The organism is Hydrogenophaga defluvii, from assembly GCF_042665235.1.
Taxonomy (GTDB): domain Bacteria; phylum Pseudomonadota; class Gammaproteobacteria; order Burkholderiales; family Burkholderiaceae_C; genus Hydrogenophaga; species Hydrogenophaga defluvii_A.
Map to the genome: position 1 here is coordinate 1 of NZ_JBHTBZ010000014.1, position 54,124 is coordinate 54,124.

Below are 54,124 nucleotides of genomic sequence, written 5' to 3' on the forward strand. Positions count from 1 at the left end.
CACCGTGAGCCCCTCAGGGCTCTATCCAGGGTGGGTCAATATTGGATGGAAACGGTGGGTCAGAATTCGGTGGAAATCAACATTCATGCAGCCAGAACTTGCCGCTGGCCTCGTTGACTTCGTCGGACTTGTTGTAGACCCGGAGCACGACTTCATCCCGTCCGAAGGTGAAGGTCTGCACCTTGCGGTTCTTGCGGTGCTGGCTGTCCTTTTCGGTCAGGGTGATGAAGTTGTCCTCGTTGAAATCCACCAGAGGCAGGTGAAAGTCAAACGCGAAGTCGCAGCGTGAAAGGCCCTCGGGCCGGGCAGGTAGGTAACCCAGAGATTCCGCCCAAGCGAGAAACGAGTCGTGCAGCGCCTTGGCCCCTCGGTGCCACAGGGCAACACTGCGGAAGGTGACAAAGAAATTCGGATCGTTGAACTCCCCGAACTGGATTACCCATTGCTGGTTGCTGATCATGAAGGGGTAGCCAGAGCGTGTCCCGCCGCGCGATAGCTCAAATGCCATGCCGCCCAGTTCGACCACCAGCGGATCACGCGATTTGCTTTGGAAGCGGGTTTCCCGCTTGACCCGCAGCGCGTCGAAGTCCAGGGACGTGGCAGCAGCTGGGCGCAGGTAGTACGCGCACTCGACGGTATCCAGTCCAGACAGCAACAGGTTCATTGCGCGTTCTCGTCAACAAGAAGCTGGCTCGTGAACAGCTGCTGTGGCGATTCGTTGCCCAACTCTCGTTCAAGTTCGGCAAAGTGCTTGTTTGAAAGGTTGCGGTAGTCCTGCGCAATGCCCACTGCAACATAGAGCGCCTTGCCGTTTTCATCTTTGGTGAAGAAGGCCCCAGGAGCGGCAGGCAGCCCACGCTCCATCTCAGCAAGTGCTGACGCCAGCAGGTCACCGACGATCTGCGTCTTTGTTTTGTTAGGGTATAGCTCGCACAGTGCGGCAATCTTGGCCGCAACGTGCACGGGCAACCGGAAGGACTGCTGCTTGGTAGTCAGGCGGCTGTTGTCCGGCGCTGCCCAGAGGGAAGAGAGGTGCTTGGCATCCATGTCGACTCCTAGTGTTGATTGAATGTTATATGACATTCATCCGATGGTCAACACGTGTCAGCGGCACCGCGCCTGCCTGTCGGCACGTCTCGGTGCCCCTCCCACGTTCATGGACTCAAAAACGAGAGACAGGACAGCCTAGCACTTGTATCATGGTGTATCTGTAACCCCCCGTGTTACCTAAACGGACACCTTTCTAAAATCAAACACTGATTTATTTTAATTTGACTCTTTTTATGATGACTTTCTTTGATCATCTTGCTTATTTTGCCCAATGAAAAAAAATCTAGTACCAGGCATGATTGAGCCGTGTGAAATGGATTTGCTTTATGATGTAGGTCTTTCGCGAAAACTGCATGCTAATGAGGTGATTTGTGAGTTTGGTGCATATTTTGGTCGGAGTACTTGCAGTTTGGCGCAGGGTTTGATTGATGGGGAGATCGAATATCTCGACCGAAGAACGCCTCCACTGCATACATATGATATTTTTTCATGTCGGGAATCCAGTTATTTTTCCCAGTATGTTTTAGCGGATGCTGCCTCCATACAGTCAAGTCACTTGCTTGAGAGAACGTTTAATAGAGTTAGTTGGTTGAAACTATTTGAACGCTGTACAGCTGATTTGCCAGATGGGCTTCTTGCCTATCATGTGTGTGAGCTCAAAAATGCAGAGCCGCCTGATGCTATTATAGCGGGAGTCTTGTTTGATGCTCCAAAATGGTTTCAAGAATATATTCAGATATTAGAAAAATTCGGTCCAAAAATGAGGATTGGATGTCTCATTGTATTCCAAGACTATTTTTATCACTGGTCGGCAACGGTGATTGCGGCAATACAAATTATGATGGATAGGGGACTTATTGAGCCGCAGGAGACTGCTGCATCTTCTCTATTGGTGAAAGTTGTCAGGAAGATCTCGATTCAAGAAATTCAAGAGATCAAAGAAGATTTTCAGTCTTGTGATGTAGTGGAGAAAATTTCTGCTTCGATCGCATATTTTGACAGTTTTGAAATTAATCAGCGTGATAGATTTTTTTCAAGGTTGGAGTTGGCCGCTATTCAGTATCTGATGGAGCGCGGCATGGCTGATGTTGCCAAAGAAAGATTGGCAACTTTGAAGCGCAAGGCGGGTAATTCTTTATCCCCAAGTGTGGTTAAAGATTTTCAGGATTTGCAAAGCCATAATTTTTCATTGCGTTCAGTTTATGAGGCCGACGTTGATGCCTCTATCGACGGTGAAATCGGCTAGCCAGTACTCTTCTACGGTGGCTCCGGGGAGCCAAAACGACAAGGTTCCGTACGCAAGTACGGGACCTTTTTCGTTTGTGCGCCATGCCCACATGGATGGCCCCAGGAAGGGCCACGGGTCGGGCCACTGGTCGGGCCGTTGCACATTGCACAGGGTGCCCCCACGTGTTGCACAAGCCATCCCCAGGTTTGTCCACAGGCGCGGCCGCGAGCTGACATACCATCAACATTTGCTCAGGATGTCCATGAACACTGCTTTGCCCGCCCCGTTTGAAGCCCTCGAAGACAGCAGCTACGGCGCAGACCGCGAGGTGGCGCAGCTGCGCATTCCGCCGCACTCCATCGAGGCCGAATCGAGCGTGTTGGGTGGTTTGCTGTTGGACAACGGCGCCTGGGACCGTGTGGGCGATCTGATCAAGGACACCGACTTTTACCGTTACGAGCACCGTCTCATCTTCACGGCGGTGGCCGCGTTGATCAATGGTTCCAAGCCGGCGGACGTGATCACGGTGTTTGAGCAGTTGCAAAGCCAGGGCCGGGCCGAAGAGGTGGGTGGGTTGGCGTACCTCAACTCCCTGGCGCAGTACGTGCCCAGTGCGGCCAACATCCGCCGCTACGCTGAAATCGTGCGCGAGCGGGGCATCCTGCGCAAGCTGTTGTCGGCCAGCGATGAGATTGCCACCAACGCCTTCAACCCGCAGGGCAGGGCGGTGGCACAAATTCTGGACGAAGCCGAACAGAAGATCTTCAACATCGGCGAAGAAGGCTCGCGCATGAAACAGGGTTTCCAGAGCATGGACACCCTGGTGGTGCAGCTGCTGGACCGTGTGCAGGAGATGGCCGACAACCCCAACGACGTGACGGGCGTGCCCACCGGCTTCATTGACCTGGACCGAATGACATCTGGCCTTCAGGCGGGCGATCTGGTGGTGCTGGCGGCGCGCCCTTCCATGGGAAAAACGGCGTTCGCCATCAACATCGCCGAGCATGTGGCGCTCAATGAAGGGTTGCCGGTGGCCGTGTTCTCCATGGAAATGGGCGCATCCCAACTGGCGGTGCGTGTGGTGGGTTCCATCGGTCGCATCAACCAAGGCCACCTGCGCACCGGCAAACTCACCGACGACGAATGGCCGCGACTGACCGAAGCCATCGAAAAGCTGCGCACCGTGTCGTTGCACATCGACGAGACGCCGGGTTTGACGCCAAGCGAGCTGCGCGCGAACGCGAGGCGCCTGTCGCGCCAGTGTGGCAAGCTGGGTTTGATCGTGGTCGACTACCTGCAGCTCATGAGTGGCTCCAGCACGGCGGGTGGCGACAACCGCGCCACCGAACTGGGCGAAATTTCGCGCGGTCTCAAGATGCTGGCCAAGGAGTTGCAGTGCCCGGTGATCGCGCTGTCGCAGCTCAACCGCTCGGTGGAGCAGCGCACCGACAAGCGCCCGATGATGAGCGACTTGCGCGAATCCGGCGCCATCGAGCAGGACGCGGACATCATCATGTTCATCTACCGCGACGAGTACTACACCCGCGAGGCCTGCAAAGAGCCGGGTGTCGCCGAAATCATCATCGGCAAGCAGCGCAACGGCCCCACGGGCACGGTGAAGCTGGCCTTCCTCAACGCGTTGACGCGCTTTGAGAGCTTGGCGCCGGGCTACGGCGGCGGCGATTTCTAACACGCCTGTCGGCGCCGGTGTCAGGGGCGGCGGTGCCGCTCAAAGAAGCGCCAGATCTCGCGTGTCGCATCAAACGCTGAAGTTGGGTCGTCGGCGCCGGGAGCGCCACGCAAACCGCCGGGCCACGCATGCCCCAGGCCCGTGACCAGCACACGCTCCACATCTCGACCTTTGGCGCAGCTGTATTGCCAATGCACGTGGGTGGGCAAAAACTGCTTGTCGGGGCCGGGCTGACAGCCGTTGGCTTGCGCCCAGTACAGGCTCTGAGCTGACACCGGCAGCAGCGGCCGTCCGCTCCACGCCTGCCGGAACCGCCCACCAGGCGGCCCGCCATCCACCGGAATGGACGCGTCAAGCTCACCATTGACGATGAAGGTGGGAACGGGCAAAGCCGCAGGGGGTTCGTCACCGAACAAAGAGGCCATCACCGGCGCGATGGCCGCCCAACGTTGTGGGTAGGCGGCCGCCACCCGGTGCACCATCATGCCGCCGTTGGATAGGCCGGTCGCGTAGAGGCGTTTGGGGTCAAGGGGGTGCTGCCTCAGCACGTCATTGAGCAAGGCCTCTATGAAGCCGGTGTCGTTCACACGCTGGCGCATGGCCGTGCCACAACAATGTTGGGCGTTCCACGTGCCCAGCCGTTGCCCCGCCGCCGATGTGCCTTGGGGGTACAACACGGCAAAGCCTTGCTGGCGTCCCAGCTCGGTGAAGCGGGTCATGCGCTCCACGTTCAGCGCATCGCCGCCACCGCCGTGGAACACCACCACCAGCGGCCAACCGCTGGCGTCTGCCGGTTTGCCCGGCGGCAGCCGCAACAAGTAGAGCCGTTTCTGCCCTTGAAACGTCAATGGCTGTGTGGCGCCTTCCGCGCGAGGCCCGACGCCAGACGTGGCGTGTACCTGAGTCGCCAGACATAGTCCGGCGCCCAGCACCCATGCCCAGCGTCGCGTCATCGGGCGTTGCCAGGTGTCAGAGCACGTCGCTGGCAAAATCCGCCAGCCTGGAACGTTCACCCCGCGCCAGCGTGATGTGACCGCCATGGGGCCACCCCTTGAAGCGGTCCACTGCAAAGGTCAGGCCGCTGGATCCTTCGGTGAGGTAGGGCGTGTCGATCTGTGCCAGGTTGCCCATGCAGATGATCTTGGTGCCCGGGCCGGCACGGGTGATCAGTGTCTTCATCTGCTTGGGCGTGAGGTTTTGTGCCTCGTCGATGATGACGTACTTGTTCATGAAGGTGCGCCCGCGCATGAAGTTCATGCTCTTGACCTTGATGCGGCTGCGGATCAGCTCGTTGGTGGCCGCGCGGCCCCACTCGCCCGCGTTGCCGCCGTCGCCCTTGGCCAGAAATTCGAGGTTGTCGTCCAGCGCACCCATCCAGGGGCCCATCTTTTCTTCCTCGGTGCCAGGCAGAAAACCAATGTCCTCGCCCACGCTCACGGTGGCTCGGGTCATGATGATTTCGGTGTAACGGCGGTCGTCCAGCACCTGTGTGAGGCCGGCGGCCAGGGCCATCAGCGTTTTGCCGGTGCCGGCCGTGCCGGCGAGCGTGACAAAGTCCACCTCCGGGTCCATCAGCAGGTTGAGGGCGAAGTTCTGCTCGCGGTTGCGGCTGCTCACGCCCCACACCGCGTTTTTCAGGTGGGTGTAGTCCTTGAGGGTCTTGAGTACCGCGGTCTTGTCGCGGATTTCGACCACACGCGCATAGAGCGGCGGCTCGCCTGGCGCCTCAAAGTACACAAACTGGTTGATGTGGAAGTGCGTCACCGTCGGGCCACTCACGCGGTAGAAGGTGTGGCTGCCCTGTTGCCAGCTCTCGATGGTTTTGCTTTGCAGCGTCCAGAAGTCGGTGGGAAGTGCCAGTGCGCCTGAATACAGCAATTCGCCGTCGTCCAGCGTCTTGTCGTTTTCGTAGTCCTCGGCGGCCAAGCCCAGCGCGCGCGCCTTGACGCGCATGTTGATGTCCTTGGACACCAGGATGACTTCGCGGTCCGGAAACTTCTGTCGCAGGCCTTCGACCACACCCAGAATCTGGTTGTCGGCCTTGCCTTGGGGCAGGCTGCTGGGCAGTTTGTCGTTGAGCGGTTCGGTCTGGAAGAACAAACGGCCACCAGCACCCGTGTGGCCCGTGCCGGCCAACGCAATGCCCTTGGTCATGTCGCCGCCGTCCTGGGCCACCAGGGCGTCCAGCGTGCGGCTGCTCTGGCGGCCGTTGCGGGCCACTTCCGTCATGCCCTTTTTGTGGCCGTCCAACTCTTCCAGCACGATCATGGGCAGGAAGATGTCGTGTTCCTCAAAGCGGAACAGGCTCATCGGGTCGTGCAGCAAGACGTTGGTGTCGAGCACGAACAGGCGCGGCTTGCTGCTGCGTTTGCTGGCGGGTGCCGCCGCCTTGACGGGCTTGGTGCGGGCTGGCGCCGGTTTGTCGGCGCTGGGTGCCAGTGCCACCACAGGAACAACAGGAGCCGATGCCACGGGCGCTTCGGTCTTGGTGTGGTTGCGTCGGGCTCGCGTGGGTTTAGCGACCACTTCGTCCGCCGCTTTCACAGGGGTGGGCGCAGGCGGTGCCAAGACCACGGTGTCCTCATCGTGGGCATCAACGCTGGCGGGTGCGTGGGTTTTGTACGCTTCGTTGGTCAGCAGGGCGGCTTTTCGGGTGGGTGCTGGAGGCAGTGGCATGTGGGCTGGGTCTGTTTCAGTGGCCGAAAAAGCAAAAAGCCGTCAGGGCAACCTGGCGGCTTGTCGTGGGAGGGGAAACCGGGTTCCGGGTCTCGGGGGCATGAATTCATTATGCACGACTGCCATGACGGCCCTGAGCACCCCGCTGGCATGTAGGCTGAAAACGACAACGCCCCGGCGTGCGGGGCGTTGTTCGATACGTTGGTTGGCTCAAGCGGCTTTTTTCAGCGCCTTGACGGCTTTTAATACGTCTTCCACGTGGCCCGGCACTTTCAGGCCGCGCCACTCTTCCTTCAGCACGCCGTCGGGGCCGATCAGGAAAGTGCTGCGCTCAATGCCCTTGACCTTCTTGCCGTACATGATCTTGTTCTTGACCACGCCGAACATGTGGCACATTTTTTCTTCGGTGTCGGCGATCAGCTCAAACGGCAGTTCCAGCTTGGTTTTGAACTCGTCGTGCGACTTCATGTTGTCGCGCGAGACACCAAACACCTGGGCGCCGGCTTTCACGAAGTCCTTGTACTTGTCGCGGAACTGCATGGCTTCCGTGGTGCAGCCGGGGGTGTTGTCCTTGGGGTAGAAATACAGCACCACGGTCTGGCCCAGGTGGGTCTGGTTGCTGACCTTCAGATTGCCCGTGGCGACGGCTTCGAATTCGGGAATGGGTTTGTTGACAACGACGGCCATACTGTGGGGACCCCTGGGTAGGTTGGTTTGATTCGTCGGATTCCCTCGGCGGCGCGAAAGCACCGTCTTCTGCCCAGATTGCGCAAAAAAACGCAGCCGAGCCGGAAACAATCTGCTATTTTACCCGGTTTGGCTGCCGGTCTCTGCATCGATCAGCAGCGCGGCCACGACGCGGCGGCCTTCGGCGGCCAGAATGTTGTAGGTGCGACAGGCGGCGGGCGTGTCCATGGTCTCCACCCCGATGTTTTGGCCGACCAACGCCCGCAGCAGCGCGGGCGGCGGGAAGCGCAGCCGCTCGCCGCTGCCAAAGACGACAAGTTCCGGGCGCAGCGCCACCAAGCTTTCAAAATGATCTGGGGTCAGCGCTTCAAAGTTGGCTGCTTGCCAGTCGAGGCGGTCTCCTCGGGCGCTCACCACCAGGCTGTGGCGCACGGGTTCGCCGTTGACCGCGACCCAACCTGGGCCGTGCCCTGTGATGGCAAGGGTGTCGAAGCGGTCGGGTTGGAGTTTCATGGGTGATGAAGATGGGGGCGCCGTCCGCTGGACGGTCTGGAAAGTATGGTGAAATTATAGGTTTCGCCCCTTCGATTCCCATTCCATCATGAGCCAGCGCCCCATTCTCAAATCGGCCAAATTGGCCAACGTGCTTTACGACGTGCGGGGCCCCATCGTTGACGCGGCCAAACAGATGGAGGATGAGGGGCAGAAGATCATCAAGCTCAACATCGGCAACCTCGCGCCTTTTGGTTTTGATGCGCCCGAGGAAATCCAGCAGGACATGATTCGCAACCTGCCCAATTCGGCCGGTTATTCCGACAGCAAAGGCATCTTCGCCGCGCGCAAGGCGGTCATGCACTACACGCAACAACAGGGCGTGCATGGCGTGACGCTGGAAGACATCTACCTGGGCAACGGCGCCAGCGAACTGATCGTGATGGCTGCCAACGCGCTGCTGGACAACGGTGACGAGTTGCTCGTGCCCTCACCCGACTACCCGCTGTGGACGGCCGCCACCAGCCTGTCGGGCGGCACGCCCGTGCACTACCGTTGCGACGAGAACGACGGCTGGCAGCCCGACCTGGCCGACATGCGGGCCAAGATCACGCCGCGCACCAAGGGCATCGTGGTCATCAACCCCAACAACCCCACCGGTGTGATGTACAGCGACGAGCTGCTCAAGGGTATCGTGGCCCTTGGGCGCGAATTTGGCCTGGTCATCCTGGCCGACGAGGTCTACGACAAGGTGCTTTACGACGGCGTGAAACACACCGCCATGGCCAGCTTGTCCACCGACGTGCTGACCCTGACCTTCAACTCCCTGTCCAAGGCCTACCGCTCCTGCGGTTACCGTGCCGGTTGGATGGTGCTGTCGGGTCCCAAGACCATCGCCAAGGACTTCATTGAAGGCCTGAACATGCTGGCCAACCTCAAGCTGGGCTCCAACGTGCCCGGCCAGTGGGCCATCCAGACGGCGCTGGGCGGCTACCAGAGCATCCAGGACCTGGTGAAGGAGGGCGGGCGCCTGCGCCGCCAGCGCGACCTGGCCTACGAGCTGATCACGGCGATTCCGGGCGTGAGCTGCGTCAAGCCACAGGCGGCGCTGTACATGTTCCCGCGCCTGGACCCCAAGGTCTATCCCATCGAGGACGACCGCCAGTTCTTCATGGAGGTGCTGCGCGAGACGCGCGTGATGCTGGTGCAGGGCTCAGGCTTCAATTACCCCGACAACCAGCACTTCCGCATTGTCTTCCTGCCGCACGAGGACGATTTGCGCGAGGCCATCGAGCGCATTGCGCGCTTCCTGGAACGCTACCGAAAACGCATGGTGGTGGCCGCCTGAAGCGCCACCCCGATCCCCTTTTTGCAACGACGACCGGAAACCGAGAGATGAAACCGATTCAAGTGGGCCTGCTGGGCATTGGCACCGTGGGCAGCGGCACGTTCAACGTGCTCAAGCGCAATCAGGAAGAGATCACGCGCCGTGCGGGTCGGGGCATCGAAATCACCATGGTGGCCGATCTCGACGTGGCGCGCGCCAAGGCGGTGGTGGGCGAGGGAGTTCAGGTGGTCAATGATGCCGCGGCGGTCATCGCCAACCCCGACATCGACATCATCATCGAGCTGATCGGCGGCTACGGCATTGCCAAGAAACTGGTGCTGGACGCCATCGCCGCCGGCAAACACGTGGTCACCGCCAACAAGGCGCTGCTGGCCGTGCACGGCACCGAAATTTTTGCAGCTGCGTCGGCCAAAGGTGTGGTGGTGGCGTTTGAAGCGGCCGTGGCCGGTGGCATTCCCATCATCAAGGCGCTGCGCGAAGGCCTGACCGCCAACCGCATCCAATGGCTGGCCGGCATCATCAACGGCACCACCAACTTCATCCTGTCCGAGATGCGCGACAAGGGCCTGGACTTCGACGTGGTGCTCAAAGAGGCGCAACGCCTGGGCTACGCCGAGGCCGACCCCACCTTCGACATCGAAGGCGTGGACGCTGCACACAAGGTCACGCTGATGAGCGCCATCGCCTACGGCATCCCGGTGCAGTTCGACAAAGCCTATGTCGAAGGCATCACCAAGCTCGGCGCTGCTGACATCAAATACGCCGAACAACTGGGTTACCGCATCAAGCTGCTGGGCATCACCAAACGCACTGCCAAGGGCATTGAGCTGCGCGTGCACCCCAGCCTGGTGCCGGCCAAGCGCCTGATCGCCAATGTGGAAGGCGCGATGAACGCGGTCGTCGTCAACGGCGATGCCGTGGGCACCACGCTTTACTACGGCAAAGGCGCCGGCAGCGAGCCCACCGCCAGTGCCGTGATTGCCGATTTGGTGGACATCACCCGCCTGCACACCGCCGACCCGCAGCACCGCGTGCCGCACCTGGCCTTCCAGCCCAGCGCCATCAGCAACGAGGTGGTGTTGCCCATGAGCGAGGTGGTGACCAGCTACTACCTGCGCCTGCGTGTGGCCGACGAAGCCGGCGTGTTGGCCCAGGTCACCGGCATCCTGGCCGGTGCCGGCATCAGCATCGACGCCGTGCTGCAGCGCGAGGCCGATGAGGTGGGCGGCGAGGGTTCCACCCAGACCGACCTCATCATCCTGACCCACGACACCCGCGAGGGCACGATGAACGACGCCATGGCACAGATGCAGGCCCTGCCCACCGTGTTGGCGCCCATCACCCGCATCCGCAAGGAAGAACTGGCCTGATTGGGCTAGAATTGTGGCCAGAATGTCCTGAAAAGGAGACCGCCATGAACGCTGTCTGGCAAGTGCAAGAAGCGAAAAACCACTTCAGTGAGGTGATTGACCGTGCCCTGCACGAAGGGCCACAAACCGTCACGCGCCATGGTCGGCCGGTGGTGCGCGTGGTGGCGGTGGCTGATGAGGGTGCGCGCAAGGGCCCGCACACGGGTGACGGGTTTGTCGAATTTCTGCTGAGTGCGCCCAAGGTGGAAGGTGGCTTGCCAGAGATGCCGCGTGATCGCAGCGAGGGGCGTGCCCCCCTGTTTGGCGAAGATTGAACGGCAATGCGCTGGCTGCTCGACACCTGCACGCTGTCCGAATCCACCTACCTGCGGCCGCATCCTGGTGTCCAGGATTGGCTGGCTCGCCATGGCGACGATTGTGCGGTGTCGGCGGCTTCGTTCGGTGAAATTCACTACGGTGTGGCCTGTCTGCCTCCCAGCGCCAAACGCAACCAACTGCAGGCATGGGCGCTGGCGCTGGCGCAGCGCTTTGAAGGGCGCGTGCTGAAAACCGATGAGGCCGTCTGGCGGCAGTTTGGTGACCTCAAGGCGTCGCTGCGGGCTATGGGCCGCATGCAGGACGCGCTGGACATGGTCATTGCCGCCACAGCGCTCCACCACGGTCTGACAATCGTCACCCGCAACACCCGCCATTTCGAAGACACGGGCATCCGGCTCGTCAACCCCTGGGCCGATGAACCCTCGGCATGAAAACCCTATGAACTACCTTTCGACCCGTGGCGACCGCACGCCGCGCCGCTTCTGCGACATCCTGCTCGAAGGCCTGGCGCCCGATGGTGGCCTGTACCTGCCCGAGCGCTACCCGCAGGTGGACGCGGCCACCCTGGCGCGCTGGCGCAAGGTCTACCACGAGCAGAGCTACGCCGATCTGGCCTTCGAGGTGCTGTCGCTCTACATCGACGACATCCCCGCCGCCGACCTGCGCGCCATCTGCCAGAAGACCTACACCGCAGAGGTGTTTGGCACGGGCGAGATCGTGCCGCTGCGACATGTGGAAAACGGCCTCTGGCTGGAAGCCCTGTCCAACGGCCCCACGCTGGCCTTCAAGGACATGGCCATGCAGCTGCTGGGCCACTTGTTCGAGTACGAACTGGGCCGGCGCGGCGAGCAGCTCAACATCCTGGGCGCGACTTCCGGCGACACCGGCAGCGCGGCCGAATACGCCATGCGTGGCAAGGCAGGTGTGCGCGTGTTCATGACCAGCCCTCACGGCCGCATGAGCCCCTTCCAGCAGGCGCAGATGTTCAGCCTGCAGGACGCCAACATCCACAACATCGCCATCGAAGGTGTGTTTGATGACTGCCAGGACATCGTCAAGGCGGTCAGCAACGACCTCGAGTTCAAGCGCAAGTACAAGATCGGCACGGTCAACTCCATCAACTGGGCGCGCTTGTTGGCCCAGGTGGTGTATTACTTTGCCGGTTACTTTCAGGCCACCACGAAAGACGACCAGCAGGTGTCCTTCACCGTGCCCAGCGGCAACTTCGGCAACGTCTGTGCCGGCCACGTGGCCCGCATGATGGGCCTGCCCATCGCGCAGCTGGTGGTGGCCACCAACGAAAACGACGTGCTCGACGAGTTTTTCCGCACCGGCGTCTACCGCGTGCGCGGCAGTGCCGACACGCACGAGACGTCCAGCCCGTCCATGGACATCAGCAAGGCCAGCAACTTCGAGCGCTTCGTGTTCGATCTGCTGGGCCGCGACGCCGGGCGCACTGCCGATCTGTTCGGCCCGCAACTGGCGAAGCACGGCCGTTTCGATTTGAGCGCCGACCCGCTGTTTGCCCAGGCCGCCGGCCGCTACGGTTTTGTCAGCGGCAAAAGCACCCACGCCGACCGCCTGGCCACCATCCGCGATTGCTGGAGCCGCCACGGCCTGATGATCGACACCCACACCGCCGACGGTGTGAAGGTGGCGCGCGAGCATCTGCAAGCCGGTGTGCCCATGGTGGTGCTGGAGACGGCCTTGCCCATCAAGTTCGCCGGCACCATCGTGGAAGCGCTGGGCCGTGAGCCCGAGCGCCCGGCCAAGTTCGTGGGCATCGAAGACCTGCCCAAGCGGGTGCTGGTCATGCCCGCGCAGGCCAATCAGGTCAAGGCCTACATCGCCCAGCACTGCGCATGAGCGTGACCCCGAGCCCTCGCCCTGGTTTGCGCCCGCTGGAGGACGCACTGGCCGATCTGTTGAACGACACGGCGGCGTTGGCTGGTGTCCAGAAGGTGCCCACCTTCGAGGCCGATGGCCGTGTGCTGGCGCAAGACCTCGTCAGCGCTTTGGACGTGCCTGGCCACGACAACACCTCGATGGACGGCTACGCGGTGCGTGTGGCCGACTTGGCGCAGGCGGCTGGTGCCCCGCTGGTGGTCTCGCAGCGCATCCCGGCAGGCCACTTCGGCGGCCCGCTGCTGCCCGGCACCGTGGCACGTATCTTCACGGGGGCGCCCGTGCCGGCAGGTGCCGACGCGGTGGTGATGCAGGAGGAGGCACAAGCGCAAGAGGACGGGCGTGTGTCCTTCTCCAGCCAACCGGTTGTTGGGCAATGGATTCGTCGCCAGGGGGAGGACGTGCAAAAAGGCGGCACCGTGTTGGCCGCCGGCACGCGCCTGGGGCCGGCCGAGCTTGGCCTGGCGGCGAGCATTGGGTTTGCGGAGTTGGCGGTGGCGCCTCGCGTGCGTGTGGCCTTGTTCTCGACCGGGGACGAGCTGGTCATGCCGGGCGCTGTTGCACCGGCGGACATGAAGCCTGGCGCCATTTACAACTCCAACCGTTTTTTTCTGCGCGCCTTGCTGCTGCGTTTGGGATGTGAGGTCAGCGATCTGGGCATCGTGCCCGATCAACGCGAGGCCACCTTGCAGGCATTGAGTGAAGCCGCTCAAAGCCACGACCTCATCCTCACCAGCGGCGGGGTTTCGGTGGGCGAAGAAGACCACATCAAGCCCGCTGTGCAGGCGCTGGGGCACCTGGACCTGTGGCAGATCGGCATGAAACCCGGGAAGCCGTTTGCCCATGGCCGGGTGGGCGTTGCACATTTCATTGGCTTGCCGGGCAACCCGGTGTCCAGCTTCGTCACCTTTTTGTTGCTGGTGCGGCCTTTCCTGTTGCGGCTGCAAGGCGTTGCGGTAGACGCCGCGTCGGCTCTGCCCGCAGCCGTGATGCTGCCAGCCCATTTCGACCTCCCCAAGGGCGACAAGCGCCGTGAATTTCTGCGCGCTCGACGCAATGCGTTGGGTGGTGTCGATGTGTTCCCCAACCAGAGTTCGGGCGTGTTGACCTCGGCTGTCTGGGCCGACGGCCTGATCGACAACCCGCCCGGCAATGCCATTGCCCGTGGCGATCTGGTGCGTTTCATTCCTTTGACGGACTTGCTCGCATGAAGGTCCAACTCAAGTACTTCGCCTCCATCCGTGAGGCCTTGGGGCAGGGCGGGGAAACGCTGGAAGTGGCGGCCACCACGGTGGGTGCTTTGCGCGACGAGCTGATCGCGCGTGGTGGCGCCTACGCGCAAGCCTTGGCGCGTGGCAGGGCCGTGCGCGTGGCCTTGAACCAGGCCATGGTGGGCGACGAAGCCGCTCCCCTCAGCGAGGGCGCTGAGGTGGCGTTTTTTCCGCCAGTCACCGGTGGTTGACGTTTGACGGCTTTTCGCGCGACGACCGGCGGTTTGTTGCGGCGGGCGTCCATTTTGTGCGAGAGCCGCAGGAGCAAGCCCACGGCACCGTGGCCGTTTTCATAGACCTGTACGGCAACGCCAGGGATCTGCTTCAGCCCTATGCAGACGACCGCAGCTGGCGCTGGTGACACAAGCTGGTGACACAATCGCATCATGTTGTTCTCCGTCTCCATACAAACCAAAGACTTCGACCTCAACACCGAGGTGGCACATCTGCGAAAAGGCGACACCCGCGTGGGCGCCGTGTGCGCGTTTGTGGGCACGGTGCGCGATCGCAACGACGGCCAATCGGTCAAAACGCTGGAGTTGGAGCACTACCCCGGCATGACGGAAAAAGCCATCGAGGCCATGATCGATGAAGCGCAGCGCCGCTTCGACATCTTTGGCGCTCGCGTCATCCACCGCGTGGGCTTGCTGCAGCCACTCGACCAGATTGTGCTGGTGGCGGTCACCTCGGCGCACCGGGGCGAAAGCTTCCAGGCTTGCGAGTTTTTGATGGACTACCTCAAGACCCAGGCGCCGTTCTGGAAAAAGGAAGACACGCCCGAGGGCGCGCGTTGGGTGGATGCGCGTGTGAGCGACGACCAGGCGCTGGCCAAATGGGGCATCAACGCGGGCAACGCGGGGGCGTGAGCGTGTTGCCTTCCGACGTCGAAAGCATCGAACGCGCCACGTTGGCAGCGGTGGCGCCCGAGCGCGTGGAGGCACTGCCCGGCTGGCTGCTGCCGATGGACCACGGCACCGTGGGCCGCGCCCATGCGGCCGTTCCCATCAACCATGACCCCGCAAGCGTCGCCGGGTGGGCAGCGGTGGTGGAGCGCTACCGCGCAGCGGGTTACCGGCCGGTGTTTCGTTTGCCTGAGTTGGCCGCTTGGTCCGATGTGCGCGATGAACTCTCTGCAGCTGGCTGGCTGCGTGTGCAACCCACACAAGTGCAAGTGGCAACGCTGACAGGTTTGGTGGGCGCCGACACATCCGCCTGCACGCTGGACGAACGCCCCGACGGCGCCTGGATGGCCATGTTCCTGGGCGAAGGCCTGGACCCGGTGGATGGTGCCAGCCGTTCCGCTGCACTGGCCCGCGCACAGGACAGCCGCTATGCCAGCCTGCGCGTGGATGGCGAAACCCGTGCTTGCGGCATGGCCTGTTTCGCACACGGCTGGCTCAGCGTGCATGGCATGCGCACCGTCGCAGCCCACCGTGGCCAGGGGCTGGCCACACGTGTGTTGGCGGCCATGGCTCGGGAAGCACAGTCACGCGGTATCCAGCGGGTGTTTTTGCAGGTCGATGCCAGCAATGCGCCGGCCTTGTCTTTGTACCGGCGGCTGGGGTTTGTGCCGGCTTGGACTTACGCGTACTGGCGCCCACCTGTCCTGTGAAGCTGTGGGCATCAGGTCCACAGTCGGTACAGCCAGAACGCTTCTTCCGATGCCATTTTTTGCCGCAAGGTTTCGGGGGAAAAACCGGTGAGCCGCTTTGCCACACGCCCCATGTGCGATTGGTCCGCATAGCCAGCATCCGTGGCGGCATTGGCCCAGTTCATGGACGTGGGGTGCTGCGCCACCAGATCGAGAAAGGCCGATTCGGCTTTGGCCAGGACATGCAGGTCGCGGTGGGACTGGCCAGTCCACTGTTGCATCCGGCGCTGCATCTGGCGCCAACTGCGTCCTTGCTTCGAATGCCACGCACGGTACGACATGTGCTGTAGCCAGTGGCGCAGGCGACGGTTGGGTGATGGGTATCCCGTGGTCGCGGCCAGACTGGGCCGTCGGTGCAACAAGAACCGTTCGATCAACTGAGTGGCAGCGTGTTCGCCCTCGCAACCCAACACCTCGTCCAACATGGCCAACCAGTTCGGGGGCAGGTGCTGCTGTGCGCTGACCGTCCTGTTGATCAGTGATTTTGGGGACAGGCCAGTGAGTGCTTCCAAGGCATCGGGCATCAATACCACCATCACCCCATGCGCTGGCCCTGGGTTGTGGCTGATGGTTGGGTGGGTGTGTGGTCCTGCCACCACCACTTGTGCTGGCGCCGGCCTGCGGGCACTGGTGCTCAAGGCGGGGGCGCCCGGCTCCAGGTAGTCGGCAGAGCCTGTCCACCACCAACCGATGCTGCACAAAGGTGTTGCCGGGTAGTGGCTGTAGCGGTCCTCCTCGGCCAGCGTGACGGTGGTGGTGTTCCGCGAAATGAAACAGCGCACACACGAGAGCAATGGTGGTCGGGGCAGCCACAGGCGGTTCGATGCTGCGGAAATGGGCATGGGGTGGTGGATGGTGAGGCTGCGACGGTTTCAGCAGTTTCCTATTCTCCTGTGGCAAGGCGCGTCGGCCTGGGCTTGGGCTTGTGCCACAGCCATGTCGACATCGTTCTATCGCCGTGGCGCGTTGCTTGGCACCATGGTTCATCAACACTCGCTGAACCGACATGCTGACCCAACACGACACCCATCTCTGGAGCGTAAGACACGAATTCAAGGTACGCGGGCTTGCGATCTCGTCCCGGATGACTGTTGTTCGGCTGGAAGGCGATCAACTCTGGTTGCACTCACCGGTCCCCCTTCGTAGGGCCTTGCAAAACGAGTTGACGGCCTTGGGCCGGGTGCGGTGGCTGGTGGCCCCCAGTTGCGCGCACGACCTGTTTCTCCATCAAGCCTGCGAAACCTTCCCCGATGCCGAGGTATGGGTGGCGCCAGGCCTGTTGGGTGCGGCCACCGCGCCGCCCGGCGCACGAACATTGGACCGCGAAGCGCTCGCCCAATGGCGCCCCTCGTTGGATGGGGTTTTGATTCAGGGCATGCCCCAGGTCAACGAGACGCTGTGGTTTCACAGGCCATCGGGCACCTTGATCGTGACCGACTTGTTGCAATGGTGGCAAGGGTCGCTGCGCTGGAGCACGCTCGTGTGGGCACACGCCATGGGCGTGCGCAAGCGCGTGGGCGTTTCCCGATTTTTTGGTCGTTTTGTGCAAGATCAGCGGGCGTTTCACCACAGTTTGGCCGTTGTGTCGGATTGGCCGGTGCGCAGGGCGCTGCTGTGCCATGACGCCGAGCTGCACTGGAACACACCGGCCCTGGCGCTGGCGGATGTAGGTCAGGCACTGGGTTTGTCCTTGTCCGACCAGGCCCCGACTTGACCTGCGTCATTGACACCGTTGAGGCGACGCCGGAAGCTGTGCCCCAGGCTTGAAAAGACCACCGCCGGCCCCACGTCGGTGTCAATCAAGTTTTTTGGAGCCGCGTCATGCGCATCGACAAATTCACCACCAAGTTCCAGGAAGCCCTGAGCGAGGCACAGAGCCTGGCCTTGGGCAACGACCACGCCTACATCGAACCCGCCCACGTGCTGGTGGCCATGCTGCGGCAAGAAGATGGCCCCAAGGCGCTGCTGCAGCGCGCGGGTGTCAACACCGCCGGATTGCTCACCGCCTGCGAAGCGGCTGTCAAGCGCCTGCCCCAGGTGCAGGGCCAGGACCAAGTGCAGGTCAGCCGCGACACGGTGACGCTGATGCAGGCGGCCGAAAAGGAGTCCATCAAGCGCGGTGACCAGTTTGTGGCCAGCGAGCTATTTTTGCTGGCCGTGGCCGATTTCAAGGGCGAACTGGGCCGCATTGCCAACGAAAACGGCCTGAACCGCAAGAGCCTGGAGTCTGCGATCACCGCCGTGCGCGGTGGGCAGAGCGTCAACAGCCCCGAGGCCGAAGGCCAGCGCGAGGCGCTGAAAAAATATTGCCTGGACCTGACCGAGCGTGCCCGTTTGGGCAAGCTGGACCCCGTGATTGGTCGCGACGACGAGATTCGGCGCGCCATCCAGGTGCTGCAGCGGCGCACCAAAAACAACCCGGTGCTGATTGGCGAGCCCGGCGTGGGCAAAACGGCCATTGTGGAAGGCTTGGCGCAGCGCATCGTGGCGGGCGAGGTGCCCGATTCGCTCAAGGGCAAGCGCGTGCTCAGCCTGGACATGGCCGCGCTGTTGGCGGGCGCCAAGTTCCGAGGTGAGTTTGAAGAGCGCCTGAAAAATGTGCTCAACGAACTGGCCAAGGAAGAGGGCCAGACCATCGTCTTCATCGACGAGTTGCACACCATGGTGGGCGCCGGCAAGGCCGAAGGCGCCATGGACGCCGGCAACATGCTCAAGCCGGCGCTGGCGCGCGGCGAGCTGCACTGCGTGGGTGCCACCACCCTGGACGAATACCGCAAATACATCGAGAAAGACGCCGCGCTGGAGCGCCGCTTTCAGAAAATCCTGGTGGGCGAGCCCACGGTGGAGGCGACGATTGCCATCTTGCGTGGCCTCAAGGAACGCTACCAGGTGCACCACGGCGTGGACATCACCGACCCCGCCATCGTGGCCGCGGCCGAGTTGTCCAACCGCTACATCACCGACCGCTTCCTGCCCGACAAGGCCATCGACCTCATTGACGAGGCCGCGTCCAAGATCAAGATCGAGCTGGACTCCAAGCCCGAGGTGATGGACAAGCTGGACCGTCGCCTGATCCAGTTGCAGATCGAACGCGAAGCCGTCAAGCGTGAAAAGGACGAGGCGTCTCAGCGCCGGTTGGAGCTGATCGACGAAGAGATCGAGAGCCTGCAGAAGGAGATCGCCGATCTGGACGAAATCTGGAAGGCGGAAAAGGCCACCGCGCAAGGCAGCGCACAGGTGCGCGAGGAGATCGACAAGCTGCGCCAGCAGATCGACTCGCTGACCCGCAAGGGCGACCTGGCCAAGGTGGCCGAGCTGCAATACGGCCAGCTGCCCGAGCTGGAAAAGCGCTTGCAGGAAGCTCAGGCCAAAGAGGCGGGCAAATCTGCCGCCGGCAACGCCAACCGCCTCTTGCGCACCCAGGTGGGGGCAGAAGAAATTGCCGAGGTGGTGAGCCGCGCCACCGGCATCCCGGTCGCCAAGATGATGCAGGGTGAAAAAGACAAGCTGCTGCAGATGGAGGCCAAGTTGCATGAGCGTGTGGTGGGACAGGACGAGGCCATCGTTGCGGTGGCCAATGCCATCCGCCGCTCGCGTGCGGGTTTGAGCGACCCGAACCGGCCCACCGGCTCCTTCCTGTTCCTGGGCCCCACCGGTGTGGGCAAAACCGAGCTGTGCAAGGCGCTGGCTGGCTTTCTGTTTGACAGCGAAGACCACCTGATCCGCATCGACATGAGCGAGTTCATGGAGAAGCACTCGGTGGCCCGCCTGATTGGTGCGCCACCCGGCTACGTGGGCTACGACGAGGGCGGCTACCTGACCGAAGCCGTGCGCCGCAAGCCCTACAGCGTGTTGCTGCTCGACGAAGTGGAAAAGGCCCACCCTGATGTGTTCAACGTGCTGCTGCAGGTGCTGGACGACGGCCGCCTGACCGACGGCCAGGGCCGCACGGTGGACTTCAAGAACACCGTCATCGTGATGACCAGCAACATCGGCTCGCACATGATTCAGGCCATGACAGGCCAGGACGCCGAGGACATCAAGGATGCGGTCTGGGGCGAGCTGAAAAACCACTTCCGGCCTGAGTTTTTGAACCGCATCGACGAGACGGTGGTCTTCCACAGCCTGGATGCGCAGCACATCGAGGCCATCGCGGGCATCCAGTTGGCGTTGTTGCAAAAGCGCCTGGCGCAGATGGACCTGTCGCTGGAGGTCACGCCGGCCGCGCTGGCCGAGTTGGCCAAAGTGGGTTTCGATCCGGTGTACGGCGCGCGCCCGCTCAAGCGGGCCATCCAGCAGCGCATCGAGAACCCGCTGTCCAAGCTGATTCTGGAGGGGCGGTTTGCGCCCAAGGACGTGATCCCCGTGGGGGTGGACCCCATCCGGTCACCGGGGCAGTTCAGTTTCGAGCGACAGGTGCATTGAGCCCCTTGGGGGCGGATGAGGCATCATGCGGCGCATGACGTCTCATTCGCAGCCTCCTTCCATCGTATTGGTGCATGGCGCATGGCACGGCGCCTGGTGTTGGCGCCGCGTGTTGCCCGCTTTACGCGCTGCGGGCGCGACGGCGCATGCCGTCACGTTGACGGGCGTGGGCGATCGAAGCCACTTGCTGACCGCTGTCAGCGGCGTGGAAACCCACGTGCAGGACGTGCTGGCGCTGATCGAAGCCGAGGAGCTGGCGTCCGTGGTGCTGGTGGGGCACAGCTACGGGGGCTTGGTCGTCACCGGGGTGGCCGATGCCCTGCTGGCGCAGTCGCCCGAGCGGCTGCACTCGCTGGTGTACGTGGACGCGGTGGTGCCACACAGCGGCGAAAGCTGGAGCAGCACGCACACGCCGGAGACCATCCAGGCCCGATTGAACCAGGCCGAGGCCAGTGGCGGCCTGTCATTTCCTGCACCTGATGCGTCGGTGTTTGGCCTGGAGGGGGCTGACCGTGCGTGGGTGAACCGCCGGCAAACGCCACAACCTGTGGCTGTCTACCGCTCGCCCTTGAAGTTTGACGAAGCGGCCTGGGCCCGCGTGCCCCGGCTGTTCGTCGATTGCACCTCACCCGCCTTGCCCACCATCGCGGTGAGCCGGGAGCGGGTTCGCGCGCAAGCCGGCTGGCATCTGCAGACGCTGGCCACAGGGCACGATCCCATGGTCAGCGAACCCCAGGCTTTGGCCGACATCTTGTTGAAGTGGCAGGCACAGGGCCAATGATGGGCAAGCCTTTGGCTGGTGGCGCACGCCTGGACCGCATTGACGCGCTGCGCGCGGTGGCCATGTTGTGGATGACGGCTTACCACTTTGCGTTTGACTTGCGGTTTTTTGGCTGGTTGGACGCAGATTTCTACCGCGACCCGTTCTGGACTGGGCAGCGCACGGCGATCGTCTCGCTGTTTCTGTTTTGCGCGGGGCTGGGTCAGGCCGTGGCCCACGCGCAGGGACAGAGCTGGGCACGCTTCTGGCGCCGTTGGGCCCAAGTGGCGGGCTGCGCCTTGTTGGTGAGTGTGGGGTCGTGGTGGATGTTTCCACACAGCTTCATCTACTTTGGCGTGCTGCATGGCCTGGCGGTGATGTTGGTTGTGGCCCGGCTCAGCGCGGGCTGGTCGGGCGCCGTCTTGTTGCCACTGGCCTTGGTGACATTGGCCTTGCCTTCGTTGGCGGCCTCGCACATCGCAGCCCAGCCCCTTTGGCAGTGGCTGAATGAGCCGTGGGCCAATTGGCTGGGCTTGATTTCGCGCAAGCCCATCACCGAAGACTACGTGCCCCTGCTGCCGTGGCTGGGTGTGATGTGGCTGGGCATGTGCTGTGGGCGTTGGGCGCTGCAACGCCCTGGCTCGGCGTTGGAAGGCCCGGCGCCCGGGTGGATGGCGGTTCTGGGTCGATGGAGCTTGAGCTACTACATGCTGCACCAGCCGGTGCTGCTGGGGGTGCTCAGCGCCGTGCGCTTTGTTGCTTGAACGGGTTGCGTGCCTCCAGGTGCGCCATGTAGTTGTCCACGCCTTCGCCTTCACGCGTCAGAAAACGTTCCACCGCATCGGCAAAGGCCGGGTGGGCCAGCCAGTGCGCGCTGTGGGTCTTCACGGGCAACAAGGCGCGGGCCATTTTGTGTTCGCCCTGGGCGCCGCCTTCAAAACGCCGCACGCCGTGTGCGATGCACCACATCAATGGCTGGTAGTAGCAGGCCTCGAAATGCAGGCAGTCCACCCGCTCCAGCGCACCCCAGTAGCGGCCGTAGGCCACCGCAGGTGAGGCACCTGTGTCGCTCAGGGCGATAAGGCTGCTGGCGATGGGGCGGCCTTGTGCGTCTTCGGCGATGAAGAGAAGCCAGTGACCGGGCATGTCGCGCGCGATGGCTTCAAAAAACGCGGGGGTGAGGTAGGGCGCGTTGCCGTGTTCCAGGTAAGTGCGTTCGTAGCAGCGGTAGAAAAACGCCCAGTCTGCGGCGGTGATGTCCTGGCCCCGCGCCCATCGGAAACGCACCCCGGCATCGCTCACCTTGCGCCGTTCCTGGCGGATTTTTTTTCGCTTCTCCTGGTTGAGTGTGAGCAGAAAGCTGTCGAAATCGGCGTAGGGGGGCGTGCCGTTCTGCCAGTGGAATTGCACAGTGTGTCGTGCCATGAGCCCTTGGGTGGCGGCCGTTGCCATGTCGGCATCCCGCGCGAACAGCAGGTGCAGCGATGAGATGTTTTCCGCCTCGCAGTACGCCTGTGCGGCCCGCAGCAGCGCGGCACGCGCGTGCGCATCGCGGGCCAATAGCCGCGCACCCGTTACGGGCGTGAAGGGCACCGCGATCACGGCCTTGGGGTAGTAGCGCAGGCCGTGGCGCTGGTAGGCCTCGGCCCAGGCCCAGTCGAACACGTATTCGCCGTACGAATGGCTTTTGAGGTACAGCGGACAGACCGCGTGCAACTCGTCACCAAGCCACAGGCTGATGAAGCGCGGCGCCCAGCCGGTGTGGGGGGCGGCGCTCTCGCTCTGGTGCAGTGCGCAGAGGTATTCGTGCCGCACAAAAGGGCTGGGGTCGTCGCAGTGCTGCAGCAGGGCGTTCCAGGCAACGCGGGGCAGGGCGGTGGGGTCGTCAACGACCCGGGTGACATAATCGTTTGCTGCCAATCCGGCTTCCTCGGTTTTCTGTTCCCGTCCGTTGTCCATGACCGTTTCCATCAGCATCGCCCAGCTCAATTTTGTCGTCGGCGACCTGCAGGGCAACGCCCAGCGCATCGTGCGGGCCGCCCGCGAGGCCCATGGGCGCGGCGTGCGCTTGTTGTTGACCCCTGAACTGGCCTTGTGTGGCTACGCTGCCGAAGATCTGTTTCTGCGGCCCGCCTTCATCGACGCCTGCGATGATGCCCTGAAAGCAGTGGCCCGCGAGACGGCGGGGTTGAGTGGCCTGCGCATTGTGGTGGGCCACCCGGCCCGCCGCCCGGGCGCGGAGCGCACGCGCAGCGTGTCGGTGCCCGGCTTGGTGAATGCGGCCAGCGTGGTGTGTGACGGGCAGATCACCCACACGTACGCCAAGCGCGAGTTGCCCAACTACCAGGTGTTTGACGAGCGGCGCTACTTCGCGCCCGGCAACACCCCCTGTGTGTTTGACGTGCCCGGCCACGACGGCCAGTGGGTGAAAGTGGGCTTGCTGATCTGTGAGGACGCCTGGTTCCATGCCCCGGCGGCCGATGCCAAGGCCGCAGGCGCCGAGTTGCTGGCTGTCATCAACGCCTCGCCCTTCCACGTGGGCAAGGGTGGCGAGCGCGAAACCACCATGCGCGAGCGTGTGGCCGATGTGGGCCTGCCCTTGGTGTACGCCCATCTGGTGGGTGGGCAGGACGAAATTGTGTTTGAAGGGCGCAGTTTTGCCCTCAACGCCGATGGCGCGCTGGCGGCGCGCGCACCCAGCTTCAGCGAAGCGGCGTTCGATGTGGCGCTCGATGGCGGCAGGCTGTCGGGCGCGATGGCGCCCGAGGGTTCGGTGGAAAGCGATCTCTGGCATGCCTTGGTGATGGGGGTGCGCGATTACATCGGCAAAAACGGCTTCCCCGGCGCGCTGCTGGGCCTTTCAGGCGGCATCGATTCGGCCCTGGTGCTGGCCATCGCGGTGGATGCGCTGGGCAAGGACAAGGTGCGTGCGGTGATGATGCCTTCGCCTTACACGGCCGACATCTCGTGGATTGACGCGCGGGACATGGCCACACGCATGGGCGTGCGCTACGACGAAATTTCCATCCGTCCCGAGTTCGAGGCCTTCAAGGCCAGCCTGGCAGGCGAATTTGCCGGGCTCAAGGAAGACACGACCGAAGAGAACATCCAGGCGCGCATCCGTGGCACGCTGCTGATGGCCTTGTCCAACAAGTTCGGCAGCATCGTGCTGACCACCGGCAACAAAAGCGAGATGGCCACCGGCTACTGCACGCTGTACGGCGACATGGCGGGTGGTTTTGCGGTCATCAAGGACGTGGCCAAGACCATGGTGTTCCGCCTGGCACGCTGGCGCAACGCCCACGATCCCTTTGGCGCCGGCACCGACCCCATCCCTGAGCGCATCATCACCCGCCCGCCCAGCGCCGAGCTGCGGCCCGACCAGACCGATCAGGACAGCTTGCCCGAATACGAGGTGCTCGACGCCATCATTGAGCGCTACATGGAAAACGACATGGACCCGGCACAAATCGTGGCCGCCGGTTATCCCCAGGCCGCTGTGGAGCAGGTGGTGCGCCTGATCCGCATCAACGAGTACAAGCGCCGCCAGTCACCCGTGGGTGTGCGCGTCACCCACCGGGGCTTTGGCAAGGACTGGCGTTACCCCATCACGTCCAAATACCGGTCTTGAAGCTTGTTCAATGGTGCTGCAATTGCAGCACCGATCGCATGTCGCCCACCTCGATGCCGGCGGCGTTTTTCATGGGTGGGGGCAGCAGCACTGCCAGGGCCTGGCGGCTGGCGTCGTTGGTCCACCCGAGTTGGTCCAGGGCCGACACCAAGGCCACCATCAGCGGCGTGAGGTTGCCGTCGCTCACCTTGGCCGCGATGCCCACGCCCCGGCTGAAGCTGGCGATGGCCTGCACACCATCGGCGCCCACCTTGCTGACCCAGTCACCGCCGCCCGCCCGCATCAGGAACAGGTCGTTGCGGCCTTCGCCACTGACCATCTCGGGGTGGTGGCTCATGGCGCGTGCCACGCGCAACGGCGTGCTGCCGTAGACCGAATCGGGAGTGCTCAGCGTGAGGCGGGCGAAGGCCTGGGCCAGGGCGCGCAGTGGCAGCGCGTAATTGGGTGCGCTGCAGCCGTCGGTGCCGCGCACCAGGCGTTCGGGCGCGATGCCACTGAAATGCGCCACGCTTTGGGCGATGGCCTGCTGCACCGGGTGCGCCACGTCCAGGTAGCCGGCCAAGGGCTGACCCAGCACGTGCGCGAGCATCAACATGCCCGTGTGCTTGCCGGAGCAGTTGTGTTGCAACCGGGTGTATGTCGCGCCAGGCGGAGGCGTTTGGCCCAGTGTCCGGAAAAAGTAGGGCTCGTGTGTGCCACAGGCTAAAGCCGCGTCGCTCGCGCCTATGCGTGCCAGCAGCGTTGCCACGCGTTCCGTGTGGCGCGGCTCGCCGTTGTGGCTGGCGCACAGCAGGGCGATGTCGGCGTCCTCCAGCGACCACCGCTGCGCTGCCTGCGCGATCAGCGGCATGGCCTGAAAAGGCTTGAGCGCCGAGCGGGTGAAGAGGGGGAAATCGATGTCGCCCGCGCTGGCCAACACGTCACCAGAGGCGCTGACCACGGCAAAACTGCCGAAATGGACGTTTTCAGGGTGGCCGCCGCGGAAAGTGGCGGCAATCGGAACGTGACGGGGCAGATGAGGTGTGGGCATGGGCCCACATTGTGCCCCGCGTGATAAAGTTTTGGCTTTCCCCACTCAGCCCGGAGCCCCACGCATGAAGCAGATCACCGCCGTCATCAAACCCTTCAAGCTGGAAGAGGTGCGCGAAGCCCTGGCCGAGCAGGGGGTGACCGGTTTGACGGTGACCGAGGTCAAGGGCTTTGGGCGCCAGAAGGGCCACACCGAGTTGTACCGTGGCGCCGAGTACGTGGTGGACTTCCTGCCCAAGGTCAAGATCGAGGTGGTGGTCAAGGACGATGACGTGGACCGCTGTGTGGACGCCATCATCCGCGCGGCCCGCACCGGCAAAATTGGCGACGGCAAGATTTTTGTCACCGAGGTGGAGCGCGTCATCCGCATCCGCACCGGCGAACAGGACGACACGGCGGTCTGATTCCGATCAGATCTCGTCCAGCCTGGCCTGCGTGGTCAGGCCCGCGGCCTGCACCAAGTTGGGCAACAGCGCGGTGGCGTCCGCCTCCACGCGCAACATGTCCATCTGCCAGTCGCCCATGAAGCCTTGTGCGACGGCGCTGCGAAAAAAGCCCATCAGGCCGTCGTAGTAGCCCGCGCTGTTGAGCAGGCCCAGCGGCTTGTTGTGGTAACCCAACTGCTGCCAGGTCCAGACCTCAAACAATTCCTCAAACGTGCCAATGCCGCCAGGCAAGGCCAGGAAGGCATCGGCGTGTTCGGCCATCAGGCGTTTGCGCTCGTGCATGGTTTGCACCACGTGCAGTTCGGTGCAATCGGTGTTGGCGGCTTCCTTGTCCACCAGCGCCTGCGGAATGACACCAATGACGCGACCTCCGGCCGCCAGCGTGGCTTGAGCCACCACACCCATCAGACCATTGCGCCCGCCGCCGTAGACCAGTTGGCCACCGTGGCGGCCTATCCACTCGCCCACTTGGGCAGCGGCTTCGGTGTAGGTGGGCAGGGCGCCAGGGCGCGAGCCGCAATAAACGCAGAGAGAGAAGTTCGGGGTCATGTCGTCAGAAGAAGTGGTGCCACAGAGCCGCAGCCCAGATACCGCCACACAGCAGCAGGCTGAGCAGCACAGCCGCGCTGCCCATGTCTTTGGCACGTTTGGACAGCGCGTGCCACTCGGGGCCAATGCGGTCGATGGCGGTTTCAATGCCGGTGTTGAGCAATTCGACGATCAGCACCAGCACCACGGCGCCACACAGCAAGGCGACTTCCAGCCAACTCTGGCCGACCCAGAACGCCAGGGGCAGCAGCAGCACGGCGGCCACCATCTCCTGGCGTAGCGCAGTCTCGCCCCAGCCGGCGCGCAGGCCTTCGAGGGAATAGCCAAAGGCGTGCACCAGGCGCGACAGGCCGTGGCGCTGCTTTTGTGCCGTGGGCGCCTCGCGTTCCTGCATGGGGGCGGTCATTTTTTGCGCTCCACGTGGACGAGGCGGGTGCCGGCCAGCGCGTCGTGCCAGAACTGCCCAAGCGGGTGAAAACGCGAGAGGATGGCCCAAATGGCCACCCAGCCGCAGACGAGCACCAAGGCCTCGCCGCCGCTCACGCCCTGCGCCCAACTCACGGCCAGCGGCGGCACAAACCACAGCCACGACAGCACGTAGCGCCACAGACCTCGCGCTTGGGTGATGGGTTGACCTAGGGCATCGACGACACGGATGTCCCAGGTTTTCATGGCCAGGGTCTGGCCTTTCGACCAGAACCAGGCGAAATAAATGCCGAACACCACAAACAGAAAAAACTGCAGGCCGAACCGGTTGTCCAGTGCGTGGCGGGTTTGGGTGAGGGTGGAAAACAAATAGCCGGCAATGAACACCACACCAAACATCAACATGCCTTCGTACAGCCAGCAGGCCATGCGGCGCATCAGCGTGGGGGCCCTCAGCGGGGCGGTGTTGGCGGTGGCGGGGGATGTGGAAACCGGTGCGGACGACATGAGACGGGCGCCTGGGGCGCAAGAACAGTGCGCGGATTGTCGCATCACGAAATGAACAATTTTTATGGATTGATTTTTGTGGCAGCTTGCTGCAGTGCGATAATGCGCGCTGCAAGTCAAAAGGCAAACGGGTCTTCGTCGCGCGGTTTACGTTACCGCCCATGGCGTTGGCCTCAAGTCCCGAAGCCGCTTCACAAGAGTGGGCCAAGGGGCACCCAAGGTATTTCGTCAGAGAAATTCTCGAAAGGTTCATCATGGAAATCAACAAGGCCGAAATGGCCTCGGCCGCCGCTGCCGGCGCAGCCGATTCCCAAGAACTCCGCGGAGCGGAAATCCTCGTCAAGGCCCTGCAGGCCGAGAACGTCCAGTACATCTGGGGCTACCCCGGTGGTGCGGTGCTGCACATCTACGACGCTTTCTACAAACAAGACACCATTCAGCACGTGCTGGTGCGCCACGAACAGGCGGCCGTGCACGCTGCCGACGGCTATGCCCGCGCCACCGGTGATGTGGGCGTGGCGCTGGTCACCTCCGGCCCCGGCCTGACCAACGCGGTCACCGGCATTGCCACGGCCTACATGGACAGCATTCCCATGGTCATCATCAGCGGTCAGGTGCCGACTGCGGCCATTGGCCTGGATGCCTTCCAGGAGTGCGACACCGTCGGCATCACCCGCCCCATCGTCAAGCACAACTTCCTGGTGAAGGACGCGCGTGACATGGCCATGGTGATGAAAAAAGCGTTCCATATCGCCCGCAGTGGCCGCCCCGGCCCGGTGGTGGTGGACATCCCCAAGGATGTGTCCTTCAACAAGGTGCCCTACCACGGCTACCCCGAGAAGGTGGAAATGCGCTCCTACAACCCGGTGCGCAAGGGCCACGGTGGGCAAATTCGCAAGGCGCTGCAGCTGCTGCTCAATGCCAAGCGCCCCTACATCTACACCGGCGGCGGCGTGCTGCTGGGCAACGCGGTGCAAGAGTTGCGCACCCTGGTGGATATGCTGGGTTATCCAGTCACCAACACCCTGATGGGTTTGGGTGCCTACCCCGCCACCGAGAAAAAATTCCTGGGCATGCTGGGCATGCACGGCACCATCGAAGCCAACAACGCGATGCAAAACTGCGACGTGCTGCTGGCCGTGGGTGCACGTTTTGACGACCGAGTGATTGGCAACCCCAAACACTTCGCATCGGTCGATCGCAAGATCATCCACATCGACATCGACCCGTCCAGCATTTCCAAGCGCGTCAAGGTGGACGTGCCCATCGTTGGCGACGTGAAAGATGTGTTGACCGAGCTGATCAACATGGTGCGCGAGAGCACCACCCGACCGGACGAGAAAGCCTTGTCGGCCTGGTGGGACACCATCGAAGGCTGGCGTGCGCGCGACTGCATGAAGTACGACCGCGGCAACAAGGACGTGATCAAGCCGCAGATGGTGATCGAGACCCTGTGGAACATGACCAAGGACGCCGATGCCTACATCACGTCCGACGTTGGCCAGCACCAGATGTGGGCGGCGCAGTACTACAAGTTCAACGAACCGCGTCGCTGGATCAACTCCGGTGGCCTGGGCACCATGGGCGTGGGCATCCCGTACGCCATGGGCATCAAGCTGGCCAAGCCCGAGAGCGAAGTCTTCTGCGTCACGGGTGAAGGCTCGGTGCAGATGTGCATCCAGGAACTGTCCACCTGCCTGCAGTACAACACCCCCATCAAGGTGCTGTCGCTCAACAACCGTTACCTGGGCATGGTGCGTCAGTGGCAGGAGATCGAGTACTCCGGCCGCTACAGCCACAGCTACATGGACGCGCTGCCCAATTTCGTGAAGTTGGCCGAGGCCTATGGCCATGTGGGCCTGCTGATCGAGCGCCCCGAAGACGTGGAAGGTGCGTTGCGCGAGGCGCGCCGCCTGAAGGATCGCACGGTGTTCATCGACTTCCGCACCGATCCGACCGAAAACGTTTTCCCCATGGTTCAGGCCGGCAAAGGCATCACCGAGATGCTGCTGGGTTCCGAAGACCTGTAAGCGGTTGAGCGTCAGGCGTGGTGCGTTGAGCGTGGGTTCACGCCAAACGCTCAACGCCCAACGCTGAACTTCCCCCAGACGAATCTATTTGTCGCCAAGCCCGCTGTTTACCGGCAGCGGGGGAGGGCGCAGAAAAGAGGAATCAACACATGAAACACATCATTGCCGTTCTCATCGAGAACGAAGCCGGCGCCCTGTCCCGCGTGGTGGGCCTGTTCTCGGCCCGGGGCTACAACATCGAATCGTTGACTGTGGCACCGACGGAAGACCCGTCCTTGTCGCGCATGACCATCCAGACCACCGGGTCGGACGACGTCATCGAGCAGATCACCAAACACCTCAACCGCCTCATCGAAGTGGTCAAGGTGGTCGATCTGACCGAGGGCTCGTACACCGAGCGCGAGCTCATGATGGTGAAGGTGCGCGCGGTGGGCAAGGAGCGCGAGGAGATGAAGCGCATGGCCGACATCTTCCGTGGCCGCATCATCGACGTGACCGACAAGAGCTACACCATCGAACTCACCGGCGACCAGGCCAAGAACGACGCCTTCCTGCAAGCCATAGAACGCAGCGCCATTTTGGAGACGGTTCGCACCGGCGCCAGTGGCATTGGCCGTGGCGAACGCATCCTGCGCGTCTGACCCCTTCTTCTTCACCCGCTACCATTGCTGGTTTTTCACAATTTCAACCGGAGCAACCCCATGAAAGTTTTCTACGACAAAGACTGTGACCTGAGCCTGATCAAAGGCAAGACCGTGGCCATCATCGGCTACGGCTCGCAAGGCCACGCCCACGCACAAAACCTCAACGACAGCGGCGTCAAGGTCGTGGTCGGCCTGCGCAAGGGCGGTGCCTCGTGGGACAAGGTCGGCAAAGCCGGCCTGACCGTGATGGAAGTCAACGACGCCGTCAAGGCCGCAGATGTGGTCATGATCCTGCTGCCTGACGAGCAGATCGCCGAGGTGTACACCAACAACGTCGCGCCCAACATCAAGCAAGGCGCTTCGCTGGCCTTCGCCCACGGCTTCAACGTGCACTACAACCAGGTTGTGCCACGCGCCGATCTGGACGTGTGGATGGTGGCTCCCAAGGCACCCGGCCACACCGTGCGCAACACCTACACCCAGGGTGGCGGCGTGCCCCACCTGGTGGCCGTGCACCAGGACAAGAGCGGCAAGGCCCGTGATCTGGCCCTGAGCTACGCCATGGCCAACGGTGGTGGCAAGGCCGGCATCATCGAGACCAACTTCAAGGAAGAGACCGAGACCGACCTGTTCGGTGAACAGGCTGTTTTGTGTGGTGGTGCGGTCGAGCTGATCAAGATGGGTTACGAAACCCTGACCGAAGCTGGCTACGCACCCGAGATGGCCTACTTCGAATGCCTGCATGAGCTGAAGCTGATCGTGGACCTGATCTACGAAGGTGGCATCGCCAACATGAACTACTCGATCTCCAACAACGCGGAGTTTGGCGAGTATGTGACCGGCCCCGAGGTGATCAACGAAGAGTCGCGCAAGGCCATGCGCAATGCGCTCAAGCGCATCCAGAACGGCGACTACGCCAAGATGTTCATCCAGGAAGGCCGCCTGAACTATCCGTCGATGACGGCCCGCCGCCGCAACACGGCCGACCACAGCATCGAAGTGGTGGGTGCCCAGTTGCGCGCCATGATGCCCTGGATTGCCAAGAACAAGCTGGTCGATCAGACCCGCAACTGATCTGCTTCCAGCAACAAAAACGGCCCCGATCGGGGCCGTTTTTGTTTTCGGGCGCCGGGCGTTCAGCAGCCGCGCGTCACCGGCATGTCCACCTCGCTTTTCAGAGCGAGTTGTTTGGCCAGCTCCAGCTTGGCCAGGGACTGGCGGTGCACCTCGTCCGGGCCGTCGGCCAGGCGCAGGGTGCGTTGGTGGGCATAGCTGTAGGCGAGCGAGAAGTCGTCGCTGACGCCGGCTGCGCCGTGCGCCTGGATGGCCCAGTCGATGATCTGGCAAGCCATGTTGGGGGCCACCACCTTGATCATCGCGATCTCGGCCTTGGCCACCTTGTTGCCCACGGTGTCCATCATGTAGGCGGCCTTGAGTGTGAGCAGGCGCGCCTGTTCGATCATGCAGCGCGCCTCTGCAATGCGTTCATGCCACACCGATTGGGCCGAAATGGGCTTGCCAAATGCCACACGGCTGTTGAGGCGTTTGCACATCAGCTCCAGCGCGCGCTCGGCCGCGCCTATGGTGCGCATGCAGTGGTGGATGCGGCCCGGGCCGAGGCGGCCCTGGGCGATCTCAAAGCCACGACCTTCCCCGAGCAGCAGGTTGGTCACCGGCACGCGCACGTCCTTGAGCAACACTTCCATGTGGCCGTGTGGCGCGTCGTCGTAGCCGAACACCGACAGCGGCCGTAGCACCGTGATGCCCGGGGTGTTGGACGGCACCACGACCATGGACTGCTGCGAATGGCGGGGCGCCTCGGGGTCGGTCTTGCCCATCACGATGTAGACCGCGCAACGCGGATCACCCGCGCCGGAGGACCACCACTTGCGACCGTTGATGACGTAGTGGTCGCCGTCCCGGCGGATGCTGCACTGGATGTTGGTGGCGTCTGAAGAGGCCACCTCGGGCTCGGTCATCAGGAAAGCAGAGCGGATCTCGCCGCGCAGCAGCGGCTCCAGCCATTGGTCCTTGATGGCTTCGCTGGCGTAGCGTTCCAGTGTCTCCATGTTCCCAGTGTCCGGCGCCGAGCAGTTGAACACCTCGGCGGCAAACGGCACACGACCCATGATTTCGCACAGGGGCGCGTATTCCAGGTTGGACAGGCCTTCGGGTGCGCGTGGTGAGCGTGGCAAAAAGAGGTTCCACAAGCCGGCGGCACGCGCCTTCGGTTTGAGCTCTTCGATCAGGGTGGTGGGCACCCAGGCATTGCCCTTGGCGCGGTTGGCTGCAATTTCTTCAAAAAAACGCGCCTCGTTGGGGTAGATGTGCTCGTCCATGAAAGCCAGCAGGCGGGCTTGCATGTCCTTGACTTTGGGGGTGTAGTCGAAATCCATGGGGAGTCCTAGGGTGGGGAAAGGGGTTCAACCGTGCTGCTGGGCGAAGCGCCAGGCCATTTCGGCCATGGGGCGAGCGCCCTCGGCCGACTTGCGGGCCTGTGCGCTGGAGGCGGTGCCGGATTCGGCACGCTTGGCGATGCCTTGCAAGATGGCGGCGAGGCGGAACATGTTGTAGGCCAGGTAGAAGTTCCAGTCGGCCCGCAACTGCTCGGGCGTGGCCAGGCCGGTGCGCTGGCAGTACAGGGCGATGTATTCGTCTTCGGAGGGTATGCCGAGCGCCGCCAGATCCAGCCCACCGATGCCACGGAACAGCCCCGGCGGGATGTGCCACGACATGCAGTGGTAGCTGAAGTCGGCAAAGGGGTGGCCCAGGGTGGACAGTTCCCAGTCCAGCACGGCCAGCACACGCGGCTCGCTGGGGTGGAACATGAGGTTGTCGAGCCGGTAGTCGCCGTGCACCACCGACACCAGGTCTTCGCGGCGCGCCATCGCCGGGATGTGGGCGGGCAGCCACTCGATGAGCTGTTCCATCTCTGGGATGGGCTGGGTCAGCGGGCCGGCGCCGTCGGCGCTGGCCTGGTACTGTTTGGTCCAGCGGCCAATCTGGCGCTCGAAGTAGTTGCCGGGTTTGCCATAGGTGCTCAACCCGGCGGCGGCCACATCCACCGTGTGCAGCGCGGCCATCACACGGTTCATTTCGAGGTAGATGTCGCGTCGCTCGGCAGGGCTGAAACCGGGCAGGGACTGGTCCCACAACACACGGCCTTGCACGAATTCCATCACATAAAAGGCGCGTCCGATGACCGACTCGTCCTCGCACAACACAAACATCTGCGCCACCGGCACGCCGGTGCCGCGCAGGCCGCTCATGACTTTGAACTCCCGTTCGATGGCGTGGGCCGAGGGCAGCAACTTGGCCACCGGGCCGGGTTTAGCGCGCATCACGTAGGCACGGCCAGGCGTGAGCAGCTTGTAGGTGGGGTTGGACTGGCCGCCCTTGAACATCTCGACCTGCAGCGGGCCGGCGAAACCGGGCAGGTGGGCCAGCAGCCAGCGCTCCAGCGCGGGCACATCAAAGGCGTGTTGGTCGGCCACGGCACGGGTGCCGGTGAAATCTTCAGTGGCACTCATGTCGCGGTGGACTCCGGAAAAAAGATCAGTTTTCGGCTTCGGCGATGCGCATCAGCATTGGCCGGTCGCGCAGCACCAGGCCACCGGGTTCGATGCGGATGGCGTCTTCGCGCTCCATGGATTTGAGTTCCTGGTTGACCCGCTGGCGCGAAGCACCCAGCAGTTGCGCCAACTCTTCCTGCGCCAACTGCAGACCGATGCGGACCTCGTTGTTGTCGTTCAGGCAGGGCACGCCGTAGCTGCGTGCCAGGTGCAGCAACTGCTTGGCCAGCCGCGCACGCAAGGGCAGGGTGTTGAGGTCTTCGACCAGACCGAACAGCGTGCGGATGCGCCGCGCCTGCAGCCGCATCAAGGCCTCGTACAGTTCCACGTGCTGGGCCAGTATTTTCTGGAAATCGGTGCGCGACACGCACAGCAGCGTGGTGGCACCGTGTGCGTAGGCATCGTGGGTGCGCCGGTCGCCGTCGAACATGGCCACATCGCCAAACCACACGCCGGGTTCTACATAGGTCAGTGTGATCTGCTTGCCCGACAAGGAGGTGGAACTCACCCGCACCGCGCCCTTGGCCACCGCGGTCCACTCGGTGGGCGGTTCGCCGCGGGCGACGATCAGGTCGCCGTCCTTGAAGCGTTTGACGTGGGCGCATCGAAGAATGTCGTGTCTCAGGGAGGGCGAGAGGTTGGAAAACCAGCGACCGCTGTTGATCGCCTCTCGTTCGTCCATTGTCAGAATCGGTTCGTCCATGGGCTGTCTTTTCAGTGACTGGATAAGCCGGGTTTGTCGCGCGAGCGACCCCGGCGGTTCGACTCAGCGGTACCGGGGTTCGCGCTTTTCAAGAAAGGCGCCAATGCCCTCGCCGCCATTGGCATGGTGCAGGTTGCGCACAAAGTGATCGCGCTCGGCGCTCAGTTGTGCGTGCAGCGCCTGGTTGGGTGCGTCGTTGACCAGCTCCTTGAGGCTGGCCAGCACATTGGGCGCGCGTGCATTGAGCCGCTCAGCAAGCGCCAGCGCGGCGTTCACGCTGGCGGTGGGTGCCGTGACCTCGTTGACCAGACCCAGTGCATGCAGGCGGGGCGCGCTCATGCGTTCGCCCAGCATCAGCAATTGCATGACGGTGGCGCGCGGCAACTGCCGCGCCAACGCCCAGCTGCCACCGCCGTCGGGCGACAGGCCCACGTTGCTGTAGGCCATCACAAACACCGCGTTGTCGGCGGCCACCACCATGTCGCAGGCCAGCGCCACCGAGAAGCCAGCGCCGGCACAAGCGCCTTCCACCGCCGCGATCACCGGCTTGGAGCAGGCGTGGATGGCCTCAATCCAGCTGTGCAGGCCTTCGTCCATGCCACGCGCCTGGAACTCCGGCGGCTTCTGACGGTTGTCCTTGAGCCGCTGCAATTGCCCACCAGCGCAGAAGTGCGCCCCTTCGCCGGTGAGCACGATGCTGCGCACCTCGGGGTTGCTGTCGGCGGCATTGAAGGCCTCGATGCCGGCGGTGTAGATGTCGGGGCCCAGCGCGTTGCGGTGCTCCGGGTTGCTGATGGTCAGCACCATGGTGGCGCCGACGCTGTGGCTTTGGAGCGATGCGGCCACCGCTCAGCCCTCTTCGTGCATGAGGCTTAGGCCCAGCGCGCCACGCCGGCGCAGCCAGGGGCTGGGGCGGTAGCGTTGGTCGCCGTACACGGTCTGCAGGTTGAACAGGATTTCGAGCACGTTGGTGGGGCCCACGCGGTCGCCCATGGCCAGCGGGCCCATGGGGTAGCCCAGGCCCAGGGTGACGGCGGTTTCCAGGTCCTTGGGGCTGCAGATGGCCTGCTGGCAGATGTCGGCGGCGATGTTGACGATGGTGGCCACCACGCGCTGGGTGACAAAGCCGCCGCTGTCGCGCACCACGCTCACAGCCTTGCCGTCTTTGGCAAATAGGGCGTGCGCGGCGTCGCGCATGTCGGGGCGGGTGGCGGGGTTGGTGGCCAGCACACGGCGCTTGGTGGCGGCGTCTTCCAGCATCATGTCGATGCCCACGGTGCGGGTGGCGTCGAGGCGCTCCACGGCGGCGATGGTGGTCACGTCCATGCCCAGCGGCGCCACCAGAATCAGCGCCTGTTCGCTCGGCTGTTGCCCGGTTTCGATCCGTGCACCCAGGTCCTTGAGCAACTGGTACAGCTCGGGGCGGCGCGCGGCCTTGGCCGGCACCCACACGGGTGGCAGTTCGGCCACCTGGGGCACGGGTGGCTCGGGCGGCATTTGTGCCACGCCATCGGCGTATTTGTAGAAGCCTTCGCCCACCTTCTTGCCCACCACACCGCCGGCCAGGCGCTGGGCGGTGATCACGCTGGGGCGGTAGCGCGCCTCTTCGTAGTACTGGTGGTAGATGGACTCCATCACCGGGTGCGAGACGTCGAGTGCCGTGAGGTCCATCAGCTCGAAGGGGCCCAGGCGAAAGCCCATCTGGTCTTTGAGGATGCGGTCGATGGTGGCGAAGTCGGCCACGTTTTCGCCCACCACGCGCAAGGCCTCGGTGCCATAGCCCCGGCCTGCGTGGTTGACGATGAAGCCCGGGGTGTCTTGCGCCAGCACGGGCGTGTGGCCCATGGCGCGTGCGTAGGCGCTGAGCTGCTCGCACACGGCAGCGTCGGTCTTGAGGCCTGCAATGACCTCAACCACACGCATCAGCGGCACGGGGTTAAAAAAGTGGTAACCGGCCAGACGCTGGGGGCGCTTCAGTTGTGCGGCAATGGCCGTCACCGACAGCGAGGAGGTGTTGGTGGCCAGCACCGCGTCGGGGCCAACAATGCCTTCGAGGTCGCCAAAAATCTGGCGCTTCACGTCCAGGCGTTCCACCACGGCTTCCACCACCATCTGGCAAGGCGCGAGTTGAGTCAGTTCAGTGGCGATGGACAAACGGCCCTTGAGTTGCGCCACCGCTTCGGCTGTGAGCTTGCCTTTGGCGGCCAGTTTGTCCCACTGTTCGCCCAAGGCCGCAGCGGCCTTCTCGGCAGCGCCTGCACCAGCGTCAAACAGCCACACCTGGCTGCCGGCCTGCGCGGCAATTTGCGCAATTCCGCGACCCATGGCGCCCGTGCCCACCACCCCTACTGTTTCAAATTGGAGACTCATTGCTCTGACCCTGCCTCAATCGTTAATTGGTTATGACAAAATGTTTCCGTACACCGAACAACGCCCATGGAAACCAAGGAACGCCTGATGCTCAAGTATGCGCTGGGCGGTATTGTGCTCTCGACCTCACTGCACAGTGCCGCATTGTCCTTGGGTGGCTCATCGGGGCAGGCCGTCATTGGTCGCCCGCTGGACATATCCGTGCGGTCGAGCGCGCCGCTGGCCGACATCGAATCCGCCGGTTGCCTGTTGGCCGAAGTGCAGTACGGTGACAGCGTCTTGCCCGCCAGCAGTGTGTCCCTGAGCGTACAGGCTGCGGGCGATGGGGCCCTCATACGCGTGCGCAGCAGTGTGCCGGTCAACGAGCCCGTGGTCAGTGTGTTGCTGCAAACCGGTTGCGCCGCAGATCGCTACAGCCGCAAGTACACCTTGCTGGCCGATCTGGACCCGGCATTGGCGCCGCCGCCCGCCGTGGCGTCGCCACCGCTGGTGGTGTTGTCGCCACGGACGGGTGCGCCCGCGCAGCTGCCCAGCTTGCCACCACTGGCACCGTCCAGCCCTGGCGCTGTTTTGGCCGATCCTGCACCGCTCGCCGCCAACCCGGTGCGCCCGTCGCCACCTGTAAGGCAGACGCCGCCACCTGCACCACAGGCTGCCGCCAGCCCACCCCGCCCCAAACCTGCGGCACGCCCTCCTGCGCGCCCCAAGCCTGTCGCTGCCAAGCAGGTGGCTGCGGCACCGGCCGCGCCCAAAGCGGCGGCAGCGGCGCCCGTGGCACCTGCGCCAGCGCCAGCAGGGTCACGGCTCAAACTCGATCCTGTGGACTTGTCGCCCGGTCAGAACCCAGGTCTCAAACTCAACACCGAGTTGCAGGGCCCGCTGACCGGCACCGAGGCAGATCGCAAAGCCGCGGCCGAGTTGTGGGCCGCCTTGAACACGCCGCCTGACAAGGCCGCCGAAGACGCCCGCCGTTTGGCCTCGATGGAAGCCGAATTGAAGGCCTTGCGCGAGCATCAGGCCGGGCTGCAAGCCAGCATGGCCGCACTCACCGCTCAGATTCAGGCCGAGCGCGATGAGCGTGCGCCCAAGTCGTTGTTGTACGCACTGGCGGCGGCGCTGGTGCTGGCAGGTGCGGCGCTGGCCTGGTTGTTGACCGAACGCAAGCGGCAGCGCGCCACGCAGGGGCAGGGCGATCTGCCCTGGTGGCAATCGGTGCAGGACAGCGGCGGCGTGGCCTCGCTGCCCGCCAGCACGCCCAGCGCACCGACGTTGGCCGCAGCGCCTGCCGCGCCCGTCACGCAGGCGGCTGCCGTGGCATTCCCTGAGGTGGACGACAACGCCATGGCGGCCTTGCATGTGAATGAGGCCACCGAGTCCTCGTTCGCCGCGTTCACAGAGGATGCGCCGGTGTCGCTGGAAGCGTTGCTGGACCTGGTGCAGCAAGTGGAGTTTTTCGAATCGCTGCAACAAAACACTGAGGCCACCTTGGTGCTGGAACAGTTTGTTGAGGAGCACCCCTCGTCGTGCGAGTTGCCCTACCTGCTGATGATGCAACACGCGCAGGCGCAGGGCGACACCGAGCGCCTGCGCGAGCTGGCGCGTCGTTTTGAGCTGGCGTTTGGTGCCCAGGCACCCGATGTCACCTGCTACACGCCGGGTGTGGCTGGGCTGGACACGCAGTCCAAGTTCATCGATGTGCTCACGCGGTTCTGGCCCGACGAGCAGGTGCTGGGCTTGCTGCGCAACACCGTGCTGGCGCCGCCCGGTACCGGTTTGCTGGAGAAGCACAGCCTGCAGGCCTTTGAAGATGCGCTGTTGCTCTACAGCGTGGCGCACACCTTGTTGGGCGACACCGACTTGCGCACGCCTGGCCCCGCGCCGGAGGCGGTGGCCTCCTGGGTGGCCCCTGCCGCTGTTGCGGTGGTCGCTGTCGCTGCGCCTGTACCTGCGCCAGCGCCAGCGCCGGTCGAGTCTGACGGTGGGCTGGATCTGGACCTGTCCTTCACCCCCGACCACGACATCCCTGCGCCCGCCGAGGCGCCGGTGCCCACCGACGAATCACAGGGCCGCGAGCTGCCCATGCTGGATTTCGACCTGTTTGCCATCGAGGAAGAAGACAAGGGCGGCCAGCCGCCTGCCAAAACCTGAGGCGGCTGGTTCAGCGCCTGACCTGCAACGCGCCCGGGTTGACGATGTTGGTGGGGGTGCCTTTGATGAAGTTCACCACGTTGTCGAAGGCGGCTGAAAAATAGAGTTCATAGCTCTCCTGCTCCACGTAGCCGATGTGTGGGGTGCAGATGCAGTTTTCCAGGCGCAGCAGCGCGTGCCCTTGCAGGATGGGCTCGGACTCGAACACATCCACTGCCGCCATGCCTGGGCGCCCCCGGTTGAGTGCGCCCAGCAAGGCATCGGGTTCGATCAGCTCGGCGCGCGAGGTGTTGACCAGCACGGCAGTGGGCTTCATGCGGGCCAGGTCTTCGAGCGTCACGCAGCCTGTGGTGCTTTCGGCCAGTCGCAGGTGCAGGCTCAGCACGTCGCAGCTTTCGAAAAAGGCCTCTTTGGTGGTGGCCACGTCAAAGCCATCCTGCAGGGCACGTTGCCTGGCCGCTTCGCTGCCCCACACCTGCACCCGCATGCCAAATGCGCGGCCATAGCCTGCGACCAACTGGCCAATGCGCCCATAGCTCCACACGCCCAGCACCTTGCCCTTGAGCACCTGCCCCAGACCAAAGTTCGGTGGCATCGAGGCCGCCTTGAGCCCCGACTGCTGCCAGCCGCCGTGTTTGAGGCTGGAGATGTAGTGGGGCAGGCGGCGCATAGCGGCCATCACCAGGGCCCAGGTCAGCTCGGCCGGCGCCACCGGCGAACCCACGCCTTCGGCCACAGCCACGCCCTTTTCGGTGCAGGCCGCCACGTCGATGTGGGCGCCCACGCGGCCGGTTTGTGCGATCAGTTTGAGCCGAGGCAGTTTTTCAACCAACTGGCGGGAAATGATGGTGCGTTCGCGGTTCAGCACCAGCACGTCGGCGTCGCGCAGGCGTACCGACAACTGGCCCACACCCTTGACCGTGTTGGTGTAGACCTTGGCGGGGTAGGGTTCAAGTTTCTCGGCACAGGCCAGCTTGCGGACGGCGTCTTGGTAGTCGTCCAAAATCACGATGTTCATGCCGCTATTGTGCCTTCCTGGGTTTTGTGGCCGGCCGGCCGGAAGTGCCGTGGCGAGGTGCCCATGCAGGCCTTGAACATGGCGCTGAACGCGCTTTCGCTGGCGTAGCCGCTGTCGGCTGCCACCTGGGCCACCGGCGTGCCTTGGGCCAGCCTTGGCAGCGCCCGCGCCAGCACCGCCTGCTGGCGCCAGTGGTGAAAACTCATGCCCAGTTCGGCCCGAAACAGCCGCGCCATGGTGCGCTCGCTCGCGCCGTGGGCGGCGGCCCACTGGGCCAGGGTGGCAAAGGTGTTCGGTTGCGCCAGCAGTTCGTCGCACAAGGCGCGCAACCGCCGGTCGCCTCGCCCGGCGGGGGGCATGGGCACCCCCACCGGCAGGCAGGTGGCGTGCGTCAGCTCGTGCCGCACCAAGGTGGTCAGCGCTGCTTGTTCATCGGCGTGCTCGCGGTAGCTGGCGTGGTCCTGCGCGTCGATCAGCGCGTGCAGCAGGGGCGTCACCGCGAGCACCCGCACCTGTTCCCAGCCCGCCTGGAACAGGCTGGCGTGCAGGTAGACCGTGCGCGACTGCGCGGCTTCCACCACCATGACGGAGTGCAAGGCGCCAGGCGGAATCCACACCGCACGTTGCGGTGGCACCACCACCGAGATGTCTTGTTCGCTGCCTCCGTGGCCTGCGGCGCGCACCGCGACCTGCAGCAGCCCACTGGCGCAACAGGCCAGTTGGGCCCATTCGTGCCGATGGGGCTCGAAGTGGGTGTCTTGAGGCAGGTCACGCAGACGCGTGCGCAGGGGACGCTGCGGCGTGGGGGCGAAGGGCTCGGTGTCGTCCACCGTGATAGCGATGGGGGTCTTGGTGCGGCGCATGTCGGCAATGGGATGTGGATGGGTGTGCTCTTGACGGTAATTCGCTACAAGTTGACGATTTGTCGGCAGACAGACTCCCGGTGGCAGCCTACCATGCCAGCCATGAACACTGCCACCCTTTCAAGCGCCGACATCGCCCCCGTGCCCCTCAGGCAAGACGCCGCCGTCATGGGGCTGGTTGGGTTGGCGCACGCCTGCTCGCACTTCACCCACCTGCTGTTGCCGCCGCTGTTCCCCATGTTCATGCGCGACTTCGGGCTGAGCTACGCCGATGTGGGTTTTCTCATGACGGTGTTTTTTGTCATCTCCGGCATGGGCCAGGCCTTGTCTGGTTTTGTGGTGGACCGCCTGGGCGCACGCCCGGTGTTGTTTGGCGCCATCGGGCTGTTCCTGTTGGCATCGCTGGTGGCCTCGCAAGCCACCGGGTACGGCGGCTTGTTGCTGGTGGTGGTGCTGGCGGGCATGGGCAATGCACCTTTCCACCCCTGCGACTTCACCATCCTCAACCAGCGTGTGTCCACGCCCCGGCTGGGGCATGCCTTCAGCGTGCACGGCCTCACAGGCAGCCTGGGCTGGGCCTTGGCGCCGGTGTTCCTGGTGGGCATTTCCTCCCTGCACGACCGCGAGACCGCTTACCTTTCGGCCGCTGTGCTCTATGTGGTGGTGCTGAGCGTGTTGTACTGGAAACGCGACCTGCTGCGCACCGAGGTGGTGGTGCGGCATGCCGATGCCCCCAAACACAGCGACCTGGCCTTCATGAAGTTGCCTGTGGTGTGGTGGTGTTTTGCCTTTTTCCTGCTCTCCACCATGACATTGGCCGTGGTGCAGAACTACTCGGCGTCGATTCTCAAGGCGGTTCACGGCATCAGTCTGGAGGCCGCCACGCTCACGGTCACCTCGTACATGTTGTGCAGTGCGCTGGGCATGATGGTGGGTGGTTTTGTGGCCGCCCGGTCCGCGCACAGCGAACGTGTGGTGGCTTGGTCCATGGGCTGCGGCGCGGTCTTGATGTTGGTGTGCGCCACCGCGTGGCTGGGTGGCACCGGCACCATGGTGGTGCTGGCCTTGACCGGCTTTGCCGTCGGCATTGGTGGCCCCAGCCGCGACATGATGATTCGCAAGGCCACGCCCAAGGGGGCCACGGGCCGTGTGTATGGCACCGTCTACTCTGGGCTGGACGTTGGCTTTGCGATTGCGCCGGTGGTGTTTGGTGTGGTGATGGACCGGGGCTGGTACGCTGCCACGCTGGTGGGGGCAGCCATCACCCTGATGCTCTCGGTGGTGGCGGCGGTGGGCGTGGGGCAGCGCACCCGGCAGGCTTGAAAAGGGCTCGCATGAGACGCGGGACAGGGAGAAGTGGGGCAGGGCGCGGTCGGGGCACAATCACGCCATGACCCAAACCCTTGCCGGCCACCTCCTCGTTGAATGCCTTCTTGCCCAGGGCGTCACCCATGCCTTTGGCGTACCAGGCGAAAGCTACCTCGCTGTGCTGGACGGTTTCCACCACCACGCCGACAAGATCCAGTTTGTGATCTGCCGGCAGGAGGGTGGAGCCGCCTTCATGGCCGAGGCCCACGGCAAACTCAGCGGGCGCCCCGGTGTGTGTTTTGTGACGCGGGGTCCGGGTGCCACCAACGCGTCCATCGGCCTGCACACGGCCTTCCAAGACTCCACTCCGATGGTGTTGCTGGTGGGTGATGTGGCCAGCGATTGCAGAGACCGCGAGGCCTTTCAGGAGGTGGACTTCGCCCGCTTCTTTGGGCCCATGGCCAAACGGGTGGAGCGCATTGACGATGCGCGCCGCATCCCCGAGTACATCGCCCGCGCCTTTGCCACTGCCATGAACGGGCGCCCCGGTCCTGTGGTGCTGGTGCTGCCCGAGGACATGTTGACGCAGACCGTCACCGCGCAGGCCCTGCCGCGTGTGGAACCCGTGCAAGCCTGGGCCGATCCGGGGTCGCTGCGCGCCCTCCGCGAAATGCTCATGAAGGCACAACGGCCGTTGGTGATTGCCGGTGGCGGTGGCTGGACGCCCCAATCGGCGCAGGCCCTGCAGCGTTTTGCCGAGGCCTGGCGCTTGCCTGTGGCCAACGCGTTCCGTTTTCAGGACACCTTCGACAACGACCACCCGCTGTATGCCGGCGACATCGGACTGGGCATCAACCCGGCGCTGGCCGCGCGCGTGCGCACCAGCGACCTGTTGCTGGTGTTGGGCCCCCGCCTGGGCGAGGCCACCACCGGCAGCTATACCCTGATCGAGGCGCCGCGCCCGGTGCAAAAGCTGGTGCATGTGCACGCCAGCGCCGAGGAGCTCAACCGCGTCTACCAGGCCGATCTGGCGATTTGCGCCACCATGAACGCGGCCGCACGCGCGCTGGAGGTGCTGGATGCGCCGCCGCAGGTGGCCTGGGAGGCCTGGACCCAGGCCTGCAACCGCGACTACCGCGACAACATCGCCCCAGCCAACGGCGGTGTGGTGCTGCCCGGTGACATCGACATGCCGGCCCTCATGGCGACCTTGTTCGAACACCTGCCGACGGACGCCATCCTCACCAATGGTGCCGGCAACTTTGCCAGCTGGCTGCACCGCTTCTACCGCTACCGTGGGCTGGCCCGGGGCCACAAAACACAACTGGCGCCCACCAACGGGGCCATGGGCTACGGCGTGCCGGCTGGCGTGGGCGCCGCCATTGTCCAGCCCCACCGCACGGTGTTCACCATCGCCGGGGACGGCGACTTTCTCATGAACGGTCAGGAGCTGGCGACGGCCGCCCAGCATGGCGCCAAGACCATCGTGCTGCTGCTCAACAACGGCATGTACGGCACCATTCGCATGCACCAGGAAAAACACTACCCAGCGCGTGTGGCTGGCTCGTCTCTGGCCAACCCCGATTTTTGTGCGCTGGCGCGAGCCTATGGCTATGCGGCAGAACGTGTCACCCACACGGCCGCGTTCAAAGACGCTTTGTTGCGCGCCTTGGCAGCGCCCACAGGCACCGTGATTGAGGTGCCGCTGGACCCAGAGGTCATCACCACCCGTGGCACCCTCACGGCCATCCGCGAGGCGGCACAAAAAGCCGCGCGTTGAGCCGCAGGCCCGCAGCCCATGAAAAAAGCCGGCATCTGCCGGCTTTTGTTTGTCTGCACCAGGGGCTGTTGCACAGCGTCCCGGGCAGGGGTCACTTCAGGTGTTCGTTGATCATCTTGGTCATTTCGAACATGGACGCCTGGGCCTTCTTGAAGATTTCCTTCAGCTTGGCGTCGGCGTTGATCATGCGCTTGTTGACCGCATCTTGCAGTTTGTTCTTCTTGATGTATTCCCACACCTTCTTGGTGACTTCGGTGCGCGGCAGCGGGGTGGCGCCTACGATGGCGGCCAGCGAAGCGCTGGGCGTCATGGCTTTCATGAAGGCGGCGTTGGGGGTGCGCTTCTTGGCAGGTGCAGCGGCCTTTTTGGCCGGAGCCGCCTTTTTAGCGGCGGGTGCTGCAGCTTTTTTGGCCGCAGGTGCAGCCTTTTTCGCCGGAGCGGCTTTTTTGGCCGCAGGCGCAGCGGCCTTCTTCGCTGGAGCCGCCGCTTTGGCGGGCGCTTTTTTTGCAGTTGCCATGGTTGAATGTCCTTCTAGAAGTGGTTCCAAGACCAGCGGAAAACGCGCTTTCTGCGTGGTCGGACCATGCTAATGGAGAAGTGAGGGGTTTTGAAGCGGTGCGCGCCCGATTTGATGCAAATTCTCCCTCTGGGAGCCCGTGTTTTTCGCAGAAAACAACACCCCATGCGGTGCTGTCTGCAAAGGGGTGTGTACGGGCGCCTGGCAGACGCGTCTTCAGCGCTGGCCCACCCAGCGGTAGCTGAGTGCGCCGAGCAGTGCGCCCACCACCGGCGCCACCCAGAACAGCCACAACTGCTGCACGGCCACACCACCCACAAACAGCGCCATGCCCGTGCTGCGCGCCGGGTTGACCGAGGTGTTGGTGACCGGGATGCTGATCAGGTGGATGAGCGTGAGGCACAGACCGATGGCGATAGGGGCCAGTCCGTCGGGAGCGCGGTTGTCGGTGGCACCCAGGATGACGAACAAGAACAACGCGGTGAGCACGACCTCGATCACCAGCGCCGACACCAGGCTGTAGCCGCCGGGGGAGTGTGTGCCAAAACCGTTGGTGGCAAAGGCGCCTGCGGCTGCGGGGTCGATGGCAAAACCAGGTTGACCGCTCGCGACCACAAACAGCACGCCTGCGGCGGCGATGGCGCCCAGCACCTGCGCCATCACGTAGGGCAGCAGGTCGCGCCCTTCAAAACGACCACCGATCCAGAGACCGACCGACACCGCCGGGTTGAGGTGGCAACCCGAGATGTGCCCGATGGCAAACGCCATGGTCAACACCGTCAGGCCGAAGGCGAGCGACACGCCCAGCAAGCCGATGCCCACCTCAGGAAAGGCCGCGGCCAGCACGGCGCTGCCACAACCGCCCAGCACAAGCCAAAAAGTGCCGATGAATTCGGCGACGTAGCGTTGGATGCCCACAATAAATTCCCTGTTGGTTTTTGATGGCGAGACTCTACAACCACGGCCTTGCGATGATCCGCAAAAATAGTCAAATTTGTGGGTGAATCGCTCCACAATGTGCGATTGACCCTTGGCCACGGCCGCCGTTGTGGTGGCGGCTACGATCGGTGTTTATGCATTCTGAAATGAGCACATGACCACACGCACTGAAACCATCACCCTGGGCGGCGGCTGCTTCTGGTGCCTGGAGGCCGTGTTCGACCGGGTAGCGGGCGTGCTCGACGTGGAGTCGGGCTATTGCAATGGGCGGGCCGAGTTGCACCCACCCACTTACGAACAGGTCTGCACCGGGCAGACCGGTTTTGTGGAGGTGGTGAAGCTGGTGTTTGACCCCGCACAGATTGGGTTGCGCGATCTGCTGGTCATCTTTTTTGGCATACACGACCCCACCTCATTGAATCGGCAGGGCAACGACGTGGGCACCCAGTACCGCAGCGGCATCTATTGGCACGACCCGGCCCAGGTGGCGTTGGCCCGCGAAGTGATGGCGGATCTGCCGAACGCCACAGAGGTGGTCACGGAACTGGCGCCTGTGGCCCACTACAGCGCGGCAGAGGCGTACCACCAAGACTATTTTCTTCAGCACCCCAATCAGGGCTATTGCGCCTTTGTGGTGGCCCCCAAACTTGACAAATTTCTGCGCGTGTTTGCCCAGCACGTGCGTCCCGACTGAACCATGAAACCCAGCACTCTCATCGCATGCGCCGCCCTGTTGTTCTTCAGCACGGGCGCGTGGGCCCAGCACAGCAGCAAAGAGGTCCAGGAGGACATCGAGCGCCACAAGCAGATGGCTGCGGCCCACAGCGCGGCGGCACAGTGCCTGCAATCTGGCCGCAACCCCGATGAATGCGCCAAGGCGCTTCAAGTGGCCTGCAAGGGACTGGCGCTGGGCAAGTTCTGCGGCATGCGCCACGCCCACTGAGCACGCCGCCCACTGAGGTGAGACGGCGCCGCTCCCACGCTCACATGCTCAAGCCTTTGTAGAGCATGTAGGCCGCCAGCACATAGAGCACCGCGGCAAACGCGCGCTTGAGCTGTTTGACAGGCAAGGCGTGGGCCGCCTTGGCGCCCAGCGGGGCGGTCAGCACGCTGGCCGTGGCAATGACGGCGAGTGCCGGCAGGAAGATGTAGCCCAGTGACCCGGCGGGCAGCCCCTGAACCGAAGCCCCGGCCACCACATAGCCTGCCACGTTGGCCACGGCAATCGGGAAACCCAGCGCGGCGCTGGTGGCCACCGCGTTGTGGATGGCCACGTTGCACCAAGTCATGAACGGCACGCTGACAAAACCGCCGCCCGCACCCACCAGGCCCGAGAGAAAGCCGATCACGCCACCTGCGCCCACCAGGCCGCCCGTGCCCGGCAGCCCCCGGGTGGGCGCCGGCTTTTTGTCCAGCAGCATCTGGGTGCCGGAAAAGCCGACAAAGGCCGCAAACAGCAGCGCCAGCCAGGCGCCTTTGAGCACCGCGAACACGCCCAGGCTCGCCACCATGGCGCCCAGCACAATGCCCGGTGCCAGGCCCTTGACGATGTCCCAGCGCACGGCTCCGCGTTTGTGGTGGGCGCGCACACTGGAGACCGATGTGAAGATGATGGTGGCCATGGAGGTGGCAATGGCCATCTTGACCGACAACTCGGGCGCCACACCACGCGAACCCATGATGAAGGTGATGAAGGGCACCATGATCATGCCGCCCCCTATGCCCAACAGACCGGCCAGAAAACCGGTGCACAGGCCAAGCACGGCCAATTCGACGATGAGGATGGGGTCCAGGAGCATGGGGTGAAGGGAGGTGATGTTGAGCACACGCACGCTCAACTCACCATGCCGAACGCTCAACCGGAAAAAGAGGGTGTCTGCGGTGCCACCGGACCGGCATCCTGAACCGGGGTTCAGGTGGGCGAGGGCAGCAGGGCTTCGGGTTCGTCTGACGCGAGACGCTCACACCCACCATGCAATGTACCAAGCCCGGGCTCAATGAGCATTGGTTCAAGGAAATATAAAGCCCGGCACGCGCCGCAGACAATTGACATTGTAGGCCAGTCGGGCCGCATCAAAGCAGTTGGCCGTCGTTTTCCAGGGCTTGGTCGAGGCGACGCACCAATTGCATCAGACGCGCTTCCACGGCGGTCGATTCTGTCGCCTGTGCATCCGATTGCGCCGGGTCTTCCGTGTGGCCGAAGGAAGACGCGTTGAACGCCAGCGCCTCTTTCTGCGACAGCTCAAAAGCGATGTTCAGCGACGCCAAGACCGCAATACGGTCACGTGCCTTGACCTTGCCCGCGTCGCGGATGCGGCACATCGCCGCATCGACCTTTTCCACCGCATCGAGCAACGTCGCCTCGCCACCGTCTGGGCAGGCCAGCAAATAGCTGTTGCCCATGATCTGAACCTCGATCTGTTTCAGGCCGGGTTTGCTCATGCTTCGTCTTTCACACCGGGCGTTGGCAGGCGTTGGATCAGCAGATCGATGCGCTGGCGCGCCGCGCCCAGCCGCCCCTTGAGGGCGTCACGTTCCTGGGTCAGCGTACGCACCTGTTCGGCCAGCAAGGCGTTGGTGCGGCGCAGTTCCTCGTGTCGCAGCAGCAAGCGCTCGACGCGCTCGGCAATCTGATCGATGGGGTGGGTGGCAGCCATGTCGCCGCCATTGTAGGCGCCGCGCCCGGACCACGTGACTACAATCGGTAGCGTTGGTGCTCGCGGTGTGGCTCACATGCCGCAGTTCAACGGGAAGCTGGGGGATGGCCACCTGCACAGGTGGTGTCTAACCAGCGCTGCCCCCGCAACGGTAAGCGGACGAGAAAGTGGCTTCGCACAGCGGCCACGCCTCCGTTTCCTTCAACGCCACTGGTGGTCCACACGGCCCCTGGGAAGGCGAGGGGAATCGCTCCGCCAGCCCGGATACCGGCCAACAAGGTGGTGGTGCGCGCCCAGGTGTGCGCCGCCTTGACGTCCAGGCACCGTCGGGGAAGGCGGTGAGGACACCTTGATCGATGGACAACCCCATGCGTTCCCGCACCCCCGGCGCCCCCCTTGCCGCGCTGCCCCTGGCCTTGACCCTGGTTTGGCCCACCAGCTCCGCCCATGCACAGCAACAAATCGCGCAACTGCGCGAAACCGTGGTCACCGCCACGCGCGTGGCCCAACCCCTGATGGATGTGGTGGCCGATGTCACCGTGGTCGATCGCGAAGCCATTGAGCGCAGCGGCGCCGTGGGCCTGGCCGACGTGCTGGCGCGCCTGCCCGGCGTCGAGCTGGCCCGCACCGGCGGCCAGGCATCGGTCACGGGCGTGTTTGTGCGCGGGGCCGACCCGCGTTTCACCGCCGTCTTCATCGACGGCGTGCGGGTGGATTCGCAGTCCACCGGCGGTGTCACCTGGAACGCGGTGCCACTCGCGCAGATCGACCGCATCGAGCTGGTGCGTGGCCCGGCCGCCGCCGTGTACGGCTCCGATGCCGTGGGCGGCGTGTTGCAACTGTTCACCCGCAAGGGCGAGGCCGGTTTTGCACCCACTGCCTCGCTGGGCGTGGGCAGCCACGGTTTGGCCAGCGTCCAGCTGGGCCTCAGCGGCGGCAACGGCACGGTGGACTACGCCTTGTCGCTGGCGGGCGAACGCGCCAGTGGCTTCGATTCCCAACCCGGCGCCAACCCCGACAAGGACGGTCACCGCAACCGCTCGGCATCGGCACGCCTGGGCTGGCAGGTGGACGCGCGCCACCGGCTGGAAGCCACGGCCCTGACCAGCCATGTGAACAGCCAATACGACGGCTACATGCCCGACGTGGACGACCGCAGCGTGCACGACCTCAGCACCCTGGGTTTGAACTGGACGGCGCGTTGGTCCGACAGTTACCAGACGCGCGTGAGCAGCAGCCGCAGCCGCGACCGCTACGACAGCCTGCCCTTCAGCTTCCTCACCGCGACCGACATCACCAGTCACCTGTTCCACAACGAATGGCGCCTGGGCGCACAGGTGTTCACCGCCGCGCTGGAGCGCCGTGAAGACGAGTTGGACAACAGCAGCACCACGCCCACCATTTCAGGCCGCCATCAGGACGCGCTGGCGCTGGGCTATGGCTGGAATGCCGGGGCGCACGCCTTGCAGCTCAACGCCCGCCACGACAAGGACAGCGAGTTTGGCAACAAGACCACGGGCAGTGCCGCCTACGCCTATGGCTTTGCGCCCGGCTGGCGCGCCACGGCCTCGGCGGGCACCTCGTTTCGCGCGCCCACGCTGTTCCAGCGCTTCAGCGTCTATGGCGTGCCCCATCTCAAACCGGAATCCGGGCGCAACCTGGAGGCCGGCCTGCGCTACGCCCACCAGAACACGCGTTATGGCGTGGTGGCCTACCGCAACACGGTGTCTGACTTGATCGACTACGTGTCTGGCCCCGGCCCGTGCGCCAACGGCCTGGGCGACTGGGCCGGCTGCTACGCCAACACCGCGCGTGCACGCTTCAGCGGTGTCACGCTGCAGGCGGCGCGCCGCGTGGGCGATTTCAATCTCAGCGCCTCGCTGGACCTACAGAACCCGCGCAACCTCGACACAGGCAAACGCCTGGTGCGCCGCGCCCAGCGCCACGCCAGCCTGAGTGCCGACACCCGCAGCGGTGCCTGGCAATGGGGTGCGGAGTGGAAGCTGTCGGGCCAGCGCTACAGCGATGTGGCCAACACAGAGCGCCTGGGCGGCTACGGGCTGGTGAATGTGCATGCCAGCCGGCCCTTGGGCCAGGATTGGTCGTTGCTGCTGCGTGTGGACAACGTGGGTGGCAAGGACCACCAGACCATACGCGGGTACGCCACGGCGGGCCGCACGTTCTACGCGGGCCTGAAGTGGGCACCGAAGTGACGCCGCCCTCGGCAAGGAAGCCGTTTGACCCGGCACACCCCGGGCCGCAGCGCATCGTTTGCCTCACCGAAGAAACCACCGAGTGGCTCTACCTGCTGGGGCAGGAGGCCCGCATCGTCGGCATCTCGGGCTACACCGTGCGGCCGCGCCGCGCGCGCGAAGAGAAACCCAAGGTCTCGGCCTTCCTCAGCGCCAAGATCGACAAGATTCTGGCGCTGGAGCCCGACTGCGTGTTGGGCTTCTCCGACCTGCAGGCCGACATTGCGTCGGCCCTGGTCCGGCACGGTGTGCAGGTCACGGTGTTCAACCAGCGCAGCGTGGACGAGATTTTTTCGGTTCTATATCAGGTAGCTGCCATGGTGGGGCAGGCCGAGCAAGGCTTGGCACGGCTGGCTGCCATGCGAGCCCGGCTGGACGCCATTGCCGCCGCCGCAACGGCCTTGCCCAGGCGCCCGCGCATTTATTTCGAGGAATGGGACGAACCCCACATCAGCGCCATCCGCTGGGTGTCCGAGTTGTTGACCCTGGCCGGCGGCGACGACTGTTTTCCTGAACTTGCTGTGCAGCCACTCGGCAAGGATCGGATCATTGCCGACGGCCAGCACATCGTTGACCGCGCGCCCGACATCATCATCGGCTCGTGGTGCGGCAAAAAATTCCGCCCCGAAAAGGTGGTCGCCCGTGCGGGCTGGGCGGGCGTGCCGGCGGTGCGCGATGGCCAACTGTTTGAAATCAAATCCGCCGACATCCTGCAACCAGGGCCGGCGGCACTCACCGACGGGGTGGAGCAACTCCACCAACGCGTGCTCAACTGGGCCCATCGCCACGGCTGATTCCGGGCCGTCCGGATGAGGGTCTCGGTGTTTACCCTGAATTTGTGAATTGATTGTCAAGCTCGTCAGGTTTGATCAGTTAACTGTAAGCAAGCGCCCCGACAGTCCGCTCGACCACGGTGCCGAGACAAGCGGAACCGGGTTTTTGGCGCAGCGGTTCGCCGCTGTATTTCCACCTAAAACGAGGAGACTTCATGAAGGATGACTCAAACAGTCAGGCCTACTGGAAAGCCACGCTGGGCCTCTTGACCAAAATCATGGTCATCTGGTTCTTGGTGTCGTTTGGCGCCGGCATCTTGTTTGCCGATGTGCTCAACAACATCAAGCTCGGCGGCTACCCACTGGGATTCTGGTTTGCCCACCAGGGCTCCATCTACGTCTTCATTGCGCTGATTTTTTATTACGCAAAGAAGATGGGCGACATCGACCGTCAGTTTGACGTGCACGAGGACTGAACCATGGATTTGCAAACCACCATCTACCTCGTTGTGGGCGCCAGTTTTGCGCTCTACATCGGCATCGCGATCTGGGCACGCGCAGGCTCCACCAGCGAGTTCTACGCGGCCGGCGGCCAAGTCGGCCCCAAGATGAACGGCATGGCCACAGCCGCCGACTGGATGTCGGCCGCGTCCTTCATCTCCATGGCTGGCCTGATCGCCAACATGGGTTACGGCGGCGGCCTGTTCCTGATGGGCTGGACCGGCGGCTACGTGCTGCTGGCCATGCTGCTGGCACCCTACCTGCGCAAGTTCGGCAAATTCACCGTGCCCCAGTTCATTGGCGACCGCTTCTATTCGAAGTCCGCCTCGACGCTGGCCGTGATCTGCCTGCTGACCGCTTCGACCACCTACATCATCGGCCAGATGACGGGTGTGGGCGTCGCGTTCTCGCGCTTCCTGAACGTGTCCAGCGACACCGGCATCTACATCGGCCAGGCCATCGTGTTCCTGTACGCGGTGTTTGGTGGCATGAAGGGCATCACCTACACCCAGGTGGCGCAGTACATCGTGCTGATTTTTGCCTACACCATTCCGGCCATCTTCATCTCGCTGCAGCTCACTGGCAACCCCTTGCCACAACTGGGCCTGGGCGGTGACTTCATCGGCTCGGACATGACCCTGCTGGCCAAACTCGACTCGGTCGTGACCGATCTGGGCTTTGGCAAGTACACCACCACCACCGCTGGCAGCACGCTGAACATGTTCATGTACACGCTGTCGCTGATGATCGGTACCGCCGGTCTGCCGCACGTCATCATGCGATTCTTCACCGTGCCCTCGGTGAAGGACGCACGTTCGTCCGCCGGCTGGTCGCTGGTCTTCATCGCCATCCTGTACACCACCGCGCCTGCCGTGGGTGCCATGGCCAAGCTGAATCTGCACGCCACCGTCAACACCGCCGTCAAGCCCGGTACCGATCTGTACGCACCTGAAGCCAGCCTTCAGTACGAGCAGCGTCCGGACTGGATGAAGCGTTGGGAAAAGACCGGCCTGCTGAAGTTCGAAGACAAGAACGCTGATGGCCGTATCCAGTACTACAACGACAAGACCGGCAACGCCGCCGCCAAGGCCAAGATGGATGCTGCCGGCTGGAAGGGCAACGAGCTGACGGTCAACGCCGACATCATCGTGATGGCCAACCCCGAAATCGCGCTGCTGCCCAACTGGGTGATTGCGCTGGTGGCGGCGGGTGGTCTGGCGGCAGCGCTGTCCACTGCGGCGGGTCTGCTGATGGCGATTTCGTCTGCCGTGTCCCACGACCTGGTGAAGGGTGTGTTCAACCCCAACATCAGCGAGAAGAACGAGTTGCTGGCAGGCAAGATCGCCATGGCCGTGGCCATCGTGATCTCGGGCTACCTGGGCTTGAATCCGCCGGGCTTTGCTGCCGGTACGGTGGCGCTGGCCTTTGGTATCGCGGCCTCATCGCTGTTCCCCGCCATCATGATGGGCATCTTCTCCAAGAAGATGAACAAAGAAGGCGCCATGGCCGGCATGCTGGCTGGTTTGCTGGTGACGCTGTTCTACGTGTTTGCGCACAAGGGCATCTTCTTCATCAAAGGCACCGACTTTGTGGGCGCCATTGGTGGCCCGAACAGCTTCTTTGGCATCACGCCGGAAGCGTTTGGTGCCGTGGGCGCTGCTGTGAACTTCTTGGTCGCATTCTTGGTGGACAAGGTCACCAAGGAGCCGCCAGAGCACATCCAGCACATGGTCGAGTCCGTGCGCATTCCGCGCGGCTCCAAGGTGGTGGACGGCGCTCACTGAGTTCCTTCCCGCCCCCTGTGCGCCGTAGCGCGCAGGGGCCACAATGGAGGCCCTGCCGGCCGCGCTGGCAGGGCTTTTTTTTCGCCTCATGCCTTTTGTCTGGAGTGCCCCCATGGTGTTTGATGTCAGTGTCGCCCTGACCTGGATCTTGTTCCTGGCGCTGTTCCCCATGGCCTTTTTCTGGCTGCGTCGAGCGTGGCGCATCCTGGTGCGCCGCGACTTTTCCGAGGTAGGCCTCAAAAACGGTGTGTCGCCGCCCAATGCCACGCAGTTCGCGCCCTACGAGATGGCCATCAACCTGATCGCCGGCACCGTGGCCGCCGTGGTCATCGTCGCCGTGCTGCTGGGCCACCTGGACTACGAAACCTGGACCGCCATCGCCGGCTCCACCATCTGGTGCAAGTTTTTCGCCAGTTTTGGTCTGTCGCGACACGCACACGCCAAGGCCGCGCGCGAGGCCAAAGCCTTGCAAAGCGGCAAAGCTTGACGCCGGTCAAACGCGGCGGCTGACACACTCGCTGCGCGTAAGTGGCGGGTAAGTGCCTGCGGCACAATCGCCTGCAGAGGGTGGTGCCCGCGCACCTGAACCCCCACTAGGAGACTGCCGTGCTGGAGCGACTCGGTACCCAGCGCCTGCTGGCCCTGTTTGCGGCCGGGTGGCTGCTGTTCAACTTCCCTTTGCTGGCGCTGTGGGACCACGACGCCACGCTGTGGGGCCTGCCGCTGTTTCCGGTGGCCCTGTTTGTGTTGTGGGCGGCGCTGATTGTGGTGTTGGCCTGGGCGGTGGAGCAGGGCGCCAACAGCCG

Annotated in this window: 56 protein-coding genes, 1 other RNA gene and 1 riboswitch (1 of these 58 cut by a window edge); of the genes, 32 read left to right on the forward strand and 25 right to left on the reverse strand. The window is 63.7% G+C overall.

The features are described from left to right. Nucleotides 1–76: 76 nt before the first annotated feature. Both ACFQU0_RS06390 and ACFQU0_RS06395 read right to left on the reverse strand, forming a co-directional pair. Nucleotides 77–664, reverse strand: a complete 588-nt coding sequence (locus ACFQU0_RS06390; protein ID WP_382199337.1) for a hypothetical protein — start codon at nt 662–664, stop codon at nt 77–79. Further along, nucleotides 661–1,047 carry a hypothetical protein gene (locus ACFQU0_RS06395; protein WP_382199338.1) on the reverse strand — a complete coding sequence of 129 codons (387 nt, stop codon included), beginning with the start codon at nt 1,045–1,047 and terminating at the stop codon, nt 661–663. Before ACFQU0_RS06395 ends, ACFQU0_RS06390 begins: the two co-directional genes overlap by 4 nt. A gap of 316 nt (nt 1,048–1,363) precedes the next feature. On the opposite strand from ACFQU0_RS06395, the gene ACFQU0_RS06400 reads away from it, so the two are divergent. Both ACFQU0_RS06400 and dnaB read left to right on the forward strand, forming a co-directional pair. Continuing rightward, on the forward strand, nt 1,364–2,296 hold the full coding sequence (locus ACFQU0_RS06400) for a hypothetical protein (RefSeq protein WP_382199339.1): 933 nt from the start codon (nt 1,364–1,366) through the stop codon (nt 2,294–2,296). Between the two features lie 244 nt (nt 2,297–2,540). After that, complete coding sequence (gene dnaB, locus ACFQU0_RS06405) at nt 2,541–3,968, forward strand: replicative DNA helicase (RefSeq protein ID WP_382199340.1); 1,428 nt, start codon at nt 2,541–2,543, stop codon at nt 3,966–3,968. A gap of 20 nt (nt 3,969–3,988) precedes the next feature. Here dnaB and ACFQU0_RS06410 read toward each other — a convergent pair whose 3' ends face one another. The 4 genes from ACFQU0_RS06410 to ACFQU0_RS06425 all read right to left on the reverse strand — a co-directional run bounded on the left by ACFQU0_RS06410 (nt 3,989) and on the right by ACFQU0_RS06425 (nt 7,844). Beyond that, nucleotides 3,989–4,786, reverse strand: a complete 798-nt coding sequence (locus ACFQU0_RS06410) for a CE1 family esterase (RefSeq protein ID WP_382199341.1) — start codon at nt 4,784–4,786, stop codon at nt 3,989–3,991. Between the two features lie 151 nt (nt 4,787–4,937). Beyond that, nucleotides 4,938–6,644 carry a PhoH family protein gene (locus ACFQU0_RS06415; protein ID WP_382199342.1) on the reverse strand — a complete coding sequence of 569 codons (1,707 nt, stop codon included), beginning with the start codon at nt 6,642–6,644 and terminating at the stop codon, nt 4,938–4,940. 210 nt (nt 6,645–6,854) lie between these two features. Continuing rightward, nucleotides 6,855–7,331 carry a peroxiredoxin gene (locus tag ACFQU0_RS06420; RefSeq protein ID WP_382199343.1) on the reverse strand — a complete coding sequence of 159 codons (477 nt, stop codon included), beginning with the start codon at nt 7,329–7,331 and terminating at the stop codon, nt 6,855–6,857. Nucleotides 7,332–7,451: 120 nt separating this feature from the next. Then, nucleotides 7,452–7,844, reverse strand: a complete 393-nt coding sequence (locus ACFQU0_RS06425) for an Mth938-like domain-containing protein (protein WP_382199344.1) — start codon at nt 7,842–7,844, stop codon at nt 7,452–7,454. Nucleotides 7,845–7,932: 88 nt separating this feature from the next. On the opposite strand from ACFQU0_RS06425, the gene ACFQU0_RS06430 reads away from it, so the two are divergent. Genes ACFQU0_RS06430 through ACFQU0_RS06475 form a run of 10 tightly spaced genes read left to right on the forward strand, consistent with a single transcriptional unit; the run spans nt 7,933 to nt 15,647 of the window. Continuing rightward, complete coding sequence (locus ACFQU0_RS06430) at nt 7,933–9,171, forward strand: pyridoxal phosphate-dependent aminotransferase (protein WP_382199345.1); 1,239 nt, start codon at nt 7,933–7,935, stop codon at nt 9,169–9,171. Nucleotides 9,172–9,218: 47 nt separating this feature from the next. After that, on the forward strand, nt 9,219–10,541 hold the full coding sequence (locus ACFQU0_RS06435) for a homoserine dehydrogenase (protein WP_382199346.1): 1,323 nt from the start codon (nt 9,219–9,221) through the stop codon (nt 10,539–10,541). Nucleotides 10,542–10,585: 44 nt separating this feature from the next. Continuing rightward, entirely contained in the window at nt 10,586–10,855 is a 270-nt protein-coding gene (locus ACFQU0_RS06440; RefSeq protein WP_382199347.1) for a type II toxin-antitoxin system prevent-host-death family antitoxin, read from the forward strand. A 6-nt stretch (nt 10,856–10,861) separates the two neighbouring features. Continuing rightward, nucleotides 10,862–11,290 (forward strand): type II toxin-antitoxin system VapC family toxin, encoded by a 429-nt coding sequence (locus ACFQU0_RS06445; RefSeq protein WP_382199348.1) that lies wholly within the window; start codon nt 10,862–10,864, stop codon nt 11,288–11,290. Nucleotides 11,291–11,297: 7 nt separating this feature from the next. Beyond that, nucleotides 11,298–12,725: a threonine synthase gene (gene thrC / locus ACFQU0_RS06450; protein ID WP_382199349.1), complete on the forward strand. Its 1,428-nt coding sequence runs from the start codon at nt 11,298–11,300 to the stop codon at nt 12,723–12,725. Beyond that, nucleotides 12,722–13,975 (forward strand): molybdopterin molybdotransferase MoeA, encoded by a 1,254-nt coding sequence (locus tag ACFQU0_RS06455; RefSeq protein WP_382199350.1) that lies wholly within the window; start codon nt 12,722–12,724, stop codon nt 13,973–13,975. The genes thrC and ACFQU0_RS06455 overlap by 4 nt, the downstream gene beginning before the upstream one ends. Further along, the gene (gene moaD, locus ACFQU0_RS06460; RefSeq protein ID WP_382199351.1) at nt 13,972–14,226 is read left to right on the forward strand and encodes a molybdopterin converting factor subunit 1; all 255 of its coding nucleotides are present in this window, start codon (nt 13,972–13,974) and stop codon (nt 14,224–14,226) included. Before ACFQU0_RS06455 ends, moaD begins: the two co-directional genes overlap by 4 nt. Beyond that, nucleotides 14,223–14,396, forward strand: a complete 174-nt coding sequence (locus ACFQU0_RS06465; protein WP_382199352.1) for a VOC family protein — start codon at nt 14,223–14,225, stop codon at nt 14,394–14,396. The genes moaD and ACFQU0_RS06465 overlap by 4 nt, the downstream gene beginning before the upstream one ends. A 25-nt stretch (nt 14,397–14,421) precedes the next feature. Then, nucleotides 14,422–14,901, forward strand: coding sequence for a molybdenum cofactor biosynthesis protein MoaE (locus ACFQU0_RS06470; RefSeq protein WP_382199353.1), 480 nt, complete (start codon nt 14,422–14,424; stop codon nt 14,899–14,901). Then, nucleotides 14,868–15,647 carry a GNAT family N-acetyltransferase gene (locus tag ACFQU0_RS06475; protein ID WP_382199354.1) on the forward strand — a complete coding sequence of 260 codons (780 nt, stop codon included), beginning with the start codon at nt 14,868–14,870 and terminating at the stop codon, nt 15,645–15,647. Before ACFQU0_RS06470 ends, ACFQU0_RS06475 begins: the two co-directional genes overlap by 34 nt. A gap of 11 nt (nt 15,648–15,658) precedes the next feature. Here ACFQU0_RS06475 and ACFQU0_RS06480 read toward each other — a convergent pair whose 3' ends face one another. After that, on the reverse strand, nt 15,659–16,528 hold the full coding sequence (locus ACFQU0_RS06480; RefSeq protein ID WP_382199355.1) for a helix-turn-helix domain-containing protein: 870 nt from the start codon (nt 16,526–16,528) through the stop codon (nt 15,659–15,661). A gap of 164 nt (nt 16,529–16,692) precedes the next feature. Here ACFQU0_RS06480 and ACFQU0_RS06485 point away from each other — a divergent pair, with 164 nt between their 5' ends. The 4 genes from ACFQU0_RS06485 to ACFQU0_RS06500 all read left to right on the forward strand — a co-directional run bounded on the left by ACFQU0_RS06485 (nt 16,693) and on the right by ACFQU0_RS06500 (nt 21,635). Beyond that, complete coding sequence (locus tag ACFQU0_RS06485; RefSeq protein ID WP_382199356.1) at nt 16,693–17,400, forward strand: DUF4336 domain-containing protein; 708 nt, start codon at nt 16,693–16,695, stop codon at nt 17,398–17,400. Nucleotides 17,401–17,507: 107 nt separating this feature from the next. After that, nucleotides 17,508–20,111, forward strand: a complete 2,604-nt coding sequence (clpB, locus tag ACFQU0_RS06490) for an ATP-dependent chaperone ClpB (protein WP_382199357.1) — start codon at nt 17,508–17,510, stop codon at nt 20,109–20,111. 34 nt (nt 20,112–20,145) lie between these two features. Continuing rightward, on the forward strand, nt 20,146–20,892 hold the full coding sequence (locus ACFQU0_RS06495) for an alpha/beta fold hydrolase (RefSeq protein WP_382199358.1): 747 nt from the start codon (nt 20,146–20,148) through the stop codon (nt 20,890–20,892). Continuing rightward, complete coding sequence (locus tag ACFQU0_RS06500; protein WP_382199359.1) at nt 20,892–21,635, forward strand: acetyltransferase domain-containing protein; 744 nt, start codon at nt 20,892–20,894, stop codon at nt 21,633–21,635. The genes ACFQU0_RS06495 and ACFQU0_RS06500 overlap by 1 nt, the downstream gene beginning before the upstream one ends. Here the strand turns inward: ACFQU0_RS06500 and ACFQU0_RS06505 are convergent. Further along, the gene (locus ACFQU0_RS06505; protein ID WP_382199360.1) at nt 21,610–22,830 is read right to left on the reverse strand and encodes a GNAT family N-acetyltransferase; all 1,221 of its coding nucleotides are present in this window, start codon (nt 22,828–22,830) and stop codon (nt 21,610–21,612) included. The two genes, ACFQU0_RS06500 and ACFQU0_RS06505, sit on opposite strands and share 26 nt — an antisense overlap. On the opposite strand from ACFQU0_RS06505, the gene ACFQU0_RS06510 reads away from it, so the two are divergent. Further along, nucleotides 22,829–24,502 carry an NAD+ synthase gene (locus ACFQU0_RS06510; RefSeq protein WP_382199361.1) on the forward strand — a complete coding sequence of 558 codons (1,674 nt, stop codon included), beginning with the start codon at nt 22,829–22,831 and terminating at the stop codon, nt 24,500–24,502. The genes ACFQU0_RS06505 and ACFQU0_RS06510 overlap by 2 nt on opposite strands. Nucleotides 24,503–24,509: 7 nt before the next feature. Here the strand turns inward: ACFQU0_RS06510 and ACFQU0_RS06515 are convergent, their stop codons facing one another. Continuing rightward, on the reverse strand, nt 24,510–25,532 hold the full coding sequence (locus ACFQU0_RS06515) for an asparaginase (protein ID WP_382199362.1): 1,023 nt from the start codon (nt 25,530–25,532) through the stop codon (nt 24,510–24,512). Between the two features lie 64 nt (nt 25,533–25,596). On the opposite strand from ACFQU0_RS06515, the gene ACFQU0_RS06520 reads away from it, so the two are divergent. Then, nucleotides 25,597–25,935: a P-II family nitrogen regulator gene (locus ACFQU0_RS06520; protein ID WP_382199363.1), complete on the forward strand. Its 339-nt coding sequence runs from the start codon at nt 25,597–25,599 to the stop codon at nt 25,933–25,935. 6 nt (nt 25,936–25,941) lie between these two features. Here the strand turns inward: ACFQU0_RS06520 and ACFQU0_RS06525 are convergent, their stop codons facing one another. From ACFQU0_RS06525 to ACFQU0_RS06535, 3 genes are read right to left on the reverse strand one after another with little or no spacing between them, the layout of a single operon-like run. Continuing rightward, nucleotides 25,942–26,526 carry an LOG family protein gene (locus ACFQU0_RS06525; RefSeq protein ID WP_382199364.1) on the reverse strand — a complete coding sequence of 195 codons (585 nt, stop codon included), beginning with the start codon at nt 26,524–26,526 and terminating at the stop codon, nt 25,942–25,944. A 4-nt stretch (nt 26,527–26,530) separates the two neighbouring features. After that, the gene (locus tag ACFQU0_RS06530; protein WP_382199365.1) at nt 26,531–26,932 is read right to left on the reverse strand and encodes a diacylglycerol kinase; all 402 of its coding nucleotides are present in this window, start codon (nt 26,930–26,932) and stop codon (nt 26,531–26,533) included. Next, complete coding sequence (locus ACFQU0_RS06535) at nt 26,929–27,459, reverse strand: RDD family protein (protein ID WP_382199366.1); 531 nt, start codon at nt 27,457–27,459, stop codon at nt 26,929–26,931. The genes ACFQU0_RS06530 and ACFQU0_RS06535 overlap by 4 nt, the downstream gene beginning before the upstream one ends. 254 nt (nt 27,460–27,713) lie before the next feature. On the opposite strand from ACFQU0_RS06535, the gene ACFQU0_RS06540 reads away from it, so the two are divergent. From ACFQU0_RS06540 to ilvC, 3 genes are all read left to right on the forward strand, one after another. After that, a complete protein-coding gene (locus tag ACFQU0_RS06540; RefSeq protein ID WP_382199367.1) occupies nt 27,714–29,489 on the forward strand; it encodes an acetolactate synthase 3 catalytic subunit in 1,776 nt (591 codons plus the stop codon). Nucleotides 29,490–29,638: 149 nt separating this feature from the next. After that, complete coding sequence (gene ilvN / locus ACFQU0_RS06545) at nt 29,639–30,130, forward strand: acetolactate synthase small subunit (RefSeq protein WP_382199368.1); 492 nt, start codon at nt 29,639–29,641, stop codon at nt 30,128–30,130. Nucleotides 30,131–30,190: 60 nt separating this feature from the next. Continuing rightward, nucleotides 30,191–31,207, forward strand: coding sequence for a ketol-acid reductoisomerase (gene ilvC, locus ACFQU0_RS06550; RefSeq protein ID WP_382199369.1), 1,017 nt, complete (start codon nt 30,191–30,193; stop codon nt 31,205–31,207). A gap of 62 nt (nt 31,208–31,269) precedes the next feature. Here the strand turns inward: ilvC and ACFQU0_RS06555 are convergent, their stop codons facing one another. The 5 genes from ACFQU0_RS06555 to ACFQU0_RS06575 form a co-directional block, all read right to left on the reverse strand. Further along, complete coding sequence (locus ACFQU0_RS06555; protein ID WP_382199370.1) at nt 31,270–32,529, reverse strand: acyl-CoA dehydrogenase family protein; 1,260 nt, start codon at nt 32,527–32,529, stop codon at nt 31,270–31,272. Nucleotides 32,530–32,556: 27 nt separating this feature from the next. Further along, nucleotides 32,557–33,663, reverse strand: a complete 1,107-nt coding sequence (locus ACFQU0_RS06560; RefSeq protein WP_382199371.1) for a phosphotransferase — start codon at nt 33,661–33,663, stop codon at nt 32,557–32,559. A 25-nt stretch (nt 33,664–33,688) separates the two neighbouring features. After that, nucleotides 33,689–34,408 carry a Crp/Fnr family transcriptional regulator gene (locus ACFQU0_RS06565; protein WP_382199372.1) on the reverse strand — a complete coding sequence of 240 codons (720 nt, stop codon included), beginning with the start codon at nt 34,406–34,408 and terminating at the stop codon, nt 33,689–33,691. Nucleotides 34,409–34,471: 63 nt separating this feature from the next. Then, nucleotides 34,472–35,254, reverse strand: a complete 783-nt coding sequence (locus ACFQU0_RS06570) for an oxepin-CoA hydrolase, alternative type (RefSeq protein WP_382199373.1) — start codon at nt 35,252–35,254, stop codon at nt 34,472–34,474. A 3-nt stretch (nt 35,255–35,257) separates the two neighbouring features. Further along, complete coding sequence (locus ACFQU0_RS06575) at nt 35,258–36,778, reverse strand: 3-hydroxyacyl-CoA dehydrogenase (RefSeq protein WP_382199374.1); 1,521 nt, start codon at nt 36,776–36,778, stop codon at nt 35,258–35,260. A 66-nt stretch (nt 36,779–36,844) separates the two neighbouring features. Here ACFQU0_RS06575 and ACFQU0_RS06580 point away from each other — a divergent pair, with 66 nt between their 5' ends. Continuing rightward, a complete protein-coding gene (locus tag ACFQU0_RS06580; RefSeq protein ID WP_382199375.1) occupies nt 36,845–38,926 on the forward strand; it encodes a type IV pilus assembly protein FimV in 2,082 nt (693 codons plus the stop codon). Between the two features lie 10 nt (nt 38,927–38,936). Here the strand turns inward: ACFQU0_RS06580 and ACFQU0_RS06585 are convergent, their stop codons facing one another. Next, a complete protein-coding gene (locus tag ACFQU0_RS06585; protein ID WP_382199376.1) occupies nt 38,937–39,944 on the reverse strand; it encodes a D-2-hydroxyacid dehydrogenase family protein in 1,008 nt (335 codons plus the stop codon). After that, a complete protein-coding gene (locus tag ACFQU0_RS06590; protein WP_382199377.1) occupies nt 39,941–40,807 on the reverse strand; it encodes an AraC family transcriptional regulator in 867 nt (288 codons plus the stop codon). The genes ACFQU0_RS06585 and ACFQU0_RS06590 overlap by 4 nt, the downstream gene beginning before the upstream one ends. A 102-nt stretch (nt 40,808–40,909) precedes the next feature. On the opposite strand from ACFQU0_RS06590, the gene ACFQU0_RS06595 reads away from it, so the two are divergent. Then, the gene (locus tag ACFQU0_RS06595; RefSeq protein ID WP_382199378.1) at nt 40,910–42,130 is read left to right on the forward strand and encodes an MFS transporter; all 1,221 of its coding nucleotides are present in this window, start codon (nt 40,910–40,912) and stop codon (nt 42,128–42,130) included. Nucleotides 42,131–42,197: 67 nt separating this feature from the next. Continuing rightward, nucleotides 42,198–43,895 (forward strand): thiamine pyrophosphate-binding protein, encoded by a 1,698-nt coding sequence (locus ACFQU0_RS06600; RefSeq protein WP_382199379.1) that lies wholly within the window; start codon nt 42,198–42,200, stop codon nt 43,893–43,895. A 91-nt stretch (nt 43,896–43,986) separates the two neighbouring features. On the opposite strand, the gene ACFQU0_RS06605 is transcribed toward ACFQU0_RS06600, so the two are convergent. After that, nucleotides 43,987–44,412, reverse strand: a complete 426-nt coding sequence (locus tag ACFQU0_RS06605; protein WP_382199380.1) for an SWIB/MDM2 domain-containing protein — start codon at nt 44,410–44,412, stop codon at nt 43,987–43,989. A 216-nt stretch (nt 44,413–44,628) separates the two neighbouring features. Next, on the reverse strand, nt 44,629–45,324 hold the full coding sequence (gene aqpZ, locus ACFQU0_RS06610) for an aquaporin Z (RefSeq protein WP_382199435.1): 696 nt from the start codon (nt 45,322–45,324) through the stop codon (nt 44,629–44,631). A 181-nt stretch (nt 45,325–45,505) separates the two neighbouring features. Here aqpZ and msrA point away from each other — a divergent pair, with 181 nt between their 5' ends. Next, the gene (gene msrA, locus ACFQU0_RS06615) at nt 45,506–46,045 is read left to right on the forward strand and encodes a peptide-methionine (S)-S-oxide reductase MsrA (RefSeq protein ID WP_382199381.1); all 540 of its coding nucleotides are present in this window, start codon (nt 45,506–45,508) and stop codon (nt 46,043–46,045) included. Nucleotides 46,046–46,048: 3 nt separating this feature from the next. Next, a complete protein-coding gene (locus ACFQU0_RS06620) occupies nt 46,049–46,294 on the forward strand; it encodes a hypothetical protein (RefSeq protein WP_382199382.1) in 246 nt (81 codons plus the stop codon). Between the two features lie 40 nt (nt 46,295–46,334). Here the strand turns inward: ACFQU0_RS06620 and ACFQU0_RS06625 are convergent, their stop codons facing one another. From ACFQU0_RS06625 to ACFQU0_RS06640, 4 genes are all read right to left on the reverse strand, one after another. Beyond that, nucleotides 46,335–47,150 (reverse strand): sulfite exporter TauE/SafE family protein, encoded by an 816-nt coding sequence (locus ACFQU0_RS06625; protein ID WP_382199383.1) that lies wholly within the window; start codon nt 47,148–47,150, stop codon nt 46,335–46,337. A 70-nt stretch (nt 47,151–47,220) separates the two neighbouring features. After that, a non-coding RNA gene (ssrS, locus tag ACFQU0_RS06630) (6S RNA) lies at nt 47,221–47,399 on the reverse strand. A gap of 25 nt (nt 47,400–47,424) precedes the next feature. Further along, nucleotides 47,425–47,778: a cell division protein ZapA gene (locus ACFQU0_RS06635; protein WP_382199436.1), complete on the reverse strand. Its 354-nt coding sequence runs from the start codon at nt 47,776–47,778 to the stop codon at nt 47,425–47,427. Nucleotides 47,779–47,789: 11 nt separating this feature from the next. Then, nucleotides 47,790–48,008: a DUF904 domain-containing protein gene (locus ACFQU0_RS06640; RefSeq protein ID WP_382199384.1), complete on the reverse strand. Its 219-nt coding sequence runs from the start codon at nt 48,006–48,008 to the stop codon at nt 47,790–47,792. A 37-nt stretch (nt 48,009–48,045) separates the two neighbouring features. Beyond that, nucleotides 48,046–48,298: riboswitch (cobalamin riboswitch) on the forward strand. 78 nt (nt 48,299–48,376) lie between these two features. Here ACFQU0_RS06640 and ACFQU0_RS06645 point away from each other — a divergent pair. The 6 genes from ACFQU0_RS06645 to ACFQU0_RS06670 form a co-directional block, all read left to right on the forward strand. Beyond that, entirely contained in the window at nt 48,377–50,221 is a 1,845-nt protein-coding gene (locus ACFQU0_RS06645; protein WP_382199385.1) for a TonB-dependent receptor domain-containing protein, read from the forward strand. Next, the gene (locus ACFQU0_RS06650; protein WP_382199386.1) at nt 50,206–51,054 is read left to right on the forward strand and encodes an ABC transporter substrate-binding protein; all 849 of its coding nucleotides are present in this window, start codon (nt 50,206–50,208) and stop codon (nt 51,052–51,054) included. The genes ACFQU0_RS06645 and ACFQU0_RS06650 overlap by 16 nt, the downstream gene beginning before the upstream one ends. A 194-nt stretch (nt 51,055–51,248) precedes the next feature. Next, the gene (locus tag ACFQU0_RS06655; protein ID WP_382199387.1) at nt 51,249–51,509 is read left to right on the forward strand and encodes a DUF4212 domain-containing protein; all 261 of its coding nucleotides are present in this window, start codon (nt 51,249–51,251) and stop codon (nt 51,507–51,509) included. Between the two features lie 3 nt (nt 51,510–51,512). Beyond that, nucleotides 51,513–53,318 (forward strand): sodium:solute symporter family protein, encoded by a 1,806-nt coding sequence (locus tag ACFQU0_RS06660; RefSeq protein WP_382199388.1) that lies wholly within the window; start codon nt 51,513–51,515, stop codon nt 53,316–53,318. A gap of 112 nt (nt 53,319–53,430) precedes the next feature. After that, entirely contained in the window at nt 53,431–53,805 is a 375-nt protein-coding gene (locus ACFQU0_RS06665; RefSeq protein WP_382199389.1) for a hypothetical protein, read from the forward strand. 119 nt (nt 53,806–53,924) lie between these two features. Next, on the forward strand, nt 53,925–54,124 hold the 5' portion of the coding sequence (locus ACFQU0_RS06670) for a hypothetical protein (protein WP_382199390.1). It continues 85 nt past the right edge of the window; only the first 200 of its 285 coding nucleotides appear in the window; it begins with the start codon at nt 53,925–53,927; its stop codon lies off the right edge, out of view.

What these genes read in the sequence shown, in the direction of transcription:
- ACFQU0_RS06390 (WP_382199337.1), bottom strand. Translation starts at nt 664, where the DNA reads ATGAACCTGTTGCTGTCTGGACTGGATACCGTCGAGTGCGCGTACTAC.
- ACFQU0_RS06395 (WP_382199338.1), bottom strand. Translation starts at nt 1,047, where the DNA reads ATGGATGCCAAGCACCTCTCTTCCCTCTGGGCAGCGCCGGACAACAGC.
- ACFQU0_RS06400 (WP_382199339.1), top strand. Translation starts at nt 1,364, where the DNA reads ATGGATTTGCTTTATGATGTAGGTCTTTCGCGAAAACTGCATGCTAAT.
- dnaB (WP_382199340.1), top strand. Translation starts at nt 2,541, where the DNA reads ATGAACACTGCTTTGCCCGCCCCGTTTGAAGCCCTCGAAGACAGCAGC.
- ACFQU0_RS06415 (WP_382199342.1), bottom strand. Translation starts at nt 6,644, where the DNA reads ATGCCACTGCCTCCAGCACCCACCCGAAAAGCCGCCCTGCTGACCAAC.
- ACFQU0_RS06420 (WP_382199343.1), bottom strand. Translation starts at nt 7,331, where the DNA reads ATGGCCGTCGTTGTCAACAAACCCATTCCCGAATTCGAAGCCGTCGCC.
- ACFQU0_RS06425 (WP_382199344.1), bottom strand. Translation starts at nt 7,844, where the DNA reads ATGAAACTCCAACCCGACCGCTTCGACACCCTTGCCATCACAGGGCAC.
- ACFQU0_RS06430 (WP_382199345.1), top strand. Translation starts at nt 7,933, where the DNA reads ATGAGCCAGCGCCCCATTCTCAAATCGGCCAAATTGGCCAACGTGCTT.
- ACFQU0_RS06435 (WP_382199346.1), top strand. Translation starts at nt 9,219, where the DNA reads ATGAAACCGATTCAAGTGGGCCTGCTGGGCATTGGCACCGTGGGCAGC.
- ACFQU0_RS06440 (WP_382199347.1), top strand. Translation starts at nt 10,586, where the DNA reads ATGAACGCTGTCTGGCAAGTGCAAGAAGCGAAAAACCACTTCAGTGAG.
- ACFQU0_RS06445 (WP_382199348.1), top strand. Translation starts at nt 10,862, where the DNA reads ATGCGCTGGCTGCTCGACACCTGCACGCTGTCCGAATCCACCTACCTG.
- thrC (WP_382199349.1), top strand. Translation starts at nt 11,298, where the DNA reads ATGAACTACCTTTCGACCCGTGGCGACCGCACGCCGCGCCGCTTCTGC.
- ACFQU0_RS06455 (WP_382199350.1), top strand. Translation starts at nt 12,722, where the DNA reads ATGAGCGTGACCCCGAGCCCTCGCCCTGGTTTGCGCCCGCTGGAGGAC.
- moaD (WP_382199351.1), top strand. Translation starts at nt 13,972, where the DNA reads ATGAAGGTCCAACTCAAGTACTTCGCCTCCATCCGTGAGGCCTTGGGG.
- ACFQU0_RS06470 (WP_382199353.1), top strand. Translation starts at nt 14,422, where the DNA reads ATGTTGTTCTCCGTCTCCATACAAACCAAAGACTTCGACCTCAACACC.
- ACFQU0_RS06475 (WP_382199354.1), top strand. Translation starts at nt 14,868, where the DNA reads ATGGGGCATCAACGCGGGCAACGCGGGGGCGTGAGCGTGTTGCCTTCC.
- ACFQU0_RS06480 (WP_382199355.1), bottom strand. Translation starts at nt 16,528, where the DNA reads ATGCCCATTTCCGCAGCATCGAACCGCCTGTGGCTGCCCCGACCACCA.
- ACFQU0_RS06485 (WP_382199356.1), top strand. Translation starts at nt 16,693, where the DNA reads ATGCTGACCCAACACGACACCCATCTCTGGAGCGTAAGACACGAATTC.
- clpB (WP_382199357.1), top strand. Translation starts at nt 17,508, where the DNA reads ATGCGCATCGACAAATTCACCACCAAGTTCCAGGAAGCCCTGAGCGAG.
- ACFQU0_RS06495 (WP_382199358.1), top strand. Translation starts at nt 20,146, where the DNA reads ATGACGTCTCATTCGCAGCCTCCTTCCATCGTATTGGTGCATGGCGCA.
- ACFQU0_RS06500 (WP_382199359.1), top strand. Translation starts at nt 20,892, where the DNA reads ATGGGCAAGCCTTTGGCTGGTGGCGCACGCCTGGACCGCATTGACGCG.
- ACFQU0_RS06510 (WP_382199361.1), top strand. Translation starts at nt 22,829, where the DNA reads ATGACCGTTTCCATCAGCATCGCCCAGCTCAATTTTGTCGTCGGCGAC.
- ACFQU0_RS06505 (WP_382199360.1), bottom strand. Translation starts at nt 22,830, where the DNA reads ATGGACAACGGACGGGAACAGAAAACCGAGGAAGCCGGATTGGCAGCA.
- ACFQU0_RS06515 (WP_382199362.1), bottom strand. Translation starts at nt 25,532, where the DNA reads ATGCCCACACCTCATCTGCCCCGTCACGTTCCGATTGCCGCCACTTTC.
- ACFQU0_RS06520 (WP_382199363.1), top strand. Translation starts at nt 25,597, where the DNA reads ATGAAGCAGATCACCGCCGTCATCAAACCCTTCAAGCTGGAAGAGGTG.
- ACFQU0_RS06525 (WP_382199364.1), bottom strand. Translation starts at nt 26,526, where the DNA reads ATGACCCCGAACTTCTCTCTCTGCGTTTATTGCGGCTCGCGCCCTGGC.
- ACFQU0_RS06530 (WP_382199365.1), bottom strand. Translation starts at nt 26,932, where the DNA reads ATGACCGCCCCCATGCAGGAACGCGAGGCGCCCACGGCACAAAAGCAG.
- ACFQU0_RS06535 (WP_382199366.1), bottom strand. Translation starts at nt 27,459, where the DNA reads ATGTCGTCCGCACCGGTTTCCACATCCCCCGCCACCGCCAACACCGCC.
- ACFQU0_RS06540 (WP_382199367.1), top strand. Translation starts at nt 27,714, where the DNA reads ATGGAAATCAACAAGGCCGAAATGGCCTCGGCCGCCGCTGCCGGCGCA.
- ilvN (WP_382199368.1), top strand. Translation starts at nt 29,639, where the DNA reads ATGAAACACATCATTGCCGTTCTCATCGAGAACGAAGCCGGCGCCCTG.
- ilvC (WP_382199369.1), top strand. Translation starts at nt 30,191, where the DNA reads ATGAAAGTTTTCTACGACAAAGACTGTGACCTGAGCCTGATCAAAGGC.
- ACFQU0_RS06555 (WP_382199370.1), bottom strand. Translation starts at nt 32,529, where the DNA reads ATGGATTTCGACTACACCCCCAAAGTCAAGGACATGCAAGCCCGCCTG.
- ACFQU0_RS06560 (WP_382199371.1), bottom strand. Translation starts at nt 33,663, where the DNA reads ATGAGTGCCACTGAAGATTTCACCGGCACCCGTGCCGTGGCCGACCAA.
- ACFQU0_RS06565 (WP_382199372.1), bottom strand. Translation starts at nt 34,408, where the DNA reads ATGGACGAACCGATTCTGACAATGGACGAACGAGAGGCGATCAACAGC.
- ACFQU0_RS06575 (WP_382199374.1), bottom strand. Translation starts at nt 36,778, where the DNA reads ATGAGTCTCCAATTTGAAACAGTAGGGGTGGTGGGCACGGGCGCCATG.
- ACFQU0_RS06580 (WP_382199375.1), top strand. Translation starts at nt 36,845, where the DNA reads ATGGAAACCAAGGAACGCCTGATGCTCAAGTATGCGCTGGGCGGTATT.
- ACFQU0_RS06585 (WP_382199376.1), bottom strand. Translation starts at nt 39,944, where the DNA reads ATGAACATCGTGATTTTGGACGACTACCAAGACGCCGTCCGCAAGCTG.
- ACFQU0_RS06590 (WP_382199377.1), bottom strand. Translation starts at nt 40,807, where the DNA reads ATGCGCCGCACCAAGACCCCCATCGCTATCACGGTGGACGACACCGAG.
- ACFQU0_RS06595 (WP_382199378.1), top strand. Translation starts at nt 40,910, where the DNA reads ATGAACACTGCCACCCTTTCAAGCGCCGACATCGCCCCCGTGCCCCTC.
- ACFQU0_RS06600 (WP_382199379.1), top strand. Translation starts at nt 42,198, where the DNA reads ATGACCCAAACCCTTGCCGGCCACCTCCTCGTTGAATGCCTTCTTGCC.
- ACFQU0_RS06605 (WP_382199380.1), bottom strand. Translation starts at nt 44,412, where the DNA reads ATGGCAACTGCAAAAAAAGCGCCCGCCAAAGCGGCGGCTCCAGCGAAG.
- msrA (WP_382199381.1), top strand. Translation starts at nt 45,506, where the DNA reads ATGACCACACGCACTGAAACCATCACCCTGGGCGGCGGCTGCTTCTGG.
- ACFQU0_RS06620 (WP_382199382.1), top strand. Translation starts at nt 46,049, where the DNA reads ATGAAACCCAGCACTCTCATCGCATGCGCCGCCCTGTTGTTCTTCAGC.
- ACFQU0_RS06625 (WP_382199383.1), bottom strand. Translation starts at nt 47,150, where the DNA reads ATGCTCCTGGACCCCATCCTCATCGTCGAATTGGCCGTGCTTGGCCTG.
- ACFQU0_RS06640 (WP_382199384.1), bottom strand. Translation starts at nt 48,008, where the DNA reads ATGGCTGCCACCCACCCCATCGATCAGATTGCCGAGCGCGTCGAGCGC.
- ACFQU0_RS06645 (WP_382199385.1), top strand. Translation starts at nt 48,377, where the DNA reads ATGCGTTCCCGCACCCCCGGCGCCCCCCTTGCCGCGCTGCCCCTGGCC.
- ACFQU0_RS06655 (WP_382199387.1), top strand. Translation starts at nt 51,249, where the DNA reads ATGAAGGATGACTCAAACAGTCAGGCCTACTGGAAAGCCACGCTGGGC.
- ACFQU0_RS06660 (WP_382199388.1), top strand. Translation starts at nt 51,513, where the DNA reads ATGGATTTGCAAACCACCATCTACCTCGTTGTGGGCGCCAGTTTTGCG.
- ACFQU0_RS06665 (WP_382199389.1), top strand. Translation starts at nt 53,431, where the DNA reads ATGGTGTTTGATGTCAGTGTCGCCCTGACCTGGATCTTGTTCCTGGCG.